At 70.2% G+C, this 56088-nt stretch carries 54 protein-coding genes, 1 tRNA gene and 4 pseudogenes (2 of these 59 running past the window's edge); 12 read left to right on the forward strand and 47 right to left on the reverse strand.

Features of this window, described 5'->3' with window-relative positions; genetic code table 11:
- From ASG74_RS07965 to ASG74_RS08005, 10 genes are all read right to left on the reverse strand, one after another.
- Window positions 1-1527, reverse strand: the 5' portion of a protein-coding gene (locus ASG74_RS07965; RefSeq protein ID WP_056141189.1) for a uroporphyrinogen-III synthase. It extends 99 nt beyond the left edge of the window; only the first 1527 of its 1626 coding nucleotides appear in the window; it begins with the start codon at window positions 1525-1527; its stop codon lies beyond the left edge, outside the window.
- Between the two features lie 3 nt (window positions 1528-1530).
- Window positions 1531-2502, reverse strand: a complete 972-nt coding sequence (hemC, locus tag ASG74_RS07970; protein ID WP_056141192.1) for a hydroxymethylbilane synthase — start codon at window positions 2500-2502, stop codon at window positions 1531-1533.
- Window positions 2499-3824 (reverse strand): glutamyl-tRNA reductase, encoded by a 1326-nt coding sequence (locus tag ASG74_RS07975; protein ID WP_056141195.1) that lies wholly within the window; start codon window positions 3822-3824, stop codon window positions 2499-2501. The genes hemC and ASG74_RS07975 overlap by 4 nt, the downstream gene beginning before the upstream one ends.
- A complete protein-coding gene (locus ASG74_RS07980; RefSeq protein WP_056141199.1) occupies window positions 3821-4513 on the reverse strand; it encodes a redox-sensing transcriptional repressor Rex in 693 nt (230 codons plus the stop codon). The genes ASG74_RS07975 and ASG74_RS07980 overlap by 4 nt, the downstream gene beginning before the upstream one ends.
- Before the next feature lie 298 nt (window positions 4514-4811).
- Window positions 4812-5075 (reverse strand): glutaredoxin family protein, encoded by a 264-nt coding sequence (locus tag ASG74_RS07985; RefSeq protein ID WP_056141202.1) that lies wholly within the window; start codon window positions 5073-5075, stop codon window positions 4812-4814.
- 14 nt (window positions 5076-5089) lie between these two features.
- Window positions 5090-6532, reverse strand: a complete 1443-nt coding sequence (locus ASG74_RS07990; protein ID WP_082569595.1) for a 1-acyl-sn-glycerol-3-phosphate acyltransferase — start codon at window positions 6530-6532, stop codon at window positions 5090-5092.
- A complete protein-coding gene (locus tag ASG74_RS07995) occupies window positions 6532-7557 on the reverse strand; it encodes an NAD-dependent epimerase/dehydratase family protein (protein WP_235498854.1) in 1026 nt (341 codons plus the stop codon). Before ASG74_RS07995 ends, ASG74_RS07990 begins: the two co-directional genes overlap by 1 nt.
- Window positions 7558-7782: 225 nt before the next feature.
- The gene (locus ASG74_RS16910; protein ID WP_003792170.1) at window positions 7783-7881 is read right to left on the reverse strand and encodes a 30S ribosomal protein bS22; all 99 of its coding nucleotides are present in this window, start codon (window positions 7879-7881) and stop codon (window positions 7783-7785) included.
- Between the two features lie 216 nt (window positions 7882-8097).
- On the reverse strand, window positions 8098-8295 hold the full coding sequence (locus tag ASG74_RS08000; protein WP_040884494.1) for a helix-turn-helix domain-containing protein: 198 nt from the start codon (window positions 8293-8295) through the stop codon (window positions 8098-8100).
- A gap of 165 nt (window positions 8296-8460) precedes the next feature.
- The gene (locus ASG74_RS08005) at window positions 8461-9651 is read right to left on the reverse strand and encodes an acetoin utilization protein AcuC (RefSeq protein WP_056141209.1); all 1191 of its coding nucleotides are present in this window, start codon (window positions 9649-9651) and stop codon (window positions 8461-8463) included.
- Between the two features lie 85 nt (window positions 9652-9736).
- Between ASG74_RS08005 and ASG74_RS08010 the strand changes: the two genes are divergently transcribed.
- Complete coding sequence (locus ASG74_RS08010) at window positions 9737-10402, forward strand: potassium channel family protein (RefSeq protein WP_056141213.1); 666 nt, start codon at window positions 9737-9739, stop codon at window positions 10400-10402.
- A 16-nt stretch (window positions 10403-10418) separates the two neighbouring features.
- On the opposite strand, the gene ASG74_RS08015 is transcribed toward ASG74_RS08010, so the two are convergent.
- The 9 genes from ASG74_RS08015 to ASG74_RS08055 form a co-directional block, all read right to left on the reverse strand.
- Window positions 10419-10946: a GNAT family N-acetyltransferase gene (locus ASG74_RS08015; protein WP_056141216.1), complete on the reverse strand. Its 528-nt coding sequence runs from the start codon at window positions 10944-10946 to the stop codon at window positions 10419-10421.
- Window positions 10943-11476 (reverse strand): GNAT family N-acetyltransferase, encoded by a 534-nt coding sequence (locus tag ASG74_RS08020; RefSeq protein WP_056141225.1) that lies wholly within the window; start codon window positions 11474-11476, stop codon window positions 10943-10945. Before ASG74_RS08020 ends, ASG74_RS08015 begins: the two co-directional genes overlap by 4 nt.
- A 4-nt stretch (window positions 11477-11480) precedes the next feature.
- Complete coding sequence (proC, locus tag ASG74_RS08025) at window positions 11481-12281, reverse strand: pyrroline-5-carboxylate reductase (RefSeq protein ID WP_056141228.1); 801 nt, start codon at window positions 12279-12281, stop codon at window positions 11481-11483.
- Between the two features lie 197 nt (window positions 12282-12478).
- Window positions 12479-13429: a proline dehydrogenase family protein gene (locus ASG74_RS08030; protein WP_200942546.1), complete on the reverse strand. Its 951-nt coding sequence runs from the start codon at window positions 13427-13429 to the stop codon at window positions 12479-12481.
- A 111-nt stretch (window positions 13430-13540) separates the two neighbouring features.
- A complete protein-coding gene (locus tag ASG74_RS08035; RefSeq protein WP_056141231.1) occupies window positions 13541-14275 on the reverse strand; it encodes an ABC transporter permease in 735 nt (244 codons plus the stop codon).
- Window positions 14272-15045, reverse strand: a complete 774-nt coding sequence (locus tag ASG74_RS08040) for an ABC transporter ATP-binding protein (RefSeq protein ID WP_056141234.1) — start codon at window positions 15043-15045, stop codon at window positions 14272-14274. The genes ASG74_RS08035 and ASG74_RS08040 overlap by 4 nt, the downstream gene beginning before the upstream one ends.
- Window positions 15046-15085: 40 nt before the next feature.
- The gene (locus ASG74_RS08045) at window positions 15086-15694 is read right to left on the reverse strand and encodes a TetR/AcrR family transcriptional regulator (protein WP_056141237.1); all 609 of its coding nucleotides are present in this window, start codon (window positions 15692-15694) and stop codon (window positions 15086-15088) included.
- Entirely contained in the window at window positions 15691-16518 is an 828-nt protein-coding gene (locus ASG74_RS08050) for a sugar phosphate isomerase/epimerase family protein (protein WP_056141239.1), read from the reverse strand. Before ASG74_RS08050 ends, ASG74_RS08045 begins: the two co-directional genes overlap by 4 nt.
- 13 nt (window positions 16519-16531) lie before the next feature.
- Complete coding sequence (locus ASG74_RS08055) at window positions 16532-17458, reverse strand: Ppx/GppA phosphatase family protein (protein ID WP_056143331.1); 927 nt, start codon at window positions 17456-17458, stop codon at window positions 16532-16534.
- 40 nt (window positions 17459-17498) lie between these two features.
- Between ASG74_RS08055 and ASG74_RS08060 the strand changes: the two genes are divergently transcribed.
- Entirely contained in the window at window positions 17499-18314 is an 816-nt protein-coding gene (locus ASG74_RS08060) for a hypothetical protein (RefSeq protein ID WP_056141242.1), read from the forward strand.
- Window positions 18315-18323: 9 nt separating this feature from the next.
- Here ASG74_RS08060 and nadC read toward each other — a convergent pair whose 3' ends face one another.
- The 6 genes from nadC to ASG74_RS08090 are packed head-to-tail and all read right to left on the reverse strand — an operon-like array spanning window position 18324 to window position 24238.
- Window positions 18324-19217 (reverse strand): carboxylating nicotinate-nucleotide diphosphorylase, encoded by an 894-nt coding sequence (gene nadC / locus ASG74_RS08065; protein WP_056141244.1) that lies wholly within the window; start codon window positions 19215-19217, stop codon window positions 18324-18326.
- Entirely contained in the window at window positions 19214-20914 is a 1701-nt protein-coding gene (locus tag ASG74_RS08070) for an L-aspartate oxidase (protein ID WP_056141249.1), read from the reverse strand. The genes nadC and ASG74_RS08070 overlap by 4 nt, the downstream gene beginning before the upstream one ends.
- 32 nt (window positions 20915-20946) lie before the next feature.
- Window positions 20947-21372, reverse strand: coding sequence for an aspartate 1-decarboxylase (gene panD / locus ASG74_RS08075; RefSeq protein ID WP_056141251.1), 426 nt, complete (start codon window positions 21370-21372; stop codon window positions 20947-20949).
- Between the two features lie 38 nt (window positions 21373-21410).
- Window positions 21411-22358: a pantoate--beta-alanine ligase gene (panC, locus tag ASG74_RS08080; RefSeq protein ID WP_235498855.1), complete on the reverse strand. Its 948-nt coding sequence runs from the start codon at window positions 22356-22358 to the stop codon at window positions 21411-21413.
- Between the two features lie 11 nt (window positions 22359-22369).
- Entirely contained in the window at window positions 22370-23266 is an 897-nt protein-coding gene (locus ASG74_RS08085; RefSeq protein WP_056141258.1) for a Rossmann-like and DUF2520 domain-containing protein, read from the reverse strand.
- 48 nt (window positions 23267-23314) lie between these two features.
- Window positions 23315-24238 (reverse strand): hypothetical protein, encoded by a 924-nt coding sequence (locus ASG74_RS08090; protein ID WP_156465325.1) that lies wholly within the window; start codon window positions 24236-24238, stop codon window positions 23315-23317.
- A gap of 130 nt (window positions 24239-24368) precedes the next feature.
- Between ASG74_RS08090 and ASG74_RS08095 the strand changes: the two genes are divergently transcribed.
- Together ASG74_RS08095 and ASG74_RS08100 are read left to right on the forward strand one after the other, a co-directional pair.
- Window positions 24369-25325 carry an SAM-dependent methyltransferase gene (locus ASG74_RS08095; protein WP_235498856.1) on the forward strand — a complete coding sequence of 319 codons (957 nt, stop codon included), beginning with the start codon at window positions 24369-24371 and terminating at the stop codon, window positions 25323-25325.
- Window positions 25318-26496, forward strand: coding sequence for an NADH-quinone oxidoreductase subunit D (locus ASG74_RS08100; RefSeq protein ID WP_056141263.1), 1179 nt, complete (start codon window positions 25318-25320; stop codon window positions 26494-26496). Before ASG74_RS08095 ends, ASG74_RS08100 begins: the two co-directional genes overlap by 8 nt.
- 42 nt (window positions 26497-26538) lie before the next feature.
- On the opposite strand, the gene ASG74_RS08105 is transcribed toward ASG74_RS08100, so the two are convergent.
- From ASG74_RS08105 to hpt, 7 genes are all read right to left on the reverse strand, one after another.
- The gene (locus ASG74_RS08105) at window positions 26539-26982 is read right to left on the reverse strand and encodes a DUF3180 domain-containing protein (RefSeq protein WP_162252791.1); all 444 of its coding nucleotides are present in this window, start codon (window positions 26980-26982) and stop codon (window positions 26539-26541) included.
- Window positions 26983-26993: 11 nt separating this feature from the next.
- The gene (gene folK, locus ASG74_RS08110; RefSeq protein WP_056141274.1) at window positions 26994-27878 is read right to left on the reverse strand and encodes a 2-amino-4-hydroxy-6-hydroxymethyldihydropteridine diphosphokinase; all 885 of its coding nucleotides are present in this window, start codon (window positions 27876-27878) and stop codon (window positions 26994-26996) included.
- Window positions 27875-28720 (reverse strand): dihydropteroate synthase, encoded by an 846-nt coding sequence (gene folP / locus ASG74_RS08115; protein ID WP_235498857.1) that lies wholly within the window; start codon window positions 28718-28720, stop codon window positions 27875-27877. The genes folK and folP overlap by 4 nt, the downstream gene beginning before the upstream one ends.
- A gap of 14 nt (window positions 28721-28734) precedes the next feature.
- Entirely contained in the window at window positions 28735-29301 is a 567-nt protein-coding gene (gene folE, locus ASG74_RS08120) for a GTP cyclohydrolase I FolE (protein ID WP_056143340.1), read from the reverse strand.
- Between the two features lie 58 nt (window positions 29302-29359).
- Window positions 29360-31483, reverse strand: a complete 2124-nt coding sequence (ftsH, locus tag ASG74_RS08125; RefSeq protein WP_056141277.1) for an ATP-dependent zinc metalloprotease FtsH — start codon at window positions 31481-31483, stop codon at window positions 29360-29362.
- A 173-nt stretch (window positions 31484-31656) separates the two neighbouring features.
- The gene (locus ASG74_RS08130) at window positions 31657-32373 is read right to left on the reverse strand and encodes an MBL fold metallo-hydrolase (RefSeq protein ID WP_056141280.1); all 717 of its coding nucleotides are present in this window, start codon (window positions 32371-32373) and stop codon (window positions 31657-31659) included.
- Between the two features lie 15 nt (window positions 32374-32388).
- Window positions 32389-32940 carry a hypoxanthine phosphoribosyltransferase gene (gene hpt, locus ASG74_RS08135; protein ID WP_056141292.1) on the reverse strand — a complete coding sequence of 184 codons (552 nt, stop codon included), beginning with the start codon at window positions 32938-32940 and terminating at the stop codon, window positions 32389-32391.
- Window positions 32941-33083: 143 nt separating this feature from the next.
- Between hpt and ASG74_RS08140 the strand changes: the two genes are divergently transcribed.
- Window positions 33084-33380: a putative quinol monooxygenase gene (locus ASG74_RS08140; RefSeq protein ID WP_056141294.1), complete on the forward strand. Its 297-nt coding sequence runs from the start codon at window positions 33084-33086 to the stop codon at window positions 33378-33380.
- Window positions 33381-33390: 10 nt separating this feature from the next.
- On the opposite strand, the gene tilS is transcribed toward ASG74_RS08140, so the two are convergent.
- From tilS to ASG74_RS08155, 3 genes are read right to left on the reverse strand one after another with little or no spacing between them, the layout of a single operon-like run.
- Window positions 33391-34434, reverse strand: coding sequence for a tRNA lysidine(34) synthetase TilS (tilS, locus tag ASG74_RS08145; protein ID WP_056141298.1), 1044 nt, complete (start codon window positions 34432-34434; stop codon window positions 33391-33393).
- A gap of 19 nt (window positions 34435-34453) precedes the next feature.
- On the reverse strand, window positions 34454-35500 hold the full coding sequence (locus ASG74_RS08150) for a zinc-dependent metalloprotease (protein WP_056141302.1): 1047 nt from the start codon (window positions 35498-35500) through the stop codon (window positions 34454-34456).
- 9 nt (window positions 35501-35509) lie between these two features.
- Window positions 35510-36955 (reverse strand): D-alanyl-D-alanine carboxypeptidase/D-alanyl-D-alanine-endopeptidase, encoded by a 1446-nt coding sequence (locus tag ASG74_RS08155; protein ID WP_082569596.1) that lies wholly within the window; start codon window positions 36953-36955, stop codon window positions 35510-35512.
- Between the two features lie 90 nt (window positions 36956-37045).
- On the opposite strand from ASG74_RS08155, the gene ASG74_RS08160 reads away from it, so the two are divergent.
- Entirely contained in the window at window positions 37046-37687 is a 642-nt protein-coding gene (locus tag ASG74_RS08160; protein ID WP_056141308.1) for an inorganic diphosphatase, read from the forward strand.
- A gap of 37 nt (window positions 37688-37724) precedes the next feature.
- Here the strand turns inward: ASG74_RS08160 and ASG74_RS08165 are convergent, their stop codons facing one another.
- Together ASG74_RS08165 and ASG74_RS08170 are read right to left on the reverse strand one after the other, a co-directional pair.
- Entirely contained in the window at window positions 37725-38465 is a 741-nt protein-coding gene (locus ASG74_RS08165) for a GNAT family N-acetyltransferase (RefSeq protein ID WP_056141311.1), read from the reverse strand.
- 33 nt (window positions 38466-38498) lie between these two features.
- Complete coding sequence (locus tag ASG74_RS08170; RefSeq protein WP_056141314.1) at window positions 38499-39014, reverse strand: SRPBCC family protein; 516 nt, start codon at window positions 39012-39014, stop codon at window positions 38499-38501.
- A gap of 138 nt (window positions 39015-39152) precedes the next feature.
- Between ASG74_RS08170 and ASG74_RS08175 the strand changes: the two genes are divergently transcribed.
- The 3 genes from ASG74_RS08175 (at window position 39153) to ASG74_RS08185 (ending at window position 41379) form a co-directional block, all read left to right on the forward strand.
- Window positions 39153-40355 (forward strand): hypothetical protein, encoded by a 1203-nt coding sequence (locus ASG74_RS08175; protein WP_056141317.1) that lies wholly within the window; start codon window positions 39153-39155, stop codon window positions 40353-40355.
- A 25-nt stretch (window positions 40356-40380) separates the two neighbouring features.
- A complete protein-coding gene (locus tag ASG74_RS08180; protein ID WP_056143343.1) occupies window positions 40381-40761 on the forward strand; it encodes a thioesterase family protein in 381 nt (126 codons plus the stop codon).
- Window positions 40762-40860: 99 nt separating this feature from the next.
- On the forward strand, window positions 40861-41379 hold the full coding sequence (locus tag ASG74_RS08185) for a mycothiol transferase (protein ID WP_056141322.1): 519 nt from the start codon (window positions 40861-40863) through the stop codon (window positions 41377-41379).
- A 27-nt stretch (window positions 41380-41406) separates the two neighbouring features.
- On the opposite strand, the gene ASG74_RS08190 is transcribed toward ASG74_RS08185, so the two are convergent.
- From ASG74_RS08190 to ASG74_RS08220, 10 genes and pseudogenes are all read right to left on the reverse strand, one after another.
- Window positions 41407-41604 (reverse strand): hypothetical protein, encoded by a 198-nt coding sequence (locus ASG74_RS08190; protein WP_056141325.1) that lies wholly within the window; start codon window positions 41602-41604, stop codon window positions 41407-41409.
- A gap of 145 nt (window positions 41605-41749) precedes the next feature.
- A pseudogene (locus ASG74_RS17615) lies at window positions 41750-42163 on the reverse strand (cytochrome ubiquinol oxidase subunit I); the annotation flags it as partial.
- A 117-nt stretch (window positions 42164-42280) separates the two neighbouring features.
- A pseudogene (locus tag ASG74_RS16915) lies at window positions 42281-42740 on the reverse strand (cbb3-type cytochrome c oxidase subunit I); the annotation flags it as partial.
- Between the two features lies 1 nt (window position 42741).
- Window positions 42742-43948, reverse strand: a pseudogene (locus ASG74_RS08195) (cytochrome c oxidase subunit I); the annotation flags it as partial.
- A 273-nt stretch (window positions 43949-44221) separates the two neighbouring features.
- Window positions 44222-44407 (reverse strand): hypothetical protein, encoded by a 186-nt coding sequence (locus ASG74_RS17160; protein ID WP_156465326.1) that lies wholly within the window; start codon window positions 44405-44407, stop codon window positions 44222-44224.
- A gap of 1223 nt (window positions 44408-45630) precedes the next feature.
- Window positions 45631-45704: transfer RNA gene (locus ASG74_RS08200), tRNA-Thr, on the reverse strand.
- 211 nt (window positions 45705-45915) lie between these two features.
- Window positions 45916-47466 (reverse strand): alpha/beta hydrolase, encoded by a 1551-nt coding sequence (locus tag ASG74_RS08205; RefSeq protein WP_056141328.1) that lies wholly within the window; start codon window positions 47464-47466, stop codon window positions 45916-45918.
- A 63-nt stretch (window positions 47467-47529) separates the two neighbouring features.
- Window positions 47530-48669: a DNA polymerase III subunit delta' gene (locus ASG74_RS08210; protein ID WP_056141331.1), complete on the reverse strand. Its 1140-nt coding sequence runs from the start codon at window positions 48667-48669 to the stop codon at window positions 47530-47532.
- Window positions 48666-49298: a dTMP kinase gene (gene tmk, locus ASG74_RS08215; RefSeq protein WP_056141334.1), complete on the reverse strand. Its 633-nt coding sequence runs from the start codon at window positions 49296-49298 to the stop codon at window positions 48666-48668. Before tmk ends, ASG74_RS08210 begins: the two co-directional genes overlap by 4 nt.
- A 223-nt stretch (window positions 49299-49521) precedes the next feature.
- The gene (locus ASG74_RS08220; RefSeq protein ID WP_056141337.1) at window positions 49522-50310 is read right to left on the reverse strand and encodes a MerR family transcriptional regulator; all 789 of its coding nucleotides are present in this window, start codon (window positions 50308-50310) and stop codon (window positions 49522-49524) included.
- Between the two features lie 228 nt (window positions 50311-50538).
- Between ASG74_RS08220 and topA the strand changes: the two genes are divergently transcribed.
- The 3 genes and pseudogenes from topA to ASG74_RS08235 form a co-directional block, all read left to right on the forward strand.
- On the forward strand, window positions 50539-53364 hold the full coding sequence (gene topA / locus ASG74_RS08225; protein ID WP_056141339.1) for a type I DNA topoisomerase: 2826 nt from the start codon (window positions 50539-50541) through the stop codon (window positions 53362-53364).
- A gap of 422 nt (window positions 53365-53786) precedes the next feature.
- Window positions 53787-54059 (forward strand): annotated as a pseudogene (locus tag ASG74_RS08230) (FG-GAP repeat domain-containing protein); the annotation flags it as partial.
- Window positions 54060-54088: 29 nt separating this feature from the next.
- A protein-coding gene (locus tag ASG74_RS08235) for an FG-GAP repeat domain-containing protein (RefSeq protein WP_162252792.1) crosses the window boundary here: on the forward strand, window positions 54089-56088 show its 5' portion. Its footprint extends 208 nt past the window's final position; the window shows 2000 of its 2208 coding nt (coding positions 1-2000); its start codon is at window positions 54089-54091; its stop codon lies off the right edge, out of view.

Consider the following 56088-nt stretch of genomic DNA (forward strand, 5'->3'; position numbering starts at 1 on the left):
GGCGAGGGCGTCGACGAGCTCGTCGGCGCTGGGCTCCGGCGCGAGGACGTCGACGCGCAGACCGCACTCCTCGGCCGTCTTGGCGGTGGCCGGTCCGATGCAGGCGATCACCGTGGAGGGGTGCGGCTTGCCGGCGATGCCGACGAGGTTGCGCACCGTCGAGCTCGAGGTGAAGACGACCGCGTCGAAGCTGCCGCTCTTGATGGCGTCGCGGATGTGCGCCGCCGGTGGAGCCGCCCGCACGGTCCGGTAGGCGGTGACGTCGTCGACCTCCCAGCCCATGCCCTGCAGCCCGGCGACCAGGGTCTCGGTGGCGATGTCGGCGCGCGGCAGGAAGACGCGGTTGATCGGGTCGAGCAGGTCGTCGAAGGGCGGCCACTCCTCGAGCAGGCCCTTGGCGGACTGCTCACCCTCGGGCACGAGGTCGGGGTTGATGCCCCAGTCGCGCAGGGCGTCGGCGGTGACCCCACCAACGGCGGCGACCTTGAGCCCGGCGAAGGAGCGGGCGTCGAGACCGAACTCCTCGAACTTCTCGCGGATCGCCCGCACGGCGTTGACGGAGGTGAAGCCGACCCACTCGTAGCGGCCGGTCACCAGGCCCTTGACGGCCCGCTCGATCTGCTGCGGGGTGCGGGGCGGCTCGACGGAGATCGTGGGCACGCTGGTCGCCTGCGCGCCGTAGCGCTCGAGGCGGCGGACCATCGAGCCCGACTGGTCCTTGGTGCGGGGCACGAGGACGTTCCAGCCGAAGAGCGGCTTGGTCTCGAACCACGAGAGGTTCTCGCGCAGGGACACCGTCTCGCCGACGACCGCCAGGGCGGGGAACTGCATGGACTTCGCAGCGGTCGCGACCTCGGCGAGGGTCGTCGTGATCGTCACCTGCTGCACGGTGGTGCCGCGCTCGGTGATGGCGACGGGCGTCTCGTCGGCGCGACCGGCGCCGCGCAGGGCCTCGAGCGTGCGCACGAGCGTGTCGGGCTGGCCGAGCACCACGACGGTGACCGACGGGTCGATCGCCACGGCGATGTCCTTGAGCTTCTCGCCGGCGGTGATGATGTGGATGCCCCGCGAGCTCGTCGTCGTGAGCGGCACACCGGCGTAGGTCGGGACGGCGCTCACCGCACTGACACCCGGGACGACCTCGAAGGGCACGCCGGCCTTGACGCAGGCCGCAGCCTCCTCGGCGAGACCGTTGAAGGTGGCCGGGTCGCCATCCATGAGTCGCACGACGAGGCCGCGCGGGTGGGCCTTGGCGGCCTTGACGACGAGCTTTGCGCGCGAGGCATGGGTGAGCGGCTGGCCGTGCTCGCCGTGTCCGGCGTCGACGATCTCGACCCCCTCACGGGCGTGCCGCGCGACGACGTCCTCGCGGGCGACCTGGTCGATGACGACGGCGTCGGCCTCAGCGAGGTACTCGAGTGCCCTGACGGTCATCAGTCCGTCGTCCCCTGGTCCGGCGCCGACGAAGGCGACCCTTGCAGGGGTACGTGCGGTCGTGGTGGGTCGGCTCGAGCGGGTGGTGCTCACAGGTCACGCTCCGTGGCGTTCGTTAGGTGCAGAAAGGACGGTGTTGATCGTGCTGACGGTGCTGAAGGACGTGAGGTCGGCGGCGCCGTCCTCGAGGAGCAGGCGAGCGAGCCGGCGACCGACGGAGGACGCCTCGGAGGGACTGCCGGTGGCCGACCTCCGGATGTCACCGGCGCCCTCGGGGCTCGCGACGACGGCGCGCAGCGAGAGCTCGTCACCCGCGTCACCGAGGACGATCTCGGCAAATGCCCCGACGGGGGCGGAGCAGCCGGCCTCGAGCTCGTTGAGGACGGCACGCTCGGCGTCGACGCAGGCGCGGGTGTCGGGGTCATCGAGAGCGGCGACGGCGTCGCGGGTGGCGGCGTCGTCGGCGCGGACCTCGACGGCGAGGGCGCCCTGGCCCGGCGCCGGAAGCATCTGGATCGGGTCGAGGACCTCGGTGACGACTCCGTCACGCCCGAGGCGGCGCAGGCCGGCGTGGGCGAGGACGACGGCGTCCAGGTCACCGCTCGTGACGCGACCGAGCCGGGTCTCGACGTTGCCGCGCAGCTCGCGGATGTCCAGGCCCAGGCCGAGCGCCTCGAGCTGCGCCCGGCGGCGCGGTGAGCCGGTGCCGACCGTCGCGCCCGCGGGGAGCTCACCGAGGGTGAGGCCGTCGCGAGCGACGAGGGCGTCTCGGGGGTCCTCACGCAGCGGGACGGCGGCGACGACGAGGTCCTCCTCGGGCGTCGTGGGCAGGTCCTTGAGGGAGTGCACGGCGAGGTCGACCGAGCCGTCGCGCAGCGCGTCGCGCAGCGCCGACACGAACACGCCTGTCCCGCCGAGGGTCGCCAGCGGGGTGGTGCGGTCGCGGTCGCCGGCGGTCGTGATCTCGACGAGCTCGACCTCGTGGCCGAGGGCGCGCAGCTGGTCCGCGACCCAGGTGGCCTGGGTGGTGGCGAGGGTCGAGCGTCGGGTGCCCAGGCGGAGCCTCATCGCTCGGCCCCCTCGTCCTCCGGCGCGACGAGCATGGGCGGTGTCGAGACCACGGAGACCTCGCGCGGGTCGAGGTCGAACAGCTCGCTCAGGGCCTTGGCGTAGCTGCCGCCCTGGCCGTTCTGTGCCATCTCCTTGACGCGCACGGTCGGGGCGTGGAGCAGCTTCTCGATGATGCGGTGGACGGCCCGCTGGACCTCGGCGCGGTCACTGTCGCTCAGTTCGGGCGTGCGGCGCTTCAGACGGCTCATCTCCCGGTCCACGACCTCCTGCGCCCGCGAGCGCAGCGCGGCGACGGTGGGCGCGACGGCTTCGGTGGAACGCTCGGTGAGGTAGGCCGCGACCTCACCCGTGACGATGTCGCGCGCATCGCGCACCTGGGGGACGTCACCGGCGTCGCTGAGCATCTGGCCCAGCTCGGCGAGCCCGATGCGGGTGGCTCCCTCGAGGTCGGCCACGGCCAGGTCGACGTCGTGCGGGAGGGCCAGGTCGATGAACACCTGCGGGCGACCACCGCGCGAGGCAGCCGCGGCCGCGACGTCACGGGAGGTGAGGACCACGCCGGTGGCGCCGGTGCTCGAGATGATGATGTCGGCGTCGGCCAGGGCGTCGAAGCGGGCGTCCCAGGGCAGGGCGCGGCCTCCGACCCGCTCGGCCAGGCGCTCTGCCCGGGCCAGTCCACGGTTGGCGATCGTCACCGACGCGGCACCCGCGTGGCTCACCGTGGTCGCCGCGAGGGCACCCATGCCACCCGCCCCGAGGACGAGCACGCGAGCGTCACTGATGGAGCCGACGACCTCACTGGCCGCAGCGAGCCCGGCGCCCACGAGGGAGCGGCTCACGTCGTCGATCCCCGTCTCGGTGTGGACCCTCTTGCCGACGCGAAGTGACTGCTGCAGAAGGGTATTGAGCGATGGGCCGACGTGGCCGCGGCGTTGCGCGCGGGTCAGGGAGTCGCGCAGCTGCCCGAGGATCTGGGCCTCACCGACAGCCATCGAGTCGAGGCCGGCGGCGACGGAGAACGCATGGGCGATGCCGCGGTCCTCGTAGTGGACGTAGAGGTGGGGCTGGAGGTCGGCCAGGGCCACACCCGTGGCGGCCGCCAGGGCGTCCGAGACGTCGGTGAGGGCTCCGTGGAAGGTCAGCCCCTCGGCATAGACCTCGGTGCGGTTGCAGGTCGAGACCACGACGGACTCGACGACGTGCTCGGAGGAGACGATCGCGGCCTCGAGGCGACCGCGGGCGGCCGGGTCCAGGACCGCGGACTCGAGGAGCTCCATCGGGGTGCCGTGGTGGGACAGGCCGAGGACGAGCAGGCTCACAGGGCCACCTCCTCGACCTCGGTCTTGGTGACCAGGTCGAGCTCACCGGTGCGCCGCTGCTCGTGGAACGCGAGGATCTGCAGCTCGGTCGACATGTCGACCTTGCGCACCATGACGTCGTCCGGGACGTCGAGGACGCAGGGAGCGAAGTTGAGGATGGAGCGGACCCCTGCCTTCACGAGACGGTCGGCGACGTCCTGCGCGGAGTCGGCCGGGGTGGCGATGACACCGATGGCGAGGCCATCGGTGCGCACCAGCGCCTCGACGTCTCCCATGGGCCGGATCGAGCGCTCCCCCACGGGCGTGCCGACGAGCGCGTCGTCGTGGTCCAGCAGGGCGATGACGTTGAACCCGCGGGTGGCGAAGCCGCTGTAGGCGGCCAGCGCGCGACCCAGGTTGCCCATCCCGACGATGGCCACGGGCCAGTCCTGGGTGAGGCCGAGGGCGGTGGAGATCTCGTAGGCGAGCCGGTCGACCTCGTAGCCGACACCGCGCACGCCGTAGGAGCCGAGGTGGGAGAGGTCCTTGCGCAGCTTGGCCGAGCTCACGCCCGCGGCCGAGGCCAGCTCCTCGGAGCTCACCGAGCTGATCCCGCGTTCGGCGAGGTTGGTGAGCGCCTGGAGGTATCCCGGAAGTCGAGCCACGGATGCGTCAGGAATGCCCCTGCGAGCTGCGACGACGGCGGACACGTGGCCTTCGACTCCTGTCTGGACGCTGTGGTGGTGCCTGTTCAGGGTACGCACTTGTGAAGCCTTGCACAAAGTCGTGATCCGACCCCGAGACGCACGGCTCACCCCGTTCTGGTACAAGCGCCTTGCGGAACCGCTTGCACCCCTTGCGTATGCCGTCCGCTCGCCTTGGCGCTTGGGCTCCACGCACGTATGCCGTTCGCCGCTGTCCCATCCGCACTCGCGCGCTGAGCGCGCTTCGCGCTCCCGCCAGACCCAGCCAGCGGCGACCGACATACGTGCGTTTCGCCTGAGTCGCCTAGCGCTGGGGCTGGGTCAGGGCTGCTCGCAGGCGGGCCTCGTTGACTCGCCAGAAGTCGTGCTGCTTGCCGTCGACCAGAGTCACCGGGATCTCCTCGGCGTAACGCGCCATCAGGTCGGGGCGCTCCAGGATGCTCAGTTCGTCGAAGGACTCACCCAGGTCTTCGGTGACTCTCGCGATGATCCGCCTTGCGTCGTCACAGAGGTGGCAGCCGGGCTTGCCGATCAAGGTGACGCGCGGCGGGACGGGAGCGGACGGCATACGCGAACCTGGCCTCAGAAGAAGACGGAACGTCGCTGCATGAGCAACGAGTAGAGCGTCTGCTGGATCGTCTCGCGCACCTGGTCGGTGAGGTCGAAGACGAGCATCGGGTCCTCGGAGGCCGCCGGGCCGTGGCTGGCGGTCTCGATGGGCGCACCGAACTCGATGATCCACTTGCTGGGCAGCGGGATGAGCCCGAGCGGCCCGAGCAGCGGGAAGGTCGGCGTGATCGGGGCATAGGGCAGACCGAGCAGGCGTGCCACGGTCTTCATGTTGCCGAGAATCGGGGCGATCTCCTCGGCGCCGACGACGGAGACCGGGATGATCGGGACCCCCGCCTTGAGCGCCGCTGCGACGAAGCCCCCACGGCCGAAGCGCTGCAGCTTGTAGCGCTCCTTGAACGGCTTGCCGACACCCTTGAAGCCCTCGGGGCAGACACCGACGAGCTCGCCCTTGGCGAAGAGGCGCTCGACGTCGGCGGTGGTCGCGAGCGTCGAGCCGCCCCGGCGGGCGAAGGCACTCACGAACGGGGTCTGGAAGACGAGGTCGGCCCCGAGCGCGCGCATGACGCGGTGCTGGGGGTGCTCGTCGTGGATCGCCTGGGCGATCATCAGCGCGTCGATGGCGATCGTCCCGGAGTGGTTGGAGACGATGAGGGCGCCACCGTCGGCCGGGATGTTCTCGATGCCCCGCACCTCGACCCGGAACCAGTTCTTGTAGATGGGGCGGAGCAACGGGAAGATCACGTTCTCGGCGAAGTGCTCGTCGTAGCCGAACTCGTCGACCGAGTAGTCCCCCTCGATCCGGCGGCGCAGGAAGGCCAGCGTCGCGGCGACCCGTCGCTCGATCTCGTCGGGCGAGAGCCCGGCGCCCTGCGCGGCCAGGCGCATGGCAGCGATCGAGGCGCCCAGCAGCTCCTCGATGCCGGGCACGGGCAGCGACATGTCGGTCTGCGTGGCGGTGGGGTCCGGTGACGGCTTGGCGGTCGGCGCGGGAGGTGTGGCGACCCGCAGGTGGCGCCGAGCGGCCTCGTCGGCAGCGCGCTTCGCGCGCGGGCTCTGCGGGCGTATGCCGGCCTGCCTGGATGCCTTGGACGACGCCTTCGAGACCGCTTGCGGTCGCGGTCGGTGGGCCGCACGCGGCGAGCTCGCTGCCGAGGGAGTGGCCGTCACGCCTGCCTCGGCGCTGGCCCGAGGGCTCTCCTGCGCGGACAGCAGTGGGGTCGACCGGCGGCGGGCGCGCTCGCCGGAGGCGCGAGCCGCTCCGGCAGCGACCGACGGCGTCGCCTTCTTGCGGGGCTTCGCCGGCGCCTTCGCCGCGGTCGCCTTCGCCGGCGCCTTCGCCGACGGGGCCTTGGCCGGAGTCCTTGCCGCAGCCTTCCCCGGTGCCTTGGCAGTTTTCGCCGGGGTGCGCTTCGCGGTCTTGGCCGCGGTGGCAGCGGCCTTCTTCGTGGCCATCAGTGCGTCCCTCGGGTCGGTCGGGCCAGGACGTGCTGCGCGGCACCGACGATCCCGCCGACCGCGCCGCTCACGGCGTCGAGCGAGGGATAGATCGGGCTCACGGTGCGGGCGAAGTCCTCGAACGCCGCCCGCGTGGTGAAGGTGGGGGTGAAGCCGAAGCTCTCGCGCATGACCGTCGTGTCCATGCCGCGCCCGTAGGCGAGGAAGGACATCTGGTCGGGGCTGAAGTCGACGAGGCCCAAGCGCTTGCCCAGCCCCCCGAGGGGCCCGGCTGCTGCCATGGGGACCATGACGACCGGCCGGCGGGCAATCGCGGCCGCCTGCAGCGCGGTGAGCACGCCGTCACCGGCGAGGTTCACGACACCCGTTGCCGAACCCGTCACGCCACGGACCAGCGCCGCGATCGCGTCGTCCTCGTGGATGAACTGGAGCCGGGCGTCGAAGCCGAACGGCACCGGGATGACGGGCAGGTTGAAGTAGTCCGTGATGGAGGTGCGGATGCGCGGACCGACGATGTTGGCAAAGCGCAGCGTGAGGATCTCCGCGTCCGGACGGCGCCGGGCGAAGCCTCGCACGTAGCCCTCGACCTCGATCGAGTCCTTGCCGAAACCCGAGGACGGCAGGCGCTTGGCCGACATCTCCTCGGTGAACATCGCGGGGTCCCGCGGCGTCGAGCCATAGACCGCGGCGGTGGACTTGACGATGAGCCGCTTGACCGACGACGCCTTCTGGCAGGCAGCGAGCAGCTGCATGGTGCCGATGACGTTGATCTCCTTCTGCGGAGTACGTCCCCCGGCGAAGGTCGGCGTCGCGATGACGTTGGCGTGCACGACCGTGTCGACGTCGCCCTGGGAGATGACCTTGCCGATCATCGGGTTGCGGATGTCCGCGCGGATGAACTCCGCGCGGCCGAGGTCGCGCGGGGGCGGGATGACGTCGACACCGATGACCTTGTCGACGGCAGGGTCGGCCGCGAGTCGCCGTGCAAGGACGCCACCGACGTGGCGGGAGACTCCTGTCACGAGAACCACTTGTCCCACGGGCGACGACCTCTCCTGGTGCACAGTCCTGGATTTCGACTCTTCGGGCTCGACCCTACTTTGCGCCGGTGGGTGACGGGAGAGGGTGGAGAGACCTCTCACCCCGGTGACGGTGGAACTGCACCTCACAGCGGGAGGCGGGCGGACGGCATACGCGCCGGGAACGCGAAACGACCCCCACCGGAAGGTGAGGGTCGCTCGATCACGTCACTTCTTGTTGCGGCGCTGGTGGCGCGTCTTGCGAAGCAACTTGCGGTGCTTCTTCTTCGCCATGCGCTTGCGGCGCTTCTTGATCACTGAACCCATGAGCAGTCCTCGCTGATTGAGAGAATTTCGAACGACGGTGGACCAGCAGCTGCTGATCGGCCTGCGCGGCCGACCGGCGCGCGTGTGTCGAGGCGCAACCCTACCGGCGCGCGGCCCGACTGCCCAAACGGGCATCCGGCCAGCAGGGAGATCCGTGGTGGGAACGGCGAAGGCCGGGCCCGATCGGCCCGGCCTCCATCGTCTGGTGCGGCTCGCTCACGCGGTGCCCATGTAGGACTCCCGGAGGTACTTCTGCACCTCGTCCTCGGGAACCCGAAAAGACCTGCCCACGCGCACTGCCGGCAGTTCGCCTCCATGCACCATGCGGTAGACGGTCATCTTCGACACGCGCATGATCGAGGCCACCTCAGCAACGGTGAGAAACCGCACCTCGGCAAACCGTTCCTGGGACATTGCCACCTCGATCTCTGCATGCTCGCATCGCCGGCTTCCCCACCGGCGGTCATCTACGGGCGTGCAAGAAGCAACCATAGGGGCTGATGTGACCCTTGGGGAAGTCATGGGAGCGGAATGTTTCCCACGTCCAGTCGACACGCGGTGGAGTGGATGAAAAGTGGGTCATTCGAACCATGCGTCGAGCCCATGGAGCGGGAACACCGCTTGACGCGTGGCGAGGATGGCGGCGTCCGCAGCCCTGTCCGGGTTGTGCCCGGTCTCCCACGGACGGACCCAGATCGGCAGGTCCTTCTCGGCCAGGTCCCCCATCATCGTGGGCGCCTCGACGCCGAAGCTCTCGAGCACGTGGTCGCGCCAGGACTGCGGGACCGGGGTCGCGCACGGCACGGGCGCATGGGCCGCGATCGCGGTGAGGTGGGCCCACGAACGCGGCACGACCTGGATGAGCTCGTAGCCACCACCGCCCAGCGCCACCCACTTGCCGTGCGCGTGGTCGTGCGCCAGTCGGTGCAGGAACTCGTGGGCACGCCGTTGGGCGTCGAGCGAGATGGAGAGGTGGGCCAGCGGGTCCTGGCTGTGGCTGTCGCAGCCGTGCTGGGTGACGAGCACGTCTGGAGTGAAGGCGGACACGAGCTGAGGAACGACGGACTCGATGGCGCGCAGCCAGTCGGAGTCGCCCGTGCCCGGCGGGAGCGCCACGTTGACGGCCGTGCCGCGGGCGTCGGGACCACCGATGTCGCCCGGCCAGCCCGTGCCGGGGAAGAGGGCTCGGCCCGACTCGTGGACGGAGATGGTGAGCACGCGCGGGTCGTTCCAGAAGATGCGCTCGACGCCGTCTCCGTGGTGCACGTCGATGTCGACGTAGGCCACACGTTCGGCGCCACTGTCGAGCAGCCGCTGGATGCCCACCGCGATGTCGTTGTAGATGCAGAAGCCCGAGGCGTGCGTCGCCATCGCGTGGTGCAGGCCGCCGCAGTAGTTCACGCCGTGGTCGATCTCGCCCCTCCACACCGCATCACACAGGTCGACGGTGCCCTGGACGATGCGCGCGCTCGCCTCGTGCATCCCCTCGAACGCCGGGTCGTCCTCCGTGCCCAGGCCCCAGCGGCCCGTGGCACTCCTTGGGTCCAGGGAGGCCGCGCGCACCGCCGCGACGTAGTCCGCCTCGTGCACCGTGGTGAGCAGCTCGTCGCTCGCGATCGCAGGGCTGACGACCTCGACGTGCTCGAGGACACCGAGGTCGTCGAGGAGCCGGGTCGTGAGGGCGAGACGGGTCGGCCCCATCGGGTGTCCCGGCCCGAAGTTGTAGGCCGTGAAGCCGTCGTCCCAGACGAGGCGCGTGCGGTGAGCCATGTCGGGCACGCTACCCGGCGCGCCCCGAATGGGGGCTAGCCTCGACCCGAACGTCCACCGGCCGGAACGACCTCAGGAGGAAACCTTGGGCGCCAAGAACAGCGACCTCGACGTGCTCGTCGTCGGCCTGGGCCGATTCGGTGGGGCTGCCGCCCTCGAGCTGCGCCGCCTCGGGCACCGCGTCGTCGCCATCGAGAAGGACGGCCTGCTCGCCGAGAAGTTCCTCGGACGGCTCAGCTCGATCATCCACGGCGACGCCAGCGACTCCTCGGTCATCCACGACGCCAAGGCGTCGCGCTACCAGATCGCGATCGTCGGGGTCGGATCCTCGATCGAGGCCTCGGTCCTGGCGTCCGCCAACCTCGTCGACGCGGGCGTCCCCGACATCTGGGCCAAGGCGATGTCGCCGGAGCATGCCCGCATCCTCGACCGGATCGGTGTCCAGCACATCGTGCGGCCCGAGGCCGACACGGGCCGCCGGGTGGCCCACCTCGTCGGCGGCAAGCTCCAGGACTACATCGAGTTCGACGACGGCTTCGCCATCGTCAAGATGCGCCCGCCGACCGAGGCCATCGGCTTCACGCTGGAGCAGAGCAAGCTGCGCAGCAAGTACGGCGTGACGATCGTGGGCGTGAAGGCTCCCGGTGAGGACTTCACGTATGCCGTTCCCTCCACCAAGGTCTCGGCTCACGACACGTTGATCGTCAGCGGGCCGACGGAGCTCCTCGAGCGCCTCGCCGCCCGCCCCTGACCCTCGGGGCTCGCCCTCAGAACTCGGCCGGGGGCGACCCGCGGTCGCCACCGAGGGCAAGGACCATGGCGACCTCGTCCTCGTCGTCCTCGCTCACGACCCGCATGGGACGACGCTCCGCGGTGGGCCGGAACCCGAAGCCGCTGGCGAAGGCCACGGCCCGGCCGTTGTCGCTGCCGACCCAGTAGGTGAGCTGGCTCTGTCCCTGCTCGCGGGCCAGGTTGGCGCCGGCGCGCACCAGGGCCGTCGCCACGCCACTGCCGCGGGCCTCCGGCGTCACCCAGAGCCCGAACAGCTGTGAGGTCTTGGGGTTCTCGTCGCTCGAGCGGCCGAGGCTGACGATGCCGAGCGGGGTCTCCTCGCGCTCTGCGAGCAGCCGTGCCGAGCGGTTCATCCGCAGCCGCCAGAAGTCCTCCTCGAAGGCCTCCTCCTCCTCGGCCGTGGCCACGAACGCCTCGGGCGACTCCCGCAGAGCGGTCAGTCGGGCGTCGCGGTACGTCTGCCAGTCCTCTTCGCCCAGCGGGCGCACGCTGATCTCACTCATGCCCCCACTGTCCCCGACGGCACCGATGCCGGGCAAGCCGGGTCGACGGAGACGGCGTACCCGATCTCGCAGATCCCGCCATAGAGCGGGTTGTCCCACGTGGTGCCCGTGCGGGTGAACCCGTGGCGTTCGTAGAGGCGCTGGGCCGGCCGGTTCTCCTGGGCCACCTCGAGGTGCACGCGTCCGTAGCCGTCTTCGGACGCAGCAGCGAGAGCGGTCGAGACGAGGAGGTCGCCGACGCCACGACCCCGCGCCGATGCCGAGACCCACATCCCGATGAGGTAGATCTCGTCGTCGGGCTGGTCGGCGCTGTGCCAGATCGAGACCGTGCCCACCGGCCGGTCGGCATCGAGGGCCAACCAGGTCGTCATGGAGGTGAGTCGAGCGAGCCAGGAGGAGTCCGGGTAGGCCGCGCTCACGGCATACGTGTTGGCGAAGGCCCGCGGGGTGTCGAGCAGCGCAGCGAGACGCACGTCGCGGTAGGTGCGCCAGTTCTCGCGCGTGACGCGCACGACCCTCGCAGGGACCACCCGTTCAGCCTCCTGACAGCTCGCGCGAGCGGACGGCGGCGGCCTCGATGGCGCTGACGAAGGCGGCGCGCACCTTGTGGTCGTCGAGGACGCGCAGCGCAGCAGCCGTCGTGCCACCGGGCGAGGTGACCTGCTCGCGCAGCACGGTGGGGTGCTGGCCCGTCTCGCGCAGCATCGTCGCCGCGCCGAAGAGCGTCTGGGTGACGAGCTCGGTGGCGGTGGCGCGGGGCATGCCGAGGACGACTCCGGCCTCGATCATCGCCTCGACCACATAGAAGATGTAGGCCGGGCCGCTGCCCGACATGGCGGTGACGGCGTCCTGGAGCTTCTCGGGGACCTCGGTGACCTTGCCGGTCGCGGCGAGGAGCCCACGTGCCTGCTCGAGGTGCTCCGGCAGGCAGTGGCGGCCGCCGCTGATCGCCGCCATGCCCTGGTCGACGAGGGCGGGGGTGTTGGGCATGACCCGCACCACGGAGCGGCCCTCGGGCAGGTGGCTCTCGATGAAGTCGGTGGTGATGCCCGCGGCGAGGCTGACGACGAGGTTGGCCTCTCCCACGTGCGGCCCGATCTCGTCGAGGAGCGCCGCCATGTCCTGCGGCTTGACCACGAGGATGAGCGTCTCGGCCTCGGCTGCGGCGTCGACGTTGCTCACGGCGCGCACGCCGTAGGTCTCGGTCAGCTCCGCGGCGCGCTCGGGACGGCGCTCGGTGATGACGAGCTCGTCAGCCGGGCGACCGGCCCGCAGCAGCCCCGAGAGCAGGGTCTCGCCCATGACACCAGCACCGAAGATCGCAACCGTTCCCATGCCGGGAGACTATGCCGGTTTCCGTTCGCGGTTCACGCGTGTTTCATTGCGGGGGTATGCCGGCCGCTCGTCCACCAGCGAAGCAACGGACATGCAGTGCTCACCTGCGCGGACGCGGCTGAGCACGCGCTGGGCGGTTCGGGTCCGGCTCATGGGGACCACTGCATGTCCATTGCCCCGGGCCGGCCCGCGCCGCGTCAGCCCGTGGTGATCAGGCTGCGCAGGAAGAACTGCAGGTTCGCGGGGCGCTCGGCCATCCGGCGCATGAGGTAGCCGTACCACTGCTCCCCGAAGGGGACGTAGACGCGCATCTGGTGGCCGCGGTCGGCGATGCGCTTCTGCTCGTCGGGGCGGATGCCGAAGAGCATCTGGAACTCGTAGCTGTCGGGCTCGCGCCCCTGACGGCTGGCGAGGGCCCGGGCGATGTCGATGATGCGGGGGTCGTGGCTGGCGATCATGGGGTAGCCGTCGCCCGCCATGAGCACCTTGAGGCAGCGCACGTAGGACAGGTCGACGTCCTCGGCGTCCTGGTAGGCGACCGAGGCCGGCTCCTTGTAGGCGCCCTTGCACAGGCGGACGCGGCTCCCGGCCGTGGCGAGGTCCCGGCAGTCGGACTCGGTGCGGTGCAGGTAGGACTGCAGGACGGCGCCCGTGTCGGGGAAGTCCTTGCGCAGCTCGGCGAGCACCGACAGCGTCGAGTCCGTCGTCGTGTGGTCCTCCATGTCGAGGGTGACCGTGGTGTCGGCGTCCTTGGCGACCTCGCAGATGCGGCGCGCGTTGTCGAGCGCGATCTGCTCGCCGTCGCGGGGCAGTGCCTGGCCGACGGCGCTGAGCTTGACGCTCACCTCGGCGGCACCGAACTGGGTCAGGTCGCGCGCCTTGAGCGCCCGCAGGAGCCCGACATAGGTGTCGACCGTGTGCGCGGCCTGCCCGGCGTCGAGAGTGTCCTCCCCCAGGTAGTCGATCGTCACCATCCGGTTGGTCGAGCGCAGCTCGGCTGCCGCGTTCACCGCGTCGGAGACGTCGGTGCCGGGCACGTAGCGCTGCACGACGTGGCGGCTGACCGGTGCCTTCTCGATCGTGCTGCGCACGAGGGAGGAGTCCGAGAGGTGCAGGAGGCTGGATCGAAGCAGGTCTGAGGCGTCCACGCAGGTCAGGTTATCCGTTCCGCCGACGTCCTCATGACCCGTATGCCGTCCGCCCACCTCCGCGCCCACCTTCCCCGAGCTCCCCCCTCACCGTTGCCCTTGCGTCGGGCGTCAGGCGGTGCGGCGTCGCAGGGTGAGGCTGCCCAGCGCCAGGGCCACGACGATCGCGCCGGCGATGATCGCCAGGTCGCTCGCGATGTCACCGAGTGGTTCGGGGACGGCAGTGATCGTGCGCATGGCGTCCACGGCATACGACAGGGGAAGGACGTCCGAGATCGGCCCGAGGAGCGAGGGCAGGTTGTCGCGCGAGACGAGCAGGCCGCACAGGAGGAACTGCGGGAGCACGAGGGCCGGCATGAACTGCACAGCCTGGAACTCCGTCGAGGCGAACCCGCTCACGAGCAGGCCGAGCGCCGTGCCGAGGAGAGCATCACCGACCGCCACGACCACCAGCAGCCACGTGGGTCCGGCGACGTCGAGGCCGCACACCCAGACGGCGAACCCGGTGGCCAGCAGCGCCTGCACGACGGCCATCGCCCCGAAGGCGAGCGCGTAGCCGATCATGAAGTCGCCCTTGCCGAGCGGTGTGGTGAGCAGTCGTTCGAGCGTCCCCGAGGTCCGCTCACGCAGGGTTGCGACGCTGGTGACGATGAACATCACCACGAACGGGAAGACGCCGAGCAGGGCCGCACCGATGCTGTCGAACACCGGTGTCCCGTCGTAGATCCAGGCAAGCAGGCCGATGAGGACGCAGGGCACGACGAGCATGAGCGCGATGGTCCGCGGGTCGGCCCTGAGCTGGCGCAGGACGCGGGCCGCGGTGGCAAGCGTGATGCGGGGGCTCATGACGCGTCTCCTGATGTGGTGCTCGGGGAGGAGCTCTGGCGGCCTGCGGCCCGGTCCACGAGGGCGAGGAAGGCCTGTTCGGCGTCGGCCGCGCCCGTGCGCTCGAGCAGCTCGGGGAGGGTCGAGTCGCTGAAAACCTCACCCTCACGCAGCAGGAGCAGGCGGTCGCACCGGGTCGCCTCGTCCATGACGTGGCTCGAGACGAGCAGGGTGCGCCCCTCGTTGTGGGCCAGCCTGCGGAACAGCTCCCACAGGTCACGGCGCAGGACCGGGTCCAGCCCGACCGTCGGTTCGTCGAGGACGAGCAGCTCGGGGTCGCCGACGAGCGCTGCGGCCAGGGAGACACGGGAGCGCTGTCCGCCGGAGAGAGTGCGGACCGGGGCATCTGCGTGGGAGGTGAGGTCCACCGCGTCGATCGCGCGGTCGACGGCGCCACCTGCCGCACCGAGCACCGCGGCGAAGTAGCGGAGGTTGTGGCGCACCGACAGGTCCGCATAGACGCTCGGCGCCTGGGTGACGTACCCGACCCGGTGCCGCAGCCCGGGTGAGCCGGCGGGCTCGCCGAGCACCGTCACCTCGCCCGACCGGACCTGCTGCACCCCCACGATGGCCCGCATGAGGGTGGACTTGCCGCCACCGCTCGGGCCCAGGAGTCCGACGACCTGACCGGTGGGGACGGTGACGCTGAGGTCAGGCAGGACCTCACGCTTCCCGCGCACCACGCGCAGGTGCTCGACGACGATGGCGTCGCCGTCCGCTCTTTTCATCATGTGATGAATTTAAACCCCACTCCCAGCCGCGCGCAACCCCTCAGCCGCCCGTGGACATGAGGTGGTGCTGCAGGGTGGGCCCGAGGATGGCGACGATCTCGTCGTCCGACGCCTGCGCCAGCGCCGGGATCTTCACGACGTAGCGCAGCACGCCCATGCCGATGAGCTGCGCAGCGCCGAGCTCGGCCCGCAGCCCCACCGATGGCACGTCGCCGGGCTCGACCCCTTCGCTCAGCCGCTCGATGAGGCGCACGAAGATCTCGCGCCCGACGAACTCGCGCACCATCCGCGCGTGCTCGTCGTTGGCGGCCGCCGCAGCGAAGAGCGCCGCGAACCGCTCACGACCCACGGGGCTGTCCCACACCGAGAGGAACACGCGGACGAGGGCATCGCCCAGCTCCTCGCGAGGGACGGCCACGAGCCGGTCGACCAGCTCGCCCGGGTCCGCGGGGAAGGACAGCACCTCGGCGAAGAGCTCGGTCTTGCCGTCGAAGTAGTGGTGGACCAGCTTGGCGTCGACTCCGGCCTCGCGGGCGATGCCTCTCAGGGAGGTCCCGTCATAGCCGCGCCGCGCGAACTCCGAGCGCGCAGCGGCGATGATCGCCGCCCGCGTGTCCTCTCCCCCGGGTCTGCGACCCCTCGGGCTCACGACCCGCCGCCGGTCTCGAGGGCCGCGGCGAGGTGCAGCCGCGAGAACGCCAGGGACTCCGCCAGCGCGACCTCGCGCTGCTCCACGGAGAGCCGGCGGGTGGAGACCTCGATCACGACGGAACCACCAAAACCGTTGTGCACCAACCAGTCCAGCACCTCGCCACATGGCTGGGAGCCACGGCCCGGGACGAGGTGCTCGTCCTTCATCGACCCCAGCCCGTCGGCGAGGTGCAGGTGTGCCAGGCGCGGCCCGAGGGCCTCGACCATGGCCAGGGCATCGGAACCCGCCGTCGCCGTGTGCGAGAGGTCGAGCGTCACGTGGTCATACGGCTGCGGCACCGGGTCCCAGTGCGGGAGGTAGGCCTCGATCTCCCGGCCACCGACCCGCCACGGGAACATGTTCTCGACGGCGAGGGTGATGCCCGACTCGTGCTCGCGGGTCGCGATGCCGTCGGTGAAGTCGCGGGCGTACTCCTTCTGCCACCGGAACGGCGGGTGGAGCACGACCGTCTCGGCACCGACGTCGTGCGCCAGCTCGAGGGAACGGTCCACCTTGCCCCAGGGCTCCGCCCCGAAGATGCGCTGGCTGATGAGCAACGTCGGCGCGTGGATGGACAGGATCGGTATGCCGTGCAGCTCGGACAGTGCCCTGAGCGCACCTGCCTCCTGGGTCACCGGGTCGGTCCAGACCATCACCTCCACGCCGTCGTAGCCCAGTCGAGCCGCGTGCTGGAAGGCGGCGGCGCAGTTCTCGGGATAGACGGAGGCGGTGGACAGGGCCACGGGGATGTCCGGGATGGTCACGGCGTCGCCGGACCCCATCACTGACCGCCCATCAGTGCATCCCGTCGAGCCTGCGCAGGATGATGCCCTCGCGCATCGCCCACGGGCAGATCTCGATGCGGTCGAGCCCGAGGAGGTCCATCGTCGCCGAGGCCACGAGCCCTCCGGCGAGCAGCTGGTGGGCACGCGACGACGACACGCCCGGGAGTGAGCTGCGCTGTGCCGCAGTCATTCCCGAGATCGTGGGCAGGATCTCATCGAGAGCCGCGCGCTCGAGGAAACGGACGGCATACATGCCCTCCGAGCTCGGAGCGGCGCCGGTGATCCGGGCGAGCGAACGCATGGTCTTCGATGTGCCGACGACACGGTCGGCCGCCCCGGCCTTGGTGAGGGGCCGCAGCTGGCGCGCGATCGTCGCGCGGACGTGGGTGCGGGCAGCGCGCACCGCCTCGACCCCGGGCGGGTCGCCGAGCAGGTGCTCACGGGTGACGCGACCGGCGCCAAGCGGCAGGGAGATGGCGACGTCAGGATCCTCGTCCATGCCCTGCGCGATCTCGAGGGAGCCACCACCGATGTCGGCGACGAGGAGCGTGCCGGCCGACCAGCCGAGCCAGCGCCTGGCTGCGAGGAAGGTCAGTCGCGCCTCGTCCTCGCCCGACAGCACGTCGAGCACCACGCCCGTGCGCTCCTTGACCTCACTGAGGACGTCGTCGCCGTTGGGCGCCTCACGGATCGCGCTCGTGACGAAGCCCATGAGGTCCTCGACGCCCTGGTCCTCGGCGACGACGAGGCACTCCGCGACGAAGTCCGCCAGCTGCTCGCGCCCCGCGTCGTCGATCTCACCGGTGTCGGTCACGTGCTCCGAGAGGCGCAGCTCACGCTTGTGCGAGCTCGTCGGGAGCGGTTGGGCGCCGAGGTGCGCGTCCACGACGAGGAGGTGCACGGTGTTGGAACCCACATCGATGACCCCGAGCCGCATGGGTCCACGGTAGTCGGCGCGCTCGACATAGGCTGAGCCAGTGGCTGAGACCCCGCTCGACATCCCCCGCACGTGGGTGGAGTTCCCCGACCCCGCGGACCCCGCCCAACGCTTCCGCTGCGACCTCACCTGGCTGACGTCACGGTGGACCTGCATCTTCGGGTCCGGCTGTGAGGGCATCTATGCCGACCAGCCCGACGCCGGCTGCTGCACCCTCGGCGCCCACTTCTCCGACGACGACGACCTGCGGCGCGTGGCCGCGATCGTCGAGGAGCTCGGTGAGGACGAGTGGCAGATGCGCCCCGACAGGAAGAACCCGACCAAGGTCTCGGCGTGGACCGAGCTCGAGGACGGCGCCCGCAAGACCAAAGTCGTCGACGGCGCCTGCATCTTCCACAACCGGCCCGGCTTCCCCGCCGGCACCGGCTGCGCGCTGCACCAGCACGCGGTCCTCACCGGCCAGCCTCCGCACACCCAGAAGCCGGACGTCTGCTGGCAGCTGCCCATCCGGCGGACCTTTCGCACGGTCGAGCTGCCCGACGACACGAGCTACCTCGAGGTGTCGATCGGCGAGTACGACCGTCGCGGGTGGGGCCCGGGCGGCCACGACCTCGACTGGTACTGCTCGGGCAACCCCGAGGCGCACGTCGGCGCCGAGCCGGTCTATCGCAGCAACCGCGCCGAGCTCGTCGAGCTCATGGGTCAGGGCGGCTACGACGAGCTGGTCGTGCGCTGTGAGGCCCACCTCGCGACGGTCAAGGCGCTGCGCAGTCCAGCCGCCCGCCGGCTCCTCCCCTTGTTCGTGCACCCGGCGACGATCGCGGCCGGCACGCCACCCCTGCGCAAGGGCCACTGAGCACCACGGTCAGGGACGCAGGTCCAGCGCAACGTCGAGGATGGGCGAGGAGTGCGTCAGCCCACCGACGCTGAGGTAGTCGACACCCGTGGCGGCATAGTCCGCAGCCACCTCGAGGGTCAGACCACCCGTGGCCTCGAGCTCCACCGTCTCGCCCGTGGCCCGCACCGCCTCCACCGTCGCGCGCAGCATCTCCGTGGACATGTTGTCGCACAACAGGAACCGCGCACCCGCCTCGACCGACTCGAGCGCCTCGGCCGTCGTGGTCACCTCGACCTGGACGGGGACCTCTGGGAACTGCCGACGAACGGCGGCGTATGCCGCGTGGAGACTTCCCGCGGCCAGCTTGTGGTTGTCCTTGATCATGGCGACGTCGTACAGGCCCATGCGCTTGTTGGTGCCGCCGCCGGCACGCACGGCGAACTTCTCGAGGGACCGCAGTCCCGGCGTCGTCTTGCGCGTATCGAGCACCATGGCCCCGGAGCCCTCGAGGGCGTCGGCCCACCGGCGGGTGTGGGTGGCGATGCCGGAGAGCCGGCTGACGATGTTGAGGAGCGTGCGCTCCCCCGTGAGCGTGACGCGGGTCGAGCCCGAGAGCTCTGCGATGACGTCACCACGGGCGACCCGGTCGCCGTCGGCAAGCCTGAGGTCGACCGTGACGGGCGCGGCCGCAAGGCGCTGCGCGACCTCCCTCAGCGTGAGGGCGATGACCTCGACACCGGCGACGACGCCGTCCTCCCGGGCGACCACCGCCCCATCGGACGTCTGGTCGGCGGGGATCGTCGCGGTGGTCGTCACGTCGACACCGTCGGCACCCCCGAGGTCCTCGTCGAGGGCGCCGGTGACGACGCGACGAGCGTCAGCCAGCGGGAAGGCGAGGTCAGGAGCCGAGGGCGAGCTCACGGCATACTCCGTTCGGTCACGGTGAGGGAGCGGTCAGGTGCGACGACGACGCTCTGGCGCACCAGCCAGCGGGCGTCGTCGCGCTCGGGGAAGTCGCTGCGCACGTGGCCGCCGCGGGTCTCCTCGCGGCGGGAGGCCAGCTCGGTGAGCACTTGCGCGAGGTGCAGGAGGTTGGTCGTCTCCCAGGTCCTCGGTCCCGGCTCCGCCGTCGAGGGCGGCAACCCGGCCAGCTCACCGAGGGTGGCGGCGGTGGCGGCGGTCGACGCGGTCGAGCGCACCGGGCCCGAGCCGGTCGTCATGGCCCTCTGCACGGTCAGGCGCTGCGAGTGGTCGAGGAGGGCGCCCTCCCCGCGGTTGGGTCCACCAGCGCGGGCAGGCGTCGAGGGCGCGGTGGCCTCGGGCAGCTTCCCCGACGCGATGCGCGCGGGGATGTCGGAGGCGATGCGGCTCGCGAACACCAGGCCCTCGAGGAGGCTGTTGGAGGCGAGCCGGTTGGCGCCGTGGACGCCGGTGCACGAGCACTCCCCGCAGGCGTAGAGGCCCGGGAGGGACGACCGCCCCCACAGGTCGGTCTCGATGCCGCCCGACGCGTAGTGCTGCGCCGGCGCCACGGGCAGCAGGTCGCTCGCCGGGTCGAAGCGCAGCGATCGGCACGACGCGACGATCGAGGGGAAGCGCTCCTGGAGGAACGCAGCCCCGAGGTGGCGTGCGTCGAGGAAGACATGGTCGGTGCCCTGCTCACGCATCGTCTCGAGGATGGCGCGGGCCACGACGTCGCGGGGGGCCAGGTCGGCGAGCTCGTGGCGGCCCTCCATGATCCGTCGACCCGTGCCGTCGACGAGGAAGGCTCCCTCGCCGCGCACCGCCTCGGAGATGAGCGGCTGCTGACCGGTCGACCCCTCACCGAGGAAGAGCACGGTCGGGTGGAACTGGATGAACTCGAGGTCGGTGATGCGCGCGCCCGCCCGCAAAGCCGCCGCCATGCCGTCGCCGGTCGCGACGGGTGGGTTCGTCGTGGACGTGTAGATCTGGCCGAGCCCGCCAGTGGCCAGGACGACGGCCCGGGCATGGGCGGCGCCCACGCCGTCCAGCTGCCCCTCGCCGATGACGTGGAGCGTCACCCCGTTGACGCGGCCAGCCCCGTCGTCGAGCAGGTCGACGACGAGCGCGTGCTCCACGACCTCGATGCCCGGGTCGTCCCGGACGCGGTCGAGCGCGGCGATGAGAGCGCGGGAGATCTCGCGCCCGGTGGCATCGCCGCCCGCGTGGGCGATGCGGTCGCGGTGGTGCCCACCCTCGCGGGTCAGCTTGATCTCACCCTCGGCGTCGCGGTCGAACTCGGCGCCGAGGGCGACGAGCTGGCGCACCCGCCTGGGACCCTCGGTGACCAGCGCCTCGACGGCGTCGCGGTCACACAGTCCGACACCGGCGACCAGCGTGTCTTCGAGGTGCTCCTCCGGGGAGTCCTCGGGGTCCAGGGCGGCCGCGATGCCGCCCTGCGCCCACGCTGTCGAGCCCTCGTCCAGGACCGTCTTGGTGACCAGGAGGACCCTGTCCACCCTCTCGCGCAGTCGCAGCGCGCAGGTCAGCCCGGCGATGCCCGAGCCGACGACGATGACGTCAGCGGACGTCGTCCACCCGGGGGCAGGCGCGGCGAGCGCACGCGGAAGCCGCACGCCCGCGGGGGCACCCGGCATACCGGCGGTGTCGGAACCCGGAGGGGTCGCGCTCACCCGTGCGAGCGCTTGGTCACGGCCGACGTCATGAGCCCGTAGCCCTCGGGCACGTCTCCGCCGTCGTCACCGACCTCGACGATCCTGTTGTCCTTGTCGACGAAGACCACGTGCGGCTCGTGGGCACGCGCGTCCTCGTCGGACATCGAGGCGTAGGCGATGATGATGACCGTGTCGCCGGGGCTGATGAGGCGGGCTGCCGCGCCGTTGATGCACAGGATGCCCGAGCCGCGTTCGCCCTCGATGGCATAGGTCGTGAGGCGGTTGCCGTTGTCCACGTCCACGACGTCGACCTGCTGGCCGGGGAGCAGGTCGGCCGCCTCCATGAGGTCGAGGTCGATCGTCAGCGAACCGACGTAGTGCAGGTCGGCCTGCGTCACCGTCGCACGGTGGATCTTGCTGTGCAGCATGTAGCGATACATGGGTGGAGCTCCTGGTGGGGTGCCGGTGGGATGGCCGGTCACGTGGCCGGACGAGCGGGGATGCCCGGGGTGACGGACTGCGAGAAGACGTCGAGTCTCCCACCGCCCGGGCCCACGAGGATCGGGGTGTTGTCGATGAGCCGGGTCGTGCCGACCTTGGCGGCGATCGCGAGCAGGGCCTCACCGCGGTACCACTCGGGGACGTCCTGCAGCGTGCTCGGGTGGACGAGGACGAGGTAGTCGACGAGGGCGAGCGGCTCGGCGACGAGGACCTCGCGTGCCGCTCGACGGATCGCCGACGGACCGTATGCCGCCTGGTCGGCTCCCGCGGTGAGGGCGCGGCTCAGGCACAGGGCGACCTCGCGGTCGGACTCGGTGAGGTAGGTGTTGCGGCTGCTCAGGGCCAGGCCGTCGGGCTCGCGGACGGTCGGCACCGACACCACCTCGACCGGGAAGTCGAGGTCGCGGGCCATGCGGCGGATGAGCAGGAGCTGCTGGGCGTCCTTCTGGCCGAAGAAGGCCCGGGTGGCGCCGGTGAGGTGCAGCAGCTTGCCGACGACGGTCAGGACACCGTCGAAGTGGCCGGGGCGCGACTTGCCCTCGAGGACGTCGCCCAGGGGGCCCGCCGAGACACGCACGCCCGGGTCCCCGTCGGGATAGACGACGTCGGGGGTCGGGGCGAAGACGATGTCGACCCCCTCGGCCGTGGCGATCTGCAGGTCATCGTCGAACGTGCGCGGGTAGCGCGACAGGTCCTCCTTGGGCCCGAACTGCAGCGGGTTGAGGAAGATCGTGAGGATGAGGTGGTCGGCGGAGCGGCGCGCCTCCCGGAGGAGCTGGGCGTGGCCCTCGTGCAGGGCGCCCATGGTCATGACCACGGCGACGTCCCTGCCGGTGAGGTCGCCGCGGGCAGCGCGCAGCTCGTCGCGGGTGCTCGCGATGACCGGTGTCGCGGTGAGCCGTTCAGCCGCTTGAGCTTCGGTCACTTCGGCTTGTGTCACGAGGCGGGCTCCTGGTGCTCCGGGTCGGCGAGGGTGTCGAGCAGTGGTTCGGCGGCCGCCGACTGGAGCCGGCCGCTCTCGAGCGCACGCACCGCGGTGGCGCGGGCCAGGGCGACGTAGGTCGTCCTGATCTCGGGCGAGATCCGCTCCAGCTCCCGAAGGTGCGTGCCCACGGTACTCACATCTCCGCGGGCGACGGGACCAGTGAGCGCTGCGTCACCGAGGCGCAGCGCGTTGTCGAGGGCTGCCCTGGCGAGGGGCCCGAGGACGGCTCGCGGCTGTTCGACCCCGGCGGCCACGAGGACCTCCATCGCCTCGGCGACGAGGGTCACGAGGTGGTTGGAGCCGTGGGCGAGGGCCGCGTGGTAGGCCGCGCGCTGGCCCTCGGCCACCCACACGGGCTCACCACCCATCTCGACGACGAGCGCCTCGGCCATGGGCCGCAGGGCCTCGGGGCCGGTCACCCCGAAGGCGCAGTCCTCGAGGCGGCCGAGGTCGAGGGCGGTGCCCGTGAAGGTCATCGCCGGGTGGATGGCGACGGGCAGGATGTGGGAGCCGAGCGCAGGCCGCAGCACGTCGGCGCCGTAGCGCCCACTCGTGTGGACCACGATCTGGCCCGCCTGCCAGGTGTCGGTCGCCGTCAGCCCCGAGACGAGCTCGGGCAGGGCGTCGTCGGGGACGGCGAGGAGCACGAGGTCGGCGCCGTCGATGACGCCGGGCACGTCCTTGAGCGGGACCCCCGGCAGCAGCGCGGCGGCACGCTCACGACTGGCGTCGCTGACGGCATACGCGGCCTGGATGTGGTGTCCCGCACGTGCGAGGGCGGCAGCGAGAACGGCACCCACCCGACCCGCACCGATCAACCCGATGGACAGGCGCGCTGGATGGGTCACGCCTCAAACCTAAGCCTTGTGTGCCCCAGCGCGAGTCAGAGGTCGCGCTCAGGCACACAAGGCGCCGAGTCCGAGGGCCCGGAGGTCTGCCGCGAGCTGGAACGGCTCGTCCCTGACCTCGCGAGACGTGCAGCGGACCACGACCCGGCCCGGCGTGGTGAGACCGCGCTGGCGCTGGATGTCGTCCTCCCAGTGCTCCACGTCCATGTGGAAGGCTCCGTCCACCTCCATGACGAGAACCCGGCCGTCGGGGAGCTCCCACTCGCAGTCTGTGTATCGCCACTTCCCCGACCGGTCCTTGCGGCGCTTCTGGCGTGTCGGCAGGGGCAAGCCGTAGTCGACACACATGCGCGTCACATCGACCTCGGCCAGCGACTGTGCTCCGCCCTCGAACTCGGTCAGGAGGACACGAAACCGAGGCGCTCGACGAAGTGGCTTCATGCGTTCGAGCTGCTGACGCAGCGCCGCCGGTGTCGTCAGGCGTTGTTGGACCACGGCCGCCAACAACCCTTGGGACGTGCGCCAGCCCGGCTCGTAGGCTGCCTGCAGCAGCGCCGCTGGCTCGACCCGGGCCATGGGCAGCGTGTGGTTCTTCGCGTGCCAGACGTCCAGGGGTCTGCGGGTACGGAACCAGTTGATGCCCTCCAGCGGCTCGAGGTGCTCCTCGTCATCCACCAGGATGGTGAGGTCGTCGCGAGGCCAGTTCTTGAGGCCCTGGAACTCGAGGGACGAGTAGCCACCCACGATCGCCGGCGGCCCAGCATGGAGCACTCCCAGCCATGCACGCTGCTCGCGGGTCAACTCACCTGTGAAGGTGCTGACCACAACAGAGCTCCGCTCGGCCCACCGCTGCGCTCGAATGTTGGCGGCCACCTGGTCCCTGTTGACGCCCAGCCGCCGGACCTGCCGACGCGCCAACATGCCGCCTTGCGCCTGCGCCAGGGCGAGCAACCCAGTGGGAAGTCGGCTCATGAAGACAGATCGTGCCCAATTTCGACATGTCGACCGCGGGGTCATCCACAGGCCTCGCCTCACCCCTCGCCTTGTGTGCCTGAGCGCGAGGTATAGGTCGCGCTGGGGCACACAAGGCAGGATGTGGCCGGTGAAGGTGGACCCTCGACCCTGGCGTGACGCGTGGTGGGACGCGCTCTACGGGCCCGCCGGGTTCTATCGCGGGGTCGAGGGACCGGCCGGTCACTTCACGACATCTGCCCACGGCCCCCTGGGCGCGGTCCTTGCCGCGGTCGTCGCGCACCTCGCCGACCAAGCCGGCGTATGCCGGGTGGTCGACCTCGCCTGCGGCCGCGGCGAGCTGTTGGCGCACCTCCACGACCAGCGCCCCGACCTCGAGCTCCTGGGCGTGGACATCGTCGAGCGGCCCAGCTCGCTCGCCCCGGGCATCGACTGGCTGCGCTCCGCCGGCGGACCAGCCCTGCCGGACGAGCTGCGCGACCTCGATGCCCTCGTCCTCGCGCACGAGTGGCTGGACGTCGTGCCGTGCACGATCGCGCAGGTCGACGACGAGGGGGTGCTGCGCACGGTCCTCGTCGACGAGGACGGCACGGAGACCCTCGGTGAGGAGCTCACCGGCGAGGACCGGTCCTGGGCCGACACCTGGTGGCCCGACGCCCGGCCGGGTGAGCGCGTCGAGGTCGGCCTCTCCCGCGACCGGGCCTTTGCGGACCTGGTGTCCCGCAACCCTGCTGGGCTCACTGTGGCCGTCGACTACGGGCACACGAAGGCGACGCGTCCGGCCCAGGGCACGCTCACGGCATACCGGGAAGGCAGCCTGACCGAAGCGGTCCCGGACGGACGACGGGACCTCACGGCGCACGTCGCGACCGACTCACTCGGCGCCGATGAGGTGGTGAGGCAGCGGGCCCTGCTCCACCGGCTCGGCCTCGACGGCGCCACGCCCAGCCATGCGACGGCGAGCACCGACCCGTTGGGCTACGTGCGCGCCCTGGGCCGAGCGAGCAGCATCACCGCCCTCACCGACCCCCACGGGCTCGGCGGGTTCCACTGGGCCATGACCCGGCATACTCGGGTCCATGCCTGACGCGCCCGCCGCCACGCCGCAGACGACGACTGTCGCCGTCGGCGCAGGAGGGCTTGCCACGGCCGACATGGTCCTCAACATCGGCCCGCAGCACCCGGCGACGCACGGGGTGCTCCGCCTGCGCCTCACCCTCGACGGCGAGCGCATCGTGCACGCCGAGCCGATCATCGGCTACATGCACCGGGGCGCGGAGAAGCTCTTCGAGGTGCGCGACTACCGGCAGATCATCGTGCTGGCCAACCGCCATGACTGGCTCAGCGCCTTCAGCAACGAGCTCGGGGTCGTCCTCGCCGTGGAGGAGATGCTCGGCATGGAGGTGCCCGAGCGGGCGGTGTGGCTGCGCACGATGCTCGCCGAGCTCAACCGGGTGCTCAACCACCTCATGTTCCTGGGGTCGTACCCACTCGAGCTCGGCGCGATCACGCCGGTCTTCTATGCCTTCCGCGAGCGCGAAGAGCTCCAGGCGGTGATGGAGGAGGCCTCCGGAGGGCGGATGCACTACATGTTCAACCGCGTGGGCGGCCTCAAGGAGGACGTGCCGGCCGGGTGGCTCGGGCGCGTCGAGCACTCCGTCCAGGCGGTGCGGGGCCGGCTGCCCGACCTCGAGTCGATGCTCATCGGCAACGAGATCCTCACGGCACGCACCCGCCGCGTCGGCGTGCTCGATGTGGCGACCGCCCACGCCTACGGCGTCTCCGGTCCGATCGCCCGGGCGTCCGGCGTGGACGTGGACCTCCGTCGGGACGCCCCGTACCTCGCCTATGGCGAGCTCTTCGGCGAAGGTGGCCCGGGTCGCGTCGTCACCCGGACCGCCGGCGACTGCCTCTCACGCCTCGAGGTGCTCCTCGAGCAGGTCCATGTCAGCCTCGACCTCGTCGAGCACTGCCTTTCGGTGCTCGGCTCGATGGCGCCGGGCCCCGTGAACCAGCGGCTGCCCAAGGTCCTCAAGGTGCCCGAGGGCGAGACCTACGTCGCGACCGAGAACCCGCTCGGCTTCAACGGCTACTTCCTCGTGTCCCGCGGTGAGAAGACGCCGTGGCGCCTCAAGCTGCGCTCGGCCTCGTTCAACAACGTCCAGGTGCTGACCCAGCTGCTGCCGGGGACCCTGGTCTCGGACATGGTGGCGATCCTCGGCTCGACGTTCTTCGTCGTCGGCGACGTCGACAAGTAGCCGCCGGACAGTCGTGAGTCGTCAGTCGTCAGTCGTCAGTCGTCAGTCGTCGGTGTCACGGGGGTCGACGCGGCACCAGCGCTGGGCCAGCAGGCCCGCGATGCACAGCACCACTGAGGCACCGACGAGGATCGCCAGGCGCCAGAGCCGGTCCTCGTTGGCCACGAGCGAGAGGTCACTGGCGACGACGGCCAGCTGGCCGGCATACCAGCCCGCGGCAGCGGCACCGGTGAGGGTCGCCGCCTGGGCGAGCACGACGACGCGAGCAGCGCGCAGCGGGTCGAGGCGGCGCGTCGAGCTGCCGGCGAGGTAGGAGCGCACCGGCCAGGCGAAGCCGATGACGAACGCCGCCATCGCCGCGAGCAGCCCGGCAGCGAGCCACGACGGGCGCGGCACGAGGGTGCCCTCACCGGTGACGAGCATCCACAGCAGCCACGACGCCACGCCGATGACGACCACGACGAGGGCGGCGACGCGCGCGCGCACCCCATGACCCGTCACCATCCGTCCTCCAGCAGGTCCACGTCGGGGCCGAGCGTGACACCGCCCGTCCCCACTTCAGCCACCAGCTCGGCGACCCGTCGCACCTCACCGTCGACGCGCAGCGTGGCCTCGGAGTCGGCGTCCGCCCAGGGCACGAGGACGAACCCGCGCTCGTGGGCCCTCGGGTGCGGGAGCGTGAGCGCCTCCGTCGAGAGCCGCACGTCGGTGTCGAAGACGGGGTCGCCGTACTGGATGAGGTCGAGGTCGAGGGTGCGCGGCCCCCACCGCTCCTTGCGGACCCGCCCGTTGTCGAGCTCGATGTCCTGCATCGTCCGCAGCAGGCGCTGCGGTGACATGGAGGTGGTGCCGACGAGGACGGCGTTGAGGTAGGCCCCCTGTGACGGTCCGCCCACCGGTGCGGTCTCGTAGACGCGTGAGGCCGCCTTGAGCTCGAGCGCGAGCCAGAGGGAGCCGACGGCGTTCTGGATGGTCTCGACCGAGTCGCCCATGTTGGAGCCGACCGCGATGACGACCGGTGTCTCGCGCAGCCGCTCCACGTTGACGGCCACGTCGGTGAACGGGTGGCCGACCGGCGCCTGCGGCTTGTGCACCGTGACGACGACGGCCTCGACGAGTGGCCGGGTGAGGACCTTGGCGGCGATGCGGTCGGCGAGCGCCTCGATGAGGTCGAGCGACTCCCCCTCGATGAGCTCGACAACATCACCGGCGACCTCGGCGTAGTTCACCGTGTCGGCGAGGTCGTCGCTCGTGCCGGCGGGCGCGAGGTCCACCTCCATCTCGACGTCGACGACGAAGGTCTGGCCGTCACGCTTCTCGAAGTCGAGGACTCCGTGGAAACCCTTGGCGGAGATGCCCTTGAGGGCGATGCGGTCGCTCATGACTCCTTCTCGGTTGGCTCTCGAAGTGCGTCGGCTACGTCGAGTGCCTGCACCGTCGCAGCGACGTCGTGCACGCGCACCGCCCAGGCGCCGTGGCGAGCCGAGTGGAACGACGTGACGGCGGTGGTGAGGTCGCGCTCGGTCGCGGGACGCGGTTCGGCACCCGCCGGCCGACCCAACCGCCCCAGGAACGCCTTGCGTGAGGTCCCGACGAGCAGCGGGTGCCCGAGTGCGACGAGGGCATCGAGGTGACGCAGCAGCGCCCAGTTGTGCTCGGCCGTCTTGGAGAAGCCGAACCCCGGGTCGAGGATGATCTGGTCGGAGTGAACCCCGCTGTCCTTCAACGTCTCCACCCGCGCCGTCAGCTCGGCACACACATCCGAGACGACATCGCCATAGACGGCCTGTGACTGCATCGTGGTGCTGTGCGCGCGCCAGTGCATGACGACGAACGGTATGCCGGCCTGCGCCACGACCGCTGCCATCTCACCGTCCGCCTGGCCCCCGGAGACGTCGTTGACCAGCGCTGCACCGGAGTCGAGGGCGGCGGCGGCCACGGCCGCCCGCATGGTGTCGATCGAGACCGCGGTGCCCTCGGCGGCGAGTGCCTTGACGACGGGGACGACCCGGCGGAGCTCCTCCTCGAGCGGCGGGCGCTCTGCTCCCGGCCGGGTCGACTCGCCGCCGACGTCGATGAGGTCGGCACCGGCAGCGATCAGCTCACGTCCGTGGGCGATCGCCGCCTCCGGCTCGAACCACTCACCGCCGTCGCTGAACGAGTCAGGTGTGACGTTGACGACCCCCATGACCAGGGGCCGGGACCGGGGAGCGAGCGAGATCACCGCGTGTCGACCGCTCAGCGCTTGCCGCCGAGCAGGAGCGACATCGCCTCTGCCCGGGTGGCAGGGTCACGCAGCTGGCCGCGCACCGCCGAGGTGATCGTGCGCGAGCCGGGCTTGTGCACGCCACGCATCGACATGCACAGGTGCTCGGCCTCGATGACGACGATGACGCCCTGCACGCCGAGGTGCTCGACGAGCGCATCGGCGACCTGCGTGGTGATGCGCTCCTGGACCTGGGGCCGGCGCGCGAAGACATCCACGAGGCGGGCCAGCTTGGACAGCCCCGTCACCGTCCCGTCGGGCGACGGGATGTAGCCGACGTGGGCGACACCGTGGAAGGGCAGCAGGTGGTGCTCGCAGGTGGAGTAGATCTCGATGTCGCGCACGATGATGAGCTCTTCGTGGTCGATCGAGAAGCGCGTGGACAGGATGTCGGCAGGGTCCTGCGACAGGCCGGCATACAGCTGGGTCGCGGCACGCGCGACCCGGTCCGGGGTGTCCTGCAGGCCTTCACGGTCGGGGTCCTCGCCGATCGCGAAGAGCAGCTCACGCACGGCCGCGCGGGCACGCTCGTGGTCCACCTGGCCGGGCGGGAGGGTGTCGGACTCCTCGAACTGCTCGCCCGAGGAGCCGCCGGCGTCAGTGGGCGTCTGGGTCGACACGCTCGCCCTCCGGAACCTCGATCACCTTGGTGGGCGGGTGCTCACCGGCTGCCTCGGCGGCCGGGTGGGCCCCGTCGGTGGCCGCCTTGTCGATCGCCGCGGCCGTGGTGGGGTCACCCTCGTTGGCGCGGGAGCCGGCGGGCGCACCCGAGGCGTCGTGGCCGTTGAGGGCGGCCTTCTCGGCCGGGGTGAGGACCGGGGGCAGGTCGGAGATGCCCCGGTGCTCGCTCGAGAGCCACGTCGGGCGCACCGGGCGCTTGACGATGTCCTGGAAGATGACGTCGAGCTCCTTGCGGTTCAACGTCTCCTGGTCGAGGAGATCGAGGACCAGGCGGTCGAGAACATCGCGGTTGTCGTTGATGGCATGCCACGCCTCGTCGTGGGCAGCCTCGATGAGAGCCCGCACCTCTTCGTCGACGATGCCAGCGATCTTCTCGGAGTAGTCGCGCTGGTGCCCCAGGTCGCGGCCGAGGAAGACCTCGCCCTGGCTCTGGCCCAGCTTGATCGCGCCGACCCGCTCGCTCATGCCGTACTCGGTCACCATCTTGCGGGCCATCGAGGTGGCCTTCTCGATGTCGTTGGCCGCACCGGTCGTCGGGTCGTGGAAGATGATCTCCTCGGCGACACGACCACCGAGCGCGTAGGCCAGCTGGTCGAGGATCTCGTTGCGCGTCGTCGAGTACTTGTCATCCAGCGGCATGACCATCGTGTAGCCGAGTGCCCGGCCGCGCGGCAGGATCGTCACCTTGGTGACCGGGTCGGTGTTGTTCATCGCCGAGGCGACGAGCGCGTGGCCACCCTCGTGGTAGGCCGTGATCTTGCGCTCCTTGGCCGACATGATCCGGGTCTTCTTCTGCGGACCGGCAATGACGCGGTCGATCGCCTCGTCGAGCGTCTCGTCGTCGATGAGCTTCTTGTCGGTGCGGGCCGTGAGGAGCGCGGCCTCGTTGAGGACGTTGGCGAGGTCGGCACCGGTGAAGCCGGGGGTGCGCCGCGCGACGGCGAGCAGGTCGACACCCGGGGCCATCGGCTTGCCCTGCGAGTGGACCTCGAGGATGCGGTGGCGGCCGAGCATGTCGGGGGCCTCGACGGCGATCTGGCGGTCGAATCGACCCGGGCGGAGCAGGGCCGGGTCGAGGATGTCGGGACGGTTGGTCGCGGCGATCAGGATGACGTTGGTCTTGACGTCGAAGCCGTCCATCTCGACGAGCAGCTGGTTGAGGGTCTGCTCGCGCTCGTCGTGCCCGCCACCCATGCCGGCGCCACGGTGACGACCGACGGCGTCGATCTCGTCGACGAAGACGATGGCGGGTGCGTTGGCCTTGGCCTGCTCGAACAGGTCGCGGACACGGGAGGCACCGACACCGACGAACATCTCGACGAAGTCCGAGCCGGAGATCGAGTAGAACGGCACCCCGGCCTCGCCGGCGACGGCGCGCGCGAGGAGGGTCTTGCCGGTTCCGGGAGGGCCGTAGAGGAGGACGCCCTTGGGGATCTTGGCCCCGACGGCAAGGAACTTCGCCGGGTCGGAGAGGAACTCCTTGATCTCGTAGAGCTCCTGGACGGCCTCGTCGGCACCGGCCACGTCGTCGAAGGTGACCTTGGGCGTGTCCTTGGTGGCCAGCTTGGCCTTGGACTTGCCGAACTGCATGACGCGCGAGCCACCCCCTTGGGCCTGGCTCATCATGAACCAGAAGAGCCCGACGAGCAGCAGGATCGGGAAGATGCTGATGAACAGGGTCCAGAAGGGGTTCTGGGTCTCGCGCTTGTCGTTGTAGCCGTCGGTGGGCTCGTTGGCCTTGACCAGCTCGACCAGCGACTCGGCGCGGGCGTCGACGTACTCGGCGCGCACCTTGTCGGTCGCCGAGACGTTGGCGTCCTTGTCGGAGTACTCCGACCCCTTCTTGAGGTCGAGGTTGAGGACGTTGTCGCTGGTGAACTCGGCCTTGTCGACCTTCTTGTCGGTGATGAGCTTCTCGGCCTTGGCGGTGTCGATCGTCGTGTAGCCGGAGTCACCCCCGAGCGAGAACATCACCACGGTGATGGCGATGACGGCAAGGACCCAGAACAACGGGGTCTTGAACACGCGCTTGGCATCCATGAAATGTGTATGGGGCCAGCGGCCCCACGTCCTCCTGATCAGCGAAATCTCCGTACGCGCTCACGCGGCACAGGCCTGGGTGCACACGCTACCCGCCAGAAGGCTGGCTCCACGGGGCGCGTCCGAGGGGACAACGAGCGGCGTATGCCGCGTGTTCCGCGCGGCCCTGCGGCTCAGGAGCGGTGGCGGGCCAGGAACGCGCCGATCGCGGCGCGCGGGTTGTCGCGCAGCTCGGGCCCGTGGGTGAACGCGGCCGTCGTGTACTCGAGGGTCGTGAGTCGCTCGGCCGTCTGCGTCGTCATGACGAAGTTGGTGCAGAAGGACCTGACCGGCCACCGGAGCCCGCGGACGTTGAAGATCGAGTCGCCGGTGATGAGGACACCGCTGTCGCGGTGGAGGTATGCCGCGTGCCCCGGTGAGTGCCCGGGCGTGTGGACGACCTCCAGGCCGCCCGCGACAGGGACGACATGACCGTCCACGAAGGTCTCGCCGACCTCGACCGGCTCGAACGCGCGGCGCCCACCGGTGAGGCGGTTGGCGAGGGCGCCGATGCGCACGGAGCTGTCACGAGGTGGCGCGAAGCCCGTGCGGATGAACTCGGCGTCGTCCTCGTGGATGTCGACGGGGCGCCCGGTCTCGCGCGAGATGTGGGCGGTGCCACCGGCGTGGTCGGGGTGGGCATGGGTGAGCAGGAGCCGGGTGACGTCGACCGGCCCGGAGCCGATGCTGCGGAGCGCCGCCATGACCTTGGGGCCGTGCGACTTCAGGCCCATGTCGACGAGCGTCACCTGCCCGTCGTCGTCACGGAAGATGAACCCGTTGATGAAGTCGCGCAGCAGGGGGATGCGCCACACGCCGGGAGCGAGTGGGACGACGAGGTCTGGGCCCATGCCGTGCTCCTTCGGTCAGCTGTAGACGTGGGGCGCGAGGGTGCCCACCTGGCGCAGCCCGCGGTACTGCTCCGCGTAGTCGAGGCCGTAGCCGACGACGAACTCGTTGGCGATGTCGAACCCGACCCACCTGACGTCGACCTCGACCTTGGCGGCCTCGGGCTTGCGCAGCAGGGTGACGATCTCGACCGACGCCGGCTTGCGCGACTCGAGGTTGGCCTTGATCCACGACAGCGTCAGGCCCGAGTCGACGATGTCCTCGACGATGAGCACGTGCTTGCCGGAGATGTCGGCGTCGAGGTCCTTGAGGATGCGCACGACGCCGGAGCTCTTCGTGCCCGACCCGTAGGACGAGACGGCCATCCAGTCGACCGGCGCGGTCATCGGCAGCGCGCGCATGAGGTCGGCCATGACCATGACGGCCCCCTTGAGCACGCCCACGAGCAGCAGGTCCTTGCCGGCATACTCCTGCGCGATCTCCTCGGCGAGCTCCGCGAGCCTGGCGTGGATCTCGTCCTCGCTGATGAGGACCCGCTCGAGGTCGGCTCCCATGTGGGCAGCGTCCACGGTGCACTCTCCTGGTCTTGCTGGTCGTCGTGGTCGATCGGTGTCGCCCCACAGTCAACCGGACAACGGGGGCCCACGGACACCCGGGCACCCGTACTCTGCGAATCAGCCCGGAGCCGGGCCTGTCGACGAGAGGCACTCCCATGACCGAACTCCACGTCGTTGCGACCATTCCGGTGAAGCCCGAGCACGTCGAGGCGATGCGCGGCCCGCTGACCCAGCTCGCCGAGGCCACCCGGCAGGAGTCCGGGTGCGTGGCCTACGACCTCTACGAGTCCGCCGCCGCGCCCGGTGTCTTCGTGACCGTCGAGAGGTGGACCGACCAGGACGCGCTGGACGCCCACATGCGGACGCCGCACGTCGCGGCAGCCTTCGCCGCGGCCGGTGACGCTCTCGCCGGCGAGGTCGCCATCCACCCCCTGAGCCCGGTCGAGGGCTGACCACACTTCCTCAGGATGACACGGTGACCCTGTCGTCTCTCCGCGTGACCCGCAGGGCACCCGGGACGTGAATGGGTCCCTGACCGTGCCAGTTCGTGAGCAAGGCATCACAGGCTTCCGTATGCCGGGTGCTCACCTGCCCGGCCGGCGCACCTGCTGCCACGAGGAGCCGTCGCCACGCCCGCGTCCGGACGGCCCGGGGCAGGTTCGTCAGGGCCCCGACGTCCCACGGACCGGCTCCGAGCACCCCCACGGCCTCGTCCGCCAGCACATCGAGGTGGTCGGCGTCCTCGCGCAGCTGTGCCGCCGAGCGCCCCAGTGCCGCAACGACTCCGGGTCCGAGGTCGGCCTCGAGGTCGGCCACGGCCCGCCGGGCTCGCACCCGGGTGAAGGAGGGGTCGTCGTTCATCGGGTCGTCCCACCACGGCACCTCCTCCGCACGCAGCGACTCCCGGCACTCCGCGCGGCTCACGCCGAGCAGGGGTCGTCGATACGTCCCGCGCACGGCCGCCATGCCGGCGAGAGACCGTGCACCTGAACCACGCACCAGTCCCAGGAGCACCTGCTCGGCCTGGTCGTCGAGGGTGTGCCCGAGGAGCACCACGGCGGCACCGGACTGGTCGGCGACGCGCGACAACGCGGCATACCGGGCGTCCCGAGCGGCAGCCTCGAGCCCGGAGCCCCTGTCGGACACCGCAACCCGCTCGACCACCACAGGGTCCAGCCCCAGCTCGGTCAGCCATCCGGCCGCCCGCGATGCCACAACATCGGAGCCCGGCTGCAGGGCATGGTCGACGACGACCGCGCCGGCTCGCCACACCGCGTGACGGGCCTCGTGCGCCACGGCCTCGGCGAGCGCCATGGAGTCCCCTCCGCCACTGCACGCGACCAGGACCAACGGCGCGTCCGTGCTTTTCTCACCAATTCCCGGGTTGTGCACCGGCGTGTCCGTGCTTTTCGGGGGAATTGGTGAGAAAAGCACGGGTGGGAGGTCAGCGAGGGCCGCGCGGACGGCATACCGGATCTTCGCGGTCGACGGGTGCGGACCGGGCATCGCGAGCGAAACCGGCGACTCAGCCGTGCACGCGGGTGACCCAGGCCGCCGGGTCGGTGATCTCGAGCGGCTTGGGCAGCGTCTCGGGCGAGGTCCAGATGGCGTTGAAGCCGTCGACGCCGACGCGCTCCTGGACGCCGCGGACGAACGCCGCACCGTCCTTGTACTGGCGCATCTTGGCCTCGAGGCCGAGCAGCCGGCGCAGCATCTTGTCGACAGCACCAGCACCCTTGCGACGCTCGGTGAACTTGGCGCGGATCTGCGCCACGGTCGGGATGTGGGCGGGGCCCACGTCGTCCATGACGACGTCGGCGTGCCCCTCCAGCAGGGACATGATCGCGGTGAGCTCGGCGAGCTTGGCGCGCTGCTCGGGCGTCGTCACGAGGTCGGTGATGCCACCGGAGCCGCTGCTGAAGAGCTCGGGCAGCTTCTCGGTGATGCGCTTGGTGAGCTCCTGGATGCGCTCGGGGTCGGGCGCCATGTCGGTCGCGAGCTGGCGGGCCTCGGTGATCATGTGGTCGCGCAGCCACGGCACCGCGGTGAACTGCACGCGGTGCGTCTCCTCGTGCATGCAGACCCAGGTGCGGAAGTCCTGGGCGTCGACGTTGAGCTCGCGCTGGGTCTGCATGAGGTTGGGCGCCACGAGCAGCAGGGCGGGAGTGCCCCCGGGCGCGAGGTCGTACTGGCCCAGGACCTTGCTCGACATGAACGCCAGCAGGGCGCCGGCCTCTGCCCCGGTGACCTTGCCCCCGATCGCCGCAGCGACGGCGTTGGGAGCTCCTCCGCGCTTGCTGACGATCTCCTCGAAGGCCGGCCCGAGCATGGCACCCATGGAGTCGGCGTTCATCGCGATCCACGTCGGACGGTCGATGACGAGAGCCTCGGGAGCATCATCGGGCGTGCGCAGCTGTGAGGTCTCGGCCACGGGTCCGTGGGCTCGCCGGGCAGCCTCGCGGATGGCCCCGACCTCGGCCGTCGCCTCGTCGGCGGACACGCTCGGACCGGCTGCCACGAGGGTGCGTCCCGTGGTCTTGGCGAACTCCCAGTCGACGTAGCTGTTGCTCACGTGCCCTCCTCAGTGACAACCGCACTCGGTGAGTGCGGTGACGAACCGGTCCAACGCCTTGCGTGCTCCGAGCGTTCCCGACGAGGGTGGCACATCGTCGGCGAGAACGACGAAGGAGAGCAGGCGCCCGTCGGCGTCCACGGTCGTCCCGGCCAGGCTCGAGATCCCGGCCAGCGTGCCGGTCTTCGCCCGGGGTATGCCGGCCACGACCTTGGTCTCCTTGCTGCGGTAGCGGTCGGAGAGGCTGCCACTCAGCCCGGCCACGGGCAGGCCGGCGATCGCGCGACGCAGCTCGGGGAGCTGGTCGGTCGTGGCGAGGGTGAGCACGTCCGCGAGGGCGGTGGTGGTGACCGTCTGCCCGGGAGATAACCCGCTGACGTCGAGCAGCTTCAGCCCCGCCGTCGGCACCCCTGCCTTCGCGAGCTGCTTGACGACGAACTGCGGCGGGGCCAACGGGGCCGCGGGCGACTCCCCCGCAGCGACCATGGCCTGTCGCACGAGGTTCTCGGTGAGGGCGTTGTCGCTGTGCAGCAGCGCAACGCCCAGGTGCTCGCCATAGGTGGCCGACTCGACCGCCCCCAGCTCCGTGGCCCCGGCGGGAGCAGCCGTGCCGTGTCCCTTGAGCGGGACGACCTTGGTGGGGTGGCCTCGGGTCGTGAGGGCCTTGGCGAGCGCTGCCGCCACGCCCGCCTCGGGCACCGCCGGGGCAGGGCGGCCCGCAGCGGCCCGCTGCGACACCAGGTCGAGCATCGACACCGACTGCGTGTAGCCAGCGGCGATGTCCTCCTTCTTCCACGTCGCGGGGTAGGGCGGACCGGCGGCATAGGTCGCGTCGACGCGCAGCGTGACGGGTCCGGCGGAACGGTCGATGAGGGCCTGCGCCACCTGGTCGGCCAAGGTGGCGATGCCGGCCCGCCCCTCCACGACGTCGTCGTCGGACTTCCCGGCGCCGAGCAGGGTGTCGCCGGCGGCGACGAGCACGATCTCGCCGGGGGTGTCACCGGTCACGACCCGCGTGCGCATCCGCGCGTCGAGGTCGAGGTTCTGCGTCACGGCCAGGGTGCTCAGGAGCTTGAGGGTCGAGGCAGGTGCGCGGGGCACGGAGGGCTGCACGGCATACAGCTCTCTGCCCGTGAGTCCGTCACGGACGCTGACGCCGACGCTGGGACCCAGCCACGGGTCCTTGACCAGGGGCCCGAGGACGTCCGCGAGGCCCCGGGACGTCGGCGGCGTGGGGATGCTCGCCGAGGCGGTGGGACTTGGGATAGCAGCCGGAGCGCTGGGCAGCGGGGCCCAGGCGGGCGACTGGCTCGCCGAGCCGGTGGGCGTCGGCGGGGCGACGGGGGCGCCGTCATAGGTGAGGATCCCGGGAGCGAGGTCGACCACGTCGGCCGCCGCGTAGCCGACTCCGGCGAGGACGAGACACGTGACCCCAGCCACAACCGCCCGTCGCATCCGACCCCTTTTCCTGCAGTGCCCGACTCATGCGGGACACTGTTCCCCGAGCGTAGGTCATCCGTACCCATCCGAAAGAAGGCCACCACCGTGGAGTTCGACGTCACCATCGAGATCCCCAAGGGTCAGCGCAACAAGTACGAAGTGGATCACGAGACCGGGCGCATCCGTCTCGACCGGATGCTCTTCACCTCGATGGCCTACCCGTCCGACTATGGCTACGTCGAGGACACCCTCGGTGAGGACAGCGACCCACTCGACGCCCTCGTGCTGCTCGACGAGCCGACGTGGCCCGGCTGCCTCGTGCGTGCCCGCCCCATCGGCATGTTCCACATGCGCGACGAGGCCGGTGGCGACGACAAGATCCTCTGCATCCCGGCCGGCGACCCGCGCAAGGCGCACATCAAGGAGCTCGAGGACATCAGCGAGTTCGACCGCCTCGAGATCCAGCACTTCTTCGAGACCTACAAGGACCTGGAGCCGGGCAAGTCGGTCGAGGGCGCCCACTGGGCCGGGCGTGAGGACGCGGAGCGCTGCGTCGACGAGGCGATCCAGCGCGCCAAGGACGCCGGGATGACGACCGCCCGCTGGCGCATGCCCGCCTCCCAGGAGTCCGACGCCCGGGCCGCCTCCGCCGCGCGCACGGAGGAGGAGCACGCCCACGCGGCGGCCCGCGCCAAGGACGAGCTGGCCACCAAGGACAAGCCCCTCAGCGACAACCCCGACGCCTGACCCAGACCCCAACTTTCCCGCCTGAAGTGGGTTTCTCTCAGTCCGCCTGATCGCCGCGATCAGGCGGACTGAGAGGTTCTGGGGTCAACCTCCTCAGCTGCTGCCCGGCCTCGTCGAAGTTCGCCGGGTCGAGCCAGGCCTCGTGCGCGGACCGCACCGCCGGCCACTCGCCGTCGGTGACGGAGTACCAGTCGGTGTCGCGGTTGCGACCCTGCGTGACCATGTGGTTGCGGAACCGTCCCTCGTGCGTGAACCCGAGCCGGGTGGCCGCGCGCCGTGACGGCTCGTTGAGGGTGTCGCACTTCCACTCGAAGCGGCGGTAGCCGAGGTCGTCGAAGGTGTGCCCCATGAGCAGGTGGATCGCCTCGGTGGCCGCCCGGGTGCGTCGGAGGCCCTCACCATGGAGCACTCCGGCCGCCTCGACCTGACCGTGGACCGGGTCGATGCGCTGCAGCGACACGATGCCGCTCGCCCGCCCCGAACGGTCTCCCTCGAGCGGAACCAGTGCGAAGGTCACGTTGCCGGGCGACTCCACGACGCCCGCCAGGTGCATCCACAACGTGGCCAGTGAGGTGGGCCGCGCGATCGGCCGGTAGGTCCACAGGGCGTCATCACCCGGACCACAGACCGCCTCGAACAGGTCGGAGTAGTGCACGGAGTCGAGCGGCACGACGCGCACGTAGCGGCCCGCCAGCGTCACCGGTCCCGGTGCGGGGCGCGCCTCCCACCCGGGGACGACATCGCCGACGGGCTGACCATGGGCGTTGACTTCTGGCACGCGCCGAGGCTAGCCCAGCGGTGTGGCGGCCCCTCAGGGTCCGGTCGGGTGGACGGCCAGGTCCTCGCGCAGGGCGGCGAGGGTCCTGGCGATGTTGCGCTCATGGAACGCGGCGAAGGTCCGGCCACCGGTCAGCCTCGCGTCGACGGCGTTCGCCACCCGGTCGGGCCAGCGACGACGGGCGTCGCGCCAGGTCTCGGTCACGCGGGTGCCACCCTCGGTGGCCTCGAAGGTGTACTCCCACCGGGCGATCGCGATGCGCAGCAGCGGCGACCTCAGCCCCCAGCCCACGACGTCGAACGCAAACCTCTCGCCGGGGTCGGCCGCGCTCACCCTGCACCGCGTCTGCCACCGGGTGCCGCCGCGCTGGTTGGCGCCCACGAAGACGTGACCGACCGAGAGGCTCCCGGCACCGCGCTCGACCTGCGCCCCGGTGTTCTCCGGGCTCCACCGCGACATGCGCGTCGGGTCGCTCACCTGCGCATAGACCTCGGCGGGCGTGACCCCGGGGATGACCACCGAGTCACTGACCTTCATCGCACGCGCCATGTCGCGAGCCTAGGCGGAGCGACGCACGCTCCGGACCACCCGGCATACCGACGTCTTTTCGGTATGCCGTGTGGCGCGGTTCACGAGACACCGCGCCGCCTCGCGGCGTAGGTTCGCGACAGCCCAAGGAGGTGGCTGGTGCACGGTGCCGTGCGTGTCGTGGTGGCCATGCTCTGTGGCGCCCTGCTCGCGGGCTGCGGTGCACGGCCCCAGGTCGCGACGCAGTGGGCAGAGCCCCAGCTGGCGACCGGCCCCGGCTTCCGCGTCGCCGACCACGACCCGGACGGCGCGGCCCTCGCGAAGAAGTCGCGGGAGTGGGTCGAGAGCGGGTCCGTACCCGGCATGGCGACGCAGTGGGAGTCGATGAGCCGCTGGGCTCTCACCGACATCCGCCAGATGATGGTGATCGGCGAGGCTGCCGGGGACGGACCGGCAGCCGGCGCCGCCGCGCACTGGGGCTACTTCTGGCCGCGTGACGGGGCCTTCATCATCGTGGCCCTCGACCGCACGGGGCACAGTGAGGACGCCCGCCGGTTGGTGGACTTCATGTCGCGGCTCCCGTTCGAGCGAGCCAAGGGGTTCGACGCGCGCTACCTGCTCGACGGCAGCCGCGTCACCGTGGACCCGCGCGGGCCGCAGTCCGACGGGTGCGGGTGGGTGCTGTGGGCCCTGGGGTCCGTCTCCGCTGAGTCGCTCCCGGCCTCGGCGGACGGTCTGAGGTCGAAGTGCCTCTCCAACGTGCTCTCGCTGACGTGGAGTGGCTGGCGCCTGCCTCCGCCGTCGCCGGACTACTGGGAGATCTCCGCGCCGGAGACCTCCTTGGGGACGGTGGCGCCGATGCTCGCTGGACTCCGGGCGACGGCCGACCACGGCCCCGTCGACGCCGAGCGGTGGGCCGCTGGCCAGGCCGCCAAACGCCTTGAGTCACAGGTGTTCTCATCGATGGGCCCCTCCCTGGAGAGGTTCGGGGACCACGGTGGCCTGGATGCGGCCATCGCGATCATGATGCCGCCGTTCGGTCCGGAGGACCGGCGCACGACGAAGCGCTGGCTGGACTACCAGCGACTGGCCACGAGGGAGTCGGGCGGGCTGGCGCCGGGGGTGGAGTGGAAGCAGGACGGGACGTCGTGGACGCCGGAGAGCGCCCTCGTCGCGTACACCGCGGCCGCATCGGGTCGCAAGGAGGTCGCTGGCCACTGGCTCGACTGGCTCAACGAGCACCGCACGCCGTGGGGGTCGCTGCCCGAGAAGGTCAACCGCTCGGGCCAGCCGGCCGGGCCCGCACCGCTGCTGTGGACCGCTGCGCTGGTGCTGCTGACTCTGGATGCCCTCGAGTCCTGAGCTGCGTGCCTGCGAGACTGCGTTCATGACCGATTGCCCGAGGGTTCGCTCGGTCGAGCTGGCGTTCACGGTCACCGAGGCGGACACGGCGGCGGCGCTCGGGTCCGGCAGCCTGCCGGTGCTCGCGACTCCGCGGCTGCTGGCCTGGATCGAGGCCGCGACCTGTGCCGCCCTCGAGCCGGTGATCGCTGCCGGGCGCAGCAGCGTCGGAACCCGCGTCGACCTGCAGCACAGCGGCGCCTCCCCCGTCGGCACCGAGGTCACGGTGACCGCGGACCCGTCCTACAGCGACGGGCGACTTCACCGGCTCCGGGTGAGCGGACGGCATACCGACGGCAGGATCATCGCCACCGGCGAGATCACCCGCGTCGTGGTCGACATCGACCGCTTCCTCGGCAGGCTCTGACTCCTCCTGTGCGCAGATGACTGCGTGGGCCCGTCAGGCCGCCCTCGCTCGGCGTAGCGTCGGGGGCATGACTTCCACCCGCTCCCCGGCGAAACCACGATGAGCACCACCGACGCCTTCACCTCGCTGTTCGACCGCATGCCCGACCTCGTCCACTCGGCCGTCAAGGACCTGGCCGCCGACGACCTGTCTCGGTCTCCGAGTTCCGGCGCCAACACGATCGCCTGGCTCGTCTGGCACCTCAGTCGGGTCGAGGACGACCACGTGGCCACCGCCGCGGCTGCCCTGGGGCACAAGGGGTTCGAGCAGGTGTGGGTACGCGACGGTTTCGCTGATCGCTTCGGTCTGCCACTGCCGCCCGACGACACCGGGTTCGGTCACTCAGCGGAGCAGGTGGCCCAGGTCCGGGCCGACGGCACACTGCTCGAGGACTACCACCGGGCGGTGCACGAGCAGACCCAGCGGTTCCTCGCCGGCCTCGGCGAGGAGGACTGGGAGAGCGTCGTCGACAGGCACTGGGACCCACCGGTCACCCTGCTCGCACGGCTCACGAGCGTGGCCAACGAGGTCGCCCAGCACGTGGGCCAGGCCTCCTATGTGCGCGGCCTGCTCAGCTGACCCCCAGGTCGGCCGCGTGCAGGTGGGTCAGTGCCTGGGACGGGTGACGAACAGGCCAGAGACCGCGACAGCCGTGAGGATGACCAGTCCAGCTCCCACTCGCAGCATCGACGTGCGCCCGGTGACGTCGGCTGCGTAGACGGAGAGGATGGCGCCGAGGAAGCCGTAGCCTGCGGCAAGCCACAGGATGGCACGGGCTGCGAAGGTGTGCGAGTCATCGGTCACGAGGAGGTCCTTGCCGTGAGTTTGCCCCGCCAGCATAGATCGATCTGCGACGCCCAGCCCGGCTGAGAACTGCCCATTGTGGACGTGGCCCGCCGCAGCAGGGTCGGCGTCTGTGACCGCCTGCGTCGATCAGCCCCGAGCTCGCTCAGGTCGCGTGACGTTCCTCATCGCCCGACAGCCGATCATTGTCGTTGGCCGACATGGAGTCGTCTCCGAGGTCGGCCGGGCCCATGGCCTTGACGAGCCCACGGTGCTCGTAGCCGGCGGGGGCCGCCTCGGGGTGGTGCAGGTCGAAGGCGGGGCGCTCGGAACGGATCCGCGGGATCGAGTCGAAGTTGTGCCGGGGCGGCGGGCAGGACGTCGCCCACTCGAGCGAAGCGCCGTAGCCCCACGGGTCGTTGCTCTCGACGAGCGGTGCGTAGCGCCAGGTCTTCCAGACGTTGTAGAAGAACGGCAGCATCGAGGCGCCCAGGAGGAAGGCACCCATCGAGGAGACCTGGTTGGCGAACGTGAAGCCGTCCTCGGGCAGGTAGTCGGCGTAGCGCCGCGGCATGCCCCANGCGCGACCACCGCCACGGCGCCGGGGTGCCTGACGTACTCGCGCACGTGCAGCCCGGCATCGCCGAGAGCATCGAGGCGCCCAGGAGGAAGGCACCCATCGAGGAGACCTGGTTGGCGAACGTGAAGCCGTCCTCGGGCAGGTAGTCGGCGTAGCGCCGCGGCATGCCCCAGATGCCCAGCAGGTGCTGGATGAGGAAGGTGGTGTGGAAGCCGATGAACAGCATCCAGAAGTGGATCTTGCCCAGCGTCTCGTCGAGCATCCGGCCGGTGAACTTGGGCCACCAGAAGTAGAAGCCGCCGAACATCGCGAACACGACCGTGCCGAAGACCACGTAGTGGAAGTGGGCCACGACGAAGTAGCTGTCGGTGAGGTGGAAGTCCAGGGCAGGGCTGGCGAGGATGACGCCCGTGAGCCCACCGAAGAGGAAGGTCACGAGGAAGCCCAGCGCCCACAGCAGCGGGGTGTCGAAGCTGAGCTTGCCGCCCCACATCGTGCCGATCCAGTTGAAGAACTTCACCCCGGTCGGCACCGCGATGAGCATCGTCATGATCGCGAAGAACGGCAGCAGCACCTGNGACCGTGCCGAAGACCACGTAGTGGAAGTGGGCCACGACGAAGTAGCTGTCGGTGAGGTGGAAGTCCAGGGCAGGGCTGGCGAGGATGACGCCCGTGAGGCCACCGAAGAGGAAGGTCACGAGGAAGCCCAGCGCCCACAGCAGCGGGGTGTCGAAGCTGAGCTTGCCGCCCCACATCGTGCCGATCCAGTTGAAGAACTTCACCCCGGTCGGCACCGCGATGAGCATCGTCATGATCGCGAAGAACGGCAGCAGCACCTGGCCCGTGCCGTACATGTGGTGCGCCCACACCGCGACGGAATATGCCGCGATGGCGATGGTGGCGTAGACCAGGGTCTTGTAGCCGAAGATCGGCTTGCGCGAGAACACCGGGAGGATCTCGGAGATGATCCCGAAGAACGGCAACGCGATGATGTAGACCTCAGGGTGCCCGAAGAACCAGAAGGTGTGCTGCCAGAGCATCACCCCGCCCGACTCGGGGTCGAAGATGTGCGCCCCGAACCGGCGGTCGGCACCGAGGGCGAAGAGCGCCGCGGCCAGGGCCGGGAAAGCGACGAGCACGAGGATCGAGGTGATGAGCACGGTCCACGTGAAGATCGGCATCCGGAACATCGTCATGCCGGGGGCACGCATCGTCAGGATCGTGGTGATGAATGGTGCCGAAGCCGGAGAGGGCCAGGCCGAACACCCAGAGGTTGCCACCCATGCCGGGGCTGTAGGAGGTGTCCGACAGCGGTGTGTAGGCGAACCACCCGAACGCGGCCGCGCCACCCGGGGTGAGGAACCCACTCGCGGCGATGAGCCCACCGAAGAGGTAGAGCCAGTACGCGAACATGTTGAGCCGCGGGAACGACACGTCCGGCGCACCGATCTGCAGCGGCATGAGCGCGTTCGCGAAGGCCGCGAACAACGGTGTCGCGAACAGCAGCAGCATGATCGTGCCGTGCATCGTGAACAGCTCGTTGTACTGCTGCGGGTTGTCGACGATCTGCATGCCCGGCTCGAAGAGCTCGGCACGGATGATCAGTGCCATGATCCCGGCCAGGACGAGCCAGGCGAAGGACGTGATGAAGTAGAGGTTGCCGATGACCTTGTGGTCGGTCGTCGTGATCCACTTCAGGACCGTGGCACCCGGGGAGACACGCGCCTGACGCACGGCCTCGCGCTCACGCTCACGCTCACGCTCACGCTCACGCTCACGCAGCATCGTCCTCGCGTCGCTGGCGGCAGTCATCGCTTCCCCACTTCCTCGGGAGGTTCTCCGGCTTCGGCTGCACTCCACGTGGCGCCGGGTCACTCGGCTGGGCGCTCCGTCGACTTCGGCCGTGGCCGGAATGCAGGCTGCTTACCCGACCGACCCGGTCGCAAACCGGACTTGCTCGGCCATTCCTCTGGTCTGAACACCATGGATTCCAGCCTTCGGGACGCCGTCCACCGGATCCAGGACACACAGCGGTCACGACGAGGCCCAGGGCTGCGGTCACGGCCCACCGTCCGCGACTACAGCACCGAAACCCGCCCGGCGGGCAAGACGACCGAGCTGATCGCCTACGTGGCCACCGTGCTTGCGGTCCTGGTCACCGCGATCGTCGTCAACGACGACGGCAACAACACCGCCGACCCCTTCAGCGCCGATCAGGCCCTGCGCTACATCACGTTCCTGCATCGGCTACATGATCGCCCGCGGCCTGGCCAAGTCCGGCACCCGCGGACACGCCCGCGACAACGACTGACCTCGGCACGGCATACGAACGCCTCGCTCTCCTTGGGGAGGTCGGGGCGTTCTTCGTCCTTCCCCGCGGTCTGTGGGCACCGGCGCCGAACACCGTCGGCACTCCTGTGTGCGGTCAAGCCAGACCCTCTCCCAAGGAGATTCGGCAGGGCACTGATGCTGGAAGGCAGAGGTTGGGAACTGCCGGCCGATTCGCCAACTGGAGTGTTGTCTCCGCACTGCCTCCTGCCGGCCATGTCTGGGACCTCGGTGCCCACCGAACGAGCGCGGCCCCCTCTTCTCACCCCCTAGCCGGGGCGCCCTCAGCTTTCGTCAGGGCCGGTCAGGGCGATCGCCGAGCAGGTACGACATACCTTCACGACGTGCGAATCATCGGACGTGGTCACGCGCTCATCGGTGACCCACTCGTGCTCCTCGCAGCTGTCGGGTCCTTCGGAAACTCTCACGGCAGTCATGCCGTACTGCTACCCCACGCCGGCTGCGGGGAAACCGCGGCCCGCTCCACCGACGGGGCTGACGGGATGCCACGAGGCCGAGCGTGGCGACCGCGCAGAGTGACTTCACGGCGGCGCCTTCTCGAGACTGATGGCACACAGGCAGGCCCAGGCCCGCATGCCCGCGACGTCGCTGGGTACAGACCCGACGCGGCCCCCGCCTCCTCATCCCCGTAGCCGGGGGCCGCGCTCGAGAATGTCCGTGCGCCGGGCGAACCGGTGGAGTGTGCGGGGCGGCGACCCAAGTCAGGCTGAGCGGCGCTCGGCTGCCTCGACACGACACAGAGGGCACTCCTCCTGGCCGCCGCACTCCCCCTGCTGGTGCGATCCGAGACGGTTGCGGATCGACCGCACTTCACGACGCACTCGCGGGCTCCCGGCACGGTCGAGCTGCGCGAGTTCGTGCAGCGTCACCTGGTCCTCCCTGCTCATCGATCTACGATCGCACGCGCGTGGCTGACAGCCCAAAAGCCGCCGTCCCTGCGAGCACCACCAGGGCGGCGGCGATCAGGGTGCACCACCGAGTCCTCGGGCGGCCACCAGCCGGCTCAGCCAGGAGCACGCAAACGGCCTACCCGATGGCCCACCCAGATACGGAATCGCCTGCTGAGACAGGAACTGCCCCTCGCCTGTTTGTGGAAGTGAGGGGCAGTTCCTGCTCTGAGCCGCTTATCGGAATCGAACCGATGACCTATTCATTACGAGTGAATCGCTCTGGCCGACTGAGCTAAAGCGGCGCGGTGCAGAACCGGTGGTCCAGCACGACGCACGAGTATACGAACAATCCGGGTCCATCCCGAAATCGGGCCCGACCGAGCCCGCGACCCTTCGGAGCGACGGACATGCAGTGCCCGGTCCCAACCACGGACGGGACCCACGGCTGAGCGCGCGAGCCGGGCGGACGGCATACGACTGCATGTCCATTGCCCCGCGGACCTCAGCCGGCGGTCAGCACTTCAGGCCGTCCTTGGGCACCGTGCCCGTGAGGTAGAACTCGTCGATCGGGTCGTCGACACAGCTGTTGGACCTCATGTATGCCGTGTGCCCGTCACCGTCGTAGGTGATGAGTGAGCTCTTGGCGAGCTGGTCGTGCAGGCGCACGGACCACTCGTAGGGCGTCGCTGGGTCCCGGGTGGTGCCGACGACGACGATCGGCTGCGCACCCTCGGCCGTGACCTTCTGGGGCGGCTCCGACGAGCGCTCGGTCTTCACGGGCCACGAGCCGCAGGTCAGCGAGGACCAGGCAAGGAACGGTCCCCAGGTCGGGGCCACCGCGCGTGCCGCCTCGGCCGCCGCCTCGTGCTCGGGGACGGAAGGGGACTCGGGCTTGTCGAGGCAGTTCACGGCGTAGATGACCTCCATGATGTTGCCGCTGTAGCCGCCCCCCGGCTTGCGGTCGGCATAGGTGTTGGCCAGCCCCATGAGGTCGGAGCCGTCACCCTGCAGGGCCGCCCGCATCGCCTCCACGAGCGTGTCCCACATGCCCTGGTCGTACATCGCGGCTGCGATCCCCGTCGACGCCCACCCCTCGGTGAGCTGGGTGACGGCCGCATCACCGGTCTTGTCCAGGGGCTGCTCGTCGACCCGCTTGAGGAAGTCACGAAGGCCCTGCATGACCTGGTCGACGGTGCCACCGAGCGGGCAGGTGCCCTTGTCGATGCAGAACTGGGCCCAGGCGCGGGTCGCGGTCTCGAAGCCCTTGGCCTGGCCGAGGTTGACCTCGGCCGAGGTGAGGTCGGGAGCGACGACCCCGTCGAGGACGAAGTGGCCGACGAGCTGCGGGAAGAGGTCGGCATACGTCGCGCCGAGGTAGGTCCCGTAGGACTTGCCGAGGTAGTCGAGCTTCGGCTCGCCCAGCGCGGCCCGCAGGACGTCCATGTCCTTGGCGGCATCCACCGTCGAGACGTGGCCCAGCAGCGGCCCGGCGTTCTGGCCGCACTTCTGCGCAAAGCTCTTGGCGTTGGCGGCGAACTCATGCTCCTCGGCCGCATCGTCCGGCGTCTGCTCCGCCCCGAGGAACGCGTCGAGCTCGGAGTCGCTCACGCAGTCGATGGGCTCCGAGCGACCCACTCCCCTGGGGTCGAAGCCCACCACGTCGAAGCGCTGGCGCACGTCGGAGCCGACGATGAAGTCCGCGGCCCTCGCGTAGTCGACGCCGGAGCCACCGGGGCCGCCGGGGTTGACGACGAGGGAGCCGATCCGCTTTGACTCCTTGCGAGCCGGCACCCGCAGCACCGAGATCGTGATGGTGTCGCCGTCAGGCTTCGCGTAGTCCTGGGGCACGGTGAGCTCCGCACACAGACCGCCGCTGCAGCGCGTCCACTGCAGCTTCTGCGCATAGAAGGCGTCCGTGCCCTCCATGCCGGCGGGCGGCGTCTGCGTCCCCACGACGGTCGGTCGCGCCGGCTCGCGGTCGACGAGGTCACCGACGGTGGAGCAGCCCGACAGGACGAGGGCCACCGAGGCAAGGGCAGCGAGGGGGGCGACACGACGCAGCATGTACTCGACCCTACGGGCCGATCCTGAGTATGCCGTCCGCCCCCGTCGTCCAGCAGCTCACCGTCAGCGGGGCAGCCGGAGCTCCAGAGCCATGGCCTCGAGGGCCAGCAGCGGCTGGACGTTGGCGGCGATGCGCTGCCGGGCGGTACCGATCGCATCCATCGCGATGAGCACCCGGGTGGCCGGGAGCACCTGCGCCACCTGGGTGACCGTCTGACGGGCGTCCTCGTTGACGAGAGCCGTCGGTGCGCCGGTGTGCAGCACCAGAGCGTCGCGATAGACCGACAGCAGGTCCACCAGGGCTCGGTCGACCATGTCGCGCGAGAAGCGTGTCGCCCTGGCCTTCTGGTCCTTCTCGAGCGACGAGATCTGGGAGCGGATGTGCGGAGGCTGGGTCCGGGCCGACGGGTCGGCTCCGAGCACCTCCATCAGCCTGGCCTTCTCGGCGGCGTCGCGTTCGGCCGACGACGCCAGCGACTCCTCGGTGGCGATCGTCGAGAGGTCCGAGGCCGCATCGATGGCGTCGCCGACCGTGCGGATCTTGGACGCGAGGGTGATGACGTCGTGACGACGGATGCGGGCGTGCTCGTCGCGAGCCAGCCGACGCGCCAGCCCGACGTGCGACTGAGCCGCGCGGGCGGCATACATGGCCATCGGTGGGTCGACACCGTCACGGCGCACCAAGAGGTCGGCCACGGCCTCGACGGACGGTGTGCGCAGCCGCACGTGCCGCGAGCGCGAGCGGATCGTGATGATGACGTCCTCGACCGAAGGCGCGCACAACATCCAGACCGTGCGCGGCGTCGGCTCCTCGAGGGCCTTGAGCAGTGCGTCGGCGGCCCGCTCGGTGAGCCGGTCGGCGTCCTCGACGATGATCACCCGCCAGCGCCCGAGCGAAGGGCGGTGCGCGGCGAGCCCCACGAGGTCACGGGCCTGCTCGACCTTGATCGAGAGGCCCTCGGTCGCGATGAGGTCGACGTCGGCATGGGTGCCGTCGACCGCCGTGCGGCACTCCCGGCACTCACCACAGCCCCCGGTCGGGCACTGCAGCGCCGCCGCGAAGGCACGCGCCGCGACCGACCGGCCGGAACCCGGCGGGCCGGTGAAGAGCCATGCGTGGGTCATCGCGGCCGGGTCGGACACCGCACGGGAGAGAGTCTCGATCGCGGGGTCCTGCCCGATGACGTCGCGCCACACGCTCACTGGGCTGCCCCTTCGAGCAGGCCGGATGACTCGAGCCGGCCCATGACCGCGTCGTGGATCGACTCCGGCGAGGCGGTGCCGTCCACCACGAGGTAGCGCTCCGGAGCACCCTGGGCCATGGCGAGGAAGTGGTGCCGGATCGCGTCGTGGAAGGCGTCAGCCTCGGCTTCGAGCCGGTCGTGGACCTCGCCGCGCCGGCGACGCCCCTCCTCGGCAGGGACGTCGACGATGACCGTGAGGTCGGGGACGAGCGAGCCGACGGCCCACATCTGCAGGTCGTGCACCTCGGCGGCACCCAGGTCACGCCCGGCTCCCTGGTAGGCGACAGAGGAGTCGGTGTAGCGGTCGGTGACGACCACGGCGCCCCGGTCCATCGAGGGGCGGATGAGCTGGTCGACGTGGTGGGCCTTGTCCGCGGCGAACAGCAACGCCTCGGCGCGTGGCGAGACGTGGTCACCGTGCAGAACCAGGTCGCGGATCTGGGCACCCAGCGCTGTCCCGCCCGGCTGCCGGGTCACGACCACCTCACGCCCGAGCGACTCCAGAGCGGCGGCGAGCAGACGCACCTGCGTCGACTTGCCGGCGCCGTCGCCGCCCTCGAAGGCGAGAAAGAGTCCCTGTCGCGTCACGGGCCCGAGCCTAGGCGAGCCACCGGACAGCACGTCGGTGGGCGGCCGGTGGGCGGCAGGCGGGCGGCGGCGGGGTGGGCGGCAGGAGGAGGGCGGCCGAGCGCGGTGGCGAGCGGACGGCATACGGGATCGGGGAAGGTGACCGGAGGGAAGGAGCGGGGTCCGGAGGGAAAGAAACCCTCCGGACCCCGCAGCTTCCCTTATGGGGAGCGAAAGTCGGGACTCACGTGTGGCGGTCGGCGTTCGCGTGGATCGCGTCCCGGACGTAGGCCGCCAGCCCGGGCTCGAGGTCCTCGTACGTCTGGGTGAACCGCGGGTCGGCGACATACATGCCACCGAGGTTGCGGTGGAAGTCGTGGTCGAGGTCGTAGAACCAGGTCTCGATGTGGACCCGCGCAGACTCGGCGGCATCCATGGCCTCCGCCGACGTGGCCGGCAGTCCCGCCCTCAGGGCCGCGACGAAGGCGTCGTTGGTCGCGGCTGCCTCGGCCTTGATCTGCTCCCAGTCGGCGACGGTGTAGCCCTTCGTGCGCCTGGCCGACTGCTTCCACGCGTCGGTCTGACCCCACCGCTCCTGCGCCTCGGCCTGGTACTCGTCCTCGAACCCGTCACCGAAGATCTCCTTCAGGTCCTCGCGGATCGCCGGTTGCTCGTGCATCTCTCTCTCCAGTCTGGCGTCGATCGCCTCGACGAGCCGGTGCAGCTCGCCGACCTTGTCCAAAACCACGTCGCGCTGGCGCCGGAGGTGCTCGATGATCGAGCCGTCACCACGCAGCAGGGCCGCCACCTCGTCGAGGGGCAGTCCCAACCGCCGGTAGGTGACGATCGTCGCCAGCCGCTCCAGGTCGCCCGCGGTGTAGAGGCGGTAGCCGGCAGGCGTGCGCTCCGACGGGCTCAGCAGGCCGACCTCGTCGTAGTGGTGCAACGTCCGCACCGTCACGCCGAAGGTCTGGGCCACCTGCCCCACCGTGAGCATCTCGTCCACCGAAACAGTGTCTCCAACTGCGGTCATGGGACAACCGTCCTGCCTCACGTCGGGTGAGGGTCAAGCCGCATTTCCACCTGCCCGTATGCCGTCCCCTCCGCTTGCGTCTGCGGCGACGGTTGCTCCAGCGACCGGATCCGCAGACGCAAGGGCTGGGACCACCGTCCGACCGGGTACCTGTACCGTCACTCCCGTCTCCTCGTCGGAGCAGCGACGAATCCGCTGCACGAGGCGACAGGACAGGATCGATGCCCCATGAGCCCAGCAGGCACGGGTCGCAAGCTCGTCATCGTCGAGTCACCCGCCAAGGCCAAGACCATCGCCGGCTACCTCGGCGCCGACTGGGACGTCGAGGCGTCCGTCGGCCACATCCGCGACATCCCGACCCCGTCGGAGATGCCCGCCGACATCAAGAAGGGCCCGTTCGGTCGCTTCGGGGTCGACGTCGACAACGACTTCGAGCCCTACTACGTCGTCGACGCGGACAAGCGCAAGAAGGTCGCCGAGCTCAAGCGGCTGCTCAAGAACGCCGACGAGCTCTACCTCGCCACCGATGAGGACCGCGAGGGCGAGGCCATTGCCTGGCACCTCCTCGAGACCCTGCAGCCCAAGGTCCCCGTCAAGCGCATGGTCTTCCACGAGATCACCAAGGAGGCCATCCAGAGGGCCGCCTCCAACACCCGCGACCTCGACACCGCCCTCGTCGACGCGCAGGAGACCCGCCGCATCCTCGACCGCCTCTACGGCTACGAGATCTCGCCGGTGCTGTGGCGCAAGGTCAAGGCCGGTCTGTCCGCGGGCCGCGTCCAGTCCGTCGCCACCCGCATGGTCGTCGAGCGCGAGCGCGAGCGCATGGCCTTCCGCTCCGCCAACTACTGGGACGTCGAGGGCGAGTTCACGCCCGACGCCGAGTCGTCCGCGTTCACCGCCCGGTTGTCCGTCGTCGACGGCCGCAGGGTGGCCACGGGTCGCGACTTCGGTGACGACGGTCGCCTCAGGGGCGAGGTCGCCCACCTCGACCAGGCCGCCGCCACCGGCATCGCCCACGCGGTCCTGGCCGCGGACGTCAGCGTCACCTCCGTCGCCGAGAAGCCGTACACGCGCCGCCCGAGCGCCCCCTTCACGACGAGCACCCTGCAGCAGGAGGCCTCGCGCAAGCTCCGCCTCTCGAGCAAGAACGCGATGCGCGTCGCCCAGCGGCTCTACGAGAACGGCTACATCACCTACATGCGAACGGACTCGACAGCCCTGTCGCAGTCCGCGCTCACCGCGGCCCGCCAGCAGGCCCGCGACCTCTATGGCGGCGACTACGTCCCCGACGCCCCGCGCAACTACGCCAAGAAGGTCAAGAACGCGCAGGAGGCCCACGAGGCCATCCGCCCCGCCGGAGACCGGTTCCGGACCCCGGCCCAGGTCGCCGGGGAGCTGCGCGGTGACGAGTTTGCCCTCTACGAGCTCATCTGGAAGCGCACCGTCGCCTCGCAGATGGCCGATGCCAGGGGTTCCACTGCGACCGTCAAGCTCGGCGCCACCCTCGACCGCGAGGCACCCGCGGAGCAGGTCGAGTTCACCGCAAGCGGAACGGTCATCACCTTCCGAGGCTTCCTCGCGGCATACGAAGAGGGCCGGGACGAGCAGCGCAACGCGACCAAGGACGAGGAGCGTCGCCTCCCGCGCATGGGCGAGGGCACCGAGCTCAAGGTCCTGCGCGCCGAGGCCGACGGTCACGACACCTCTCCGCCGGCCCGCTACACCGAGGCCACGCTCGTCAAAGCCATGGAGGAGAAGGGAATTGGTCGTCCGTCGACCTACGCCTCCACCATCGGCACGATCCAGGACCGCGGCTACGTCTCGAGCCGCGGCAACGCTCTCGTGCCGTCGTGGCTGGCGTTCGCCGTGACGCGCCTCATGGAGGAGCACTTCACCCGGCTCGTCGACTACGACTTCACCGCGTCGATGGAGGAGGACCTCGACCAGATCGCCGGCGGCAACGCCCAGCGCGCCACCTGGCTGAAGCGGTTCTACTTCGGTGACGAGGCCTCGACGAGCGAGGGGCTGCGCGACCTGGTGGCCGACCTGGGAGACATCGACGCCCGCGCGATCTCGACGATCGACATCGGCGACGGCATCGTCGTCCGCGTGGGCCGCTACGGCCCCTACGTCGAGGAGGTCGCGCCCGCTGGTGTCGACCCCGTGACCGGCGAGGTCACGGAGGCGTATGCCGGTGACTCGGCTTCCGGTGAGCCCGCCACTCCGCGCCGGGCAACGATCAACGACGACATCGCCCCCGACGAGATGACCCCCGAGAAGGCACGCGAGCTGCTCGCGACGGCCGCCGACGACGGCCGCGTGCTCGGGCAGGAGCCCGAGACCGGGCGCGACATCATCGCCAAGTCCGGGCGCTATGGCCCCTACGTGACCGAGGTGCTGCCCGAAGAGGTTGCCGCCCTCAAGGGCAAGGCCAAGGTCAAGCCGCGCACCGCATCGCTCTTCAAGGACATGGACCTCGCGACGATCGACCTCGAGACCGCGCTCAAGCTGCTGTCCCTGCCCCGCGTCGTGGGCGTCGTCACCGAGACCGTCACCGGCGAGGACGGCAAGGAGACGCAGAAGCAGGTCGAGATCACGGCGCAGAACGGTCGCTACGGTCCCTACCTCAAGAAGGGCACGGACTCGCGCTCGCTCGAGACCGAGCAGCAGCTGTTCGACATCACGCTCGAGCAGGCCGAGGCGATCTATGCCCAGCCCAAGCAGCGTGGCCGTGCCGCCGCGAAGCCTCCGCTCAAGGAGTTCGGCCCGGACCCCGTGTCGGGCAAGCCGGTCGTGGTCAAGGACGGACGCTTCGGCGAGTACGTCACCGACGGTGAGACCAACACGACGCTGCGTCGTGACGATGACCTCGAGACGCTGACCGCCGAGCGGGCCTTCGAGATGCTCGCGGAGAAGCGCGCCAAGGGCCCCACGACGCGCAAGCGAGCGGCCAAGAAGACGGCGAAGAAGGCCACCACGAAGAAGGCGACGGCCAAGAAGACTCCCGCGAAGAAGGCGATGGCGAAGAAGGCCGGCACCACGAAGGCCTGACCCACACCCCGACTTCGTGCCCTCCTGGGACACACGAGCCCATCGGGCTGTGTCGCAGAAGGGCACGAGTTCGGTTATTCGGGTGCCAGGAATGTGGTGGTGAGTTCTCGCGATCACCGAGCGCCATCGAGCCCGCGGCCGTAGTCTGACTCTGCCGTGCCAAGGGGGCCGGTCGTTGCGGACGGGGAGTGTCCGCCCGAGCCAAGGGGCCAGCACGATGCGCACCACCCTTCGACGACGGCTGTCCGCTCTCGGGGCACTGGCTTTGTTCACCACCTTCTTCAGCGCCACACCGGGCGCGTCCGCGGAAGCCGGTGACACGGCATACCCGACCCTCAACGCGGTCACGATGACGAGCTCCACAGTGACGGCGCGGCTGGAACGTCTACACCGCAGTCCTCCAGGTCGGTGACTTCTCCGGCGACCGCCACGCCGACCTCGTGGCTCTCGACACCGCCGGCCGGCTGTGGCTCTACCGCGGCAACGGACGAGGTGGCTTCGCCGAGCGCACACAGATCGGCCACGGCTGGGGCTCCTTCGGGGCGGTCCTGCCGCTACGAGACTTCAACGGCGACGGCAGAGCCGACATCGGCGCCATCACCATGGAGGGCAAGCTGCTCGTGAGTCCCGGCAACGGTCGCAGCGGCTTCCTCGCCGCCAAGCAGATCGGCACCGGATGGCACACCTTCTTCTGATCTGCTGCAGCCACGAAAGGTCACGTCCGATGCGCACCACCCTCCGCCGATTCTTCTCCGCACTTGGATCCGCGGTGCTCGTGGCCACGTTCACCATGGCCTCCCCGGCTCATGCCGAGGAACCGCACTACAGCCTGACGGCATTGTCCGTCGAGGGTGCAGTCACACCCACAACGACGGCCATGCTTCGGTACTCGCTCTCTGGCACGCTACCTCTCCGCATTGAAGCGAGACTTCTCAACAAGGCTGTCGGCACAGTGTCGGTGCCACTCGTCCCAACGCCCACCGCCACTGGCTCACACAGCATCATCTGGGACGCGCGTTGGCCAGCTGGAAAGTACGAGCTCCAATCACTCCGACTCGTCGACCCCGGTGGCTTGTTGGGAGAGAGCTACGAGTCCGACGGTCGTATCCTGCGCGGGGGCGTCACGGTAGGTCATCACGCCATCGACTTCGGCACCATTGCGTACTCGATCTCCGGACCCCAAACCAACGAACTCGCCCCTGCAACGCTCGTTGGCCTCAAACTCGGAGCACGGCCCCTTGCGCCGGGGGCCTTCTCGATTCAGGTGAACACCAGCGACGTCCAGTCCACCCTGCGGACCGTGACAGCCCAGTGGAGCGGCGCAGCCAGTGCAACCGGGGACAACGTGGCGACTGGCCTCTCGACCATCGCAGGACGTGCCCAGTCGGCCGGTCACAAGACCCTCGAAACCATCACGCTGACCGATCAGTATTCGATGACCTCGGTCTACTCCCGCGATGGGACGGTCGCCCACAACGGATACGCCTCTACGACGAAGCACGCTTTGGATTTCGCAGAGTTCGACCTGGATGTCCCAGACCTTCCCGCGCGCATCTCTCCACAGATCTCGAGCCTCTCCTGGAAGAAGCGCTCCCAGTATGCGGATGAACCCTCGATCCTTACGGTCACTGTCACGGATGACAGCCATGACCCCGTCCTTCTCGATGGATGGTGGACCAACCCCAACCTCGCGGGCAGCCAAGGCCCCCAGGAGGTCAAGCTCCAGCCTGGTATCCCGACCGATGTCCGCGTCCCCTCGATGTGGGCCGGAGTGAACTCGCTTCAGACCATCCAGTTGGTCGACGGCGCGGGAAACGGATCGAGCTACCGCCGCGATGGGACGTGGATCCATGGACCTGGCGTGACGGAGCACCATCTTTTCGACTTCAGCTCGTTGGACCTCACCCTTCGACCATCGAGTCCAGCGGTCTCGATCCGACCTCGCCCCTTCGGAGCGCGGATGGTTTGGCACGCGAGCGGGCAAGCCGTCGACACGAAGTCCTCATTGCGCATCACGGTCAGCCCGGGCGGCAAGGTCATCGATCTACCGGCCACTTCCGTCGGTGGCCGCACCATCGACGTTCCCGGGCTGGCGAATGGCACCTCATACACGGTGACCGCCGTGATGCGCAGCCAGTGGGGCGACGGTCGGCCAACCAACTTTGTTGTCCGACCCATGCCCTCCACGAACGTTTTCGCTGTCAGGGACGCCTCAGGAGACAACAGGGTCGATGTCGTTGCCCGCAAGCCCAGCGGGGTTGTCCCGGACGGGGACGCCTACGTCTATCCGACCAACGGACGCGGGGCTTTCGGTCCCAAGTACGTCGCATTCAGCGCGCGGGACAACGAGTGTGAGCGCGTGGCGCCCGCGGACGTCCAGTCCGATGGTGAGGTGCTGTGTTTCGGGCCGACCCTCCTGGCGAAGCGGGCCCCTGGATACGGCTACCTGCTCGGCACCTCTGGATGGTCATCCATGCGGTTCGTCGACGGCGGCCATGACCTCACAGGGGACGGCCGGCCTGACCTCGTCGGGGTGACCGCCGACGGAGTCATGAAGGTCTACCAGACCGGAAGCAAGACCCACATCGTCTCCACCACCACCTTGGGTAGCGGCTGGAACATCTACACCGCCGTCTTCCAGACCGGCGACTTCTCCGGTGACCGCCGGGCAGACCTCGTCGCACTCGACACAACCGGTCGCCTCTGGCTCTACGCCGGCAACGG

Source organism: Knoellia sp. Soil729, assembly GCF_001427985.1.
Taxonomy (GTDB): domain Bacteria; phylum Actinomycetota; class Actinomycetes; order Actinomycetales; family Dermatophilaceae; genus Knoellia.

Excerpts from the sequence above, each read along its gene's own strand:
- hemC (WP_056141192.1), bottom strand. The coding sequence starts at position 2,502 with ATGAGGCTCCGCCTGGGCACCCGACGCTCGACCCTCGCCACCACCCAG.
- ASG74_RS07985 (WP_056141202.1), bottom strand. The coding sequence starts at position 5,075 with ATGCCGTCCGCTCCCGTCCCGCCGCGCGTCACCTTGATCGGCAAGCCC.
- ASG74_RS07990 (WP_082569595.1), bottom strand. The coding sequence starts at position 6,532 with ATGGCCACGAAGAAGGCCGCTGCCACCGCGGCCAAGACCGCGAAGCGC.
- ASG74_RS16910 (WP_003792170.1), bottom strand. The coding sequence starts at position 7,881 with ATGGGTTCAGTGATCAAGAAGCGCCGCAAGCGCATGGCGAAGAAGAAG.
- ASG74_RS08000 (WP_040884494.1), bottom strand. The coding sequence starts at position 8,295 with ATGTCCCAGGAACGGTTTGCCGAGGTGCGGTTTCTCACCGTTGCTGAG.
- ASG74_RS08005 (WP_056141209.1), bottom strand. The coding sequence starts at position 9,651 with ATGGCTCACCGCACGCGCCTCGTCTGGGACGACGGCTTCACGGCCTAC.
- ASG74_RS08015 (WP_056141216.1), bottom strand. The coding sequence starts at position 10,946 with ATGAGTGAGATCAGCGTGCGCCCGCTGGGCGAAGAGGACTGGCAGACG.
- proC (WP_056141228.1), bottom strand. The coding sequence starts at position 12,281 with ATGGGAACGGTTGCGATCTTCGGTGCTGGTGTCATGGGCGAGACCCTG.
- ASG74_RS08035 (WP_056141231.1), bottom strand. The coding sequence starts at position 14,275 with ATGAGCCCCCGCATCACGCTTGCCACCGCGGCCCGCGTCCTGCGCCAG.
- ASG74_RS08040 (WP_056141234.1), bottom strand. The coding sequence starts at position 15,045 with ATGATGAAAAGAGCGGACGGCGACGCCATCGTCGTCGAGCACCTGCGC.
- ASG74_RS08050 (WP_056141239.1), bottom strand. The coding sequence starts at position 16,518 with ATGGGGTCCGGCGACGCCGTGACCATCCCGGACATCCCCGTGGCCCTG.
- ASG74_RS08055 (WP_056143331.1), bottom strand. The coding sequence starts at position 17,458 with ATGCGGCTCGGGGTCATCGATGTGGGTTCCAACACCGTGCACCTCCTC.
- ASG74_RS08070 (WP_056141249.1), bottom strand. The coding sequence starts at position 20,914 with ATGCCGGGTGCCCCCGCGGGCGTGCGGCTTCCGCGTGCGCTCGCCGCG.
- panD (WP_056141251.1), bottom strand. The coding sequence starts at position 21,372 with ATGTATCGCTACATGCTGCACAGCAAGATCCACCGTGCGACGGTGACG.
- ASG74_RS08090 (WP_156465325.1), bottom strand. The coding sequence starts at position 24,238 with ATGAGCCGACTTCCCACTGGGTTGCTCGCCCTGGCGCAGGCGCAAGGC.
- ASG74_RS08100 (WP_056141263.1), top strand. The coding sequence starts at position 25,318 with ATGCCTGACGCGCCCGCCGCCACGCCGCAGACGACGACTGTCGCCGTC.
- folK (WP_056141274.1), bottom strand. The coding sequence starts at position 27,878 with ATGAGCGACCGCATCGCCCTCAAGGGCATCTCCGCCAAGGGTTTCCAC.
- ftsH (WP_056141277.1), bottom strand. The coding sequence starts at position 31,483 with ATGGATGCCAAGCGCGTGTTCAAGACCCCGTTGTTCTGGGTCCTTGCC.
- ASG74_RS08130 (WP_056141280.1), bottom strand. The coding sequence starts at position 32,373 with ATGGGCCCAGACCTCGTCGTCCCACTCGCTCCCGGCGTGTGGCGCATC.
- ASG74_RS08140 (WP_056141294.1), top strand. The coding sequence starts at position 33,084 with ATGACCGAACTCCACGTCGTTGCGACCATTCCGGTGAAGCCCGAGCAC.
- tilS (WP_056141298.1), bottom strand. The coding sequence starts at position 34,434 with ATGCCCGGTCCGCACCCGTCGACCGCGAAGATCCGGTATGCCGTCCGC.
- ASG74_RS08155 (WP_082569596.1), bottom strand. The coding sequence starts at position 36,955 with ATGCGACGGGCGGTTGTGGCTGGGGTCACGTGTCTCGTCCTCGCCGGA.
- ASG74_RS08170 (WP_056141314.1), bottom strand. The coding sequence starts at position 39,014 with ATGGCGCGTGCGATGAAGGTCAGTGACTCGGTGGTCATCCCCGGGGTC.
- ASG74_RS08180 (WP_056143343.1), top strand. The coding sequence starts at position 40,381 with ATGACCGATTGCCCGAGGGTTCGCTCGGTCGAGCTGGCGTTCACGGTC.
- ASG74_RS08185 (WP_056141322.1), top strand. The coding sequence starts at position 40,861 with ATGAGCACCACCGACGCCTTCACCTCGCTGTTCGACCGCATGCCCGAC.
- ASG74_RS17160 (WP_156465326.1), bottom strand. The coding sequence starts at position 44,407 with ATGCAGGAACGTGATGTAGCGCAGGGCCTGATCGGCGCTGAAGGGGTC.
- ASG74_RS08205 (WP_056141328.1), bottom strand. The coding sequence starts at position 47,466 with ATGCTGCGTCGTGTCGCCCCCCTCGCTGCCCTTGCCTCGGTGGCCCTC.
- ASG74_RS08220 (WP_056141337.1), bottom strand. The coding sequence starts at position 50,310 with ATGACCGCAGTTGGAGACACTGTTTCGGTGGACGAGATGCTCACGGTG.
- topA (WP_056141339.1), top strand. The coding sequence starts at position 50,539 with ATGAGCCCAGCAGGCACGGGTCGCAAGCTCGTCATCGTCGAGTCACCC.